Source organism: Acaryochloris marina MBIC11017 (assembly GCF_000018105.1).
Lineage (GTDB): Bacteria > Cyanobacteriota > Cyanobacteriia > Thermosynechococcales > Thermosynechococcaceae > Acaryochloris > Acaryochloris marina.
The window spans coordinates 115344-172587 of sequence record NC_009925.1; the positions used below are offsets into that span (position 1 = coordinate 115344).

Annotated in this window: 60 protein-coding genes and 1 tRNA gene (2 of these 61 only partly in view); 31 read left to right on the forward strand and 30 right to left on the reverse strand. The window is 47.1% G+C overall.

The features are described from left to right. A protein-coding gene (locus AM1_RS00475; RefSeq protein WP_012160814.1) for a TIGR03032 family protein crosses the window boundary here: on the forward strand, positions 1-1052 show its 3' portion. Its footprint begins 43 nt before the window's first position; 1052 of the gene's 1095 nt are visible here — the last part of the coding sequence; its start codon lies beyond the left edge, outside the window; it ends in the stop codon at positions 1050-1052. A 41-nt stretch (positions 1053-1093) separates the two neighbouring features. On the opposite strand, the gene AM1_RS00480 is transcribed toward AM1_RS00475, so the two are convergent. Beyond that, positions 1094-1609 carry a DUF4330 domain-containing protein gene (locus AM1_RS00480; RefSeq protein WP_012160815.1) on the reverse strand — a complete coding sequence of 172 codons (516 nt, stop codon included), beginning with the start codon at positions 1607-1609 and terminating at the stop codon, positions 1094-1096. A gap of 394 nt (positions 1610-2003) precedes the next feature. On the opposite strand from AM1_RS00480, the gene isiD reads away from it, so the two are divergent. Together isiD and coaBC are read left to right on the forward strand one after the other, a co-directional pair. Beyond that, on the forward strand, positions 2004-2216 hold the full coding sequence (isiD, locus tag AM1_RS00485; protein ID WP_012160816.1) for a protein IsiD: 213 nt from the start codon (positions 2004-2006) through the stop codon (positions 2214-2216). A 33-nt stretch (positions 2217-2249) separates the two neighbouring features. After that, positions 2250-3455 carry a bifunctional phosphopantothenoylcysteine decarboxylase/phosphopantothenate--cysteine ligase CoaBC gene (coaBC, locus tag AM1_RS00490; protein WP_012160817.1) on the forward strand — a complete coding sequence of 402 codons (1206 nt, stop codon included), beginning with the start codon at positions 2250-2252 and terminating at the stop codon, positions 3453-3455. Between the two features lie 184 nt (positions 3456-3639). Here coaBC and AM1_RS00495 read toward each other — a convergent pair. Beyond that, positions 3640-3713 (reverse strand) — tRNA-Arg (locus tag AM1_RS00495). Between the two features lie 85 nt (positions 3714-3798). On the opposite strand from AM1_RS00495, the gene moaC reads away from it, so the two are divergent. The 4 genes from moaC to AM1_RS00515 all read left to right on the forward strand — a co-directional run bounded on the left by moaC (position 3799) and on the right by AM1_RS00515 (position 6320). Continuing rightward, complete coding sequence (gene moaC, locus AM1_RS00500; RefSeq protein ID WP_012160818.1) at positions 3799-4296, forward strand: cyclic pyranopterin monophosphate synthase MoaC; 498 nt, start codon at positions 3799-3801, stop codon at positions 4294-4296. Positions 4297-4437: 141 nt separating this feature from the next. Beyond that, entirely contained in the window at positions 4438-4629 is a 192-nt protein-coding gene (locus AM1_RS00505) for a hypothetical protein (protein ID WP_012160819.1), read from the forward strand. 153 nt (positions 4630-4782) lie between these two features. Next, on the forward strand, positions 4783-5400 hold the full coding sequence (locus tag AM1_RS00510; protein ID WP_012160820.1) for a glutaredoxin family protein: 618 nt from the start codon (positions 4783-4785) through the stop codon (positions 5398-5400). Positions 5401-5558: 158 nt separating this feature from the next. Next, positions 5559-6320 carry an ATP-grasp domain-containing protein gene (locus tag AM1_RS00515; protein WP_238549128.1) on the forward strand — a complete coding sequence of 254 codons (762 nt, stop codon included), beginning with the start codon at positions 5559-5561 and terminating at the stop codon, positions 6318-6320. A 30-nt stretch (positions 6321-6350) separates the two neighbouring features. Here AM1_RS00515 and AM1_RS00520 read toward each other — a convergent pair whose 3' ends face one another. After that, positions 6351-7001 carry a GIY-YIG nuclease family protein gene (locus AM1_RS00520; protein ID WP_012160822.1) on the reverse strand — a complete coding sequence of 217 codons (651 nt, stop codon included), beginning with the start codon at positions 6999-7001 and terminating at the stop codon, positions 6351-6353. Positions 7002-7135: 134 nt separating this feature from the next. Between AM1_RS00520 and AM1_RS00525 the strand changes: the two genes are divergently transcribed. The 7 genes from AM1_RS00525 (at position 7136) to AM1_RS00555 (ending at position 11223) form a co-directional block, all read left to right on the forward strand. After that, a complete protein-coding gene (locus AM1_RS00525) occupies positions 7136-7597 on the forward strand; it encodes a carboxymuconolactone decarboxylase family protein (RefSeq protein ID WP_012160823.1) in 462 nt (153 codons plus the stop codon). Positions 7598-7605: 8 nt separating this feature from the next. Beyond that, entirely contained in the window at positions 7606-8010 is a 405-nt protein-coding gene (locus tag AM1_RS00530; protein ID WP_012160824.1) for a hypothetical protein, read from the forward strand. After that, positions 7974-8894 carry an RNA polymerase sigma-70 factor gene (locus AM1_RS00535; protein WP_012160825.1) on the forward strand — a complete coding sequence of 307 codons (921 nt, stop codon included), beginning with the start codon at positions 7974-7976 and terminating at the stop codon, positions 8892-8894. The genes AM1_RS00530 and AM1_RS00535 overlap by 37 nt, the downstream gene beginning before the upstream one ends. 186 nt (positions 8895-9080) lie before the next feature. Beyond that, a complete protein-coding gene (locus tag AM1_RS00540; RefSeq protein ID WP_012160826.1) occupies positions 9081-9338 on the forward strand; it encodes a hypothetical protein in 258 nt (85 codons plus the stop codon). Between the two features lie 277 nt (positions 9339-9615). Further along, positions 9616-10122 carry a DUF2947 family protein gene (locus tag AM1_RS00545; protein ID WP_012160828.1) on the forward strand — a complete coding sequence of 169 codons (507 nt, stop codon included), beginning with the start codon at positions 9616-9618 and terminating at the stop codon, positions 10120-10122. Between the two features lie 140 nt (positions 10123-10262). Continuing rightward, positions 10263-10715 carry a putative molybdenum carrier protein gene (locus AM1_RS00550; protein ID WP_012160829.1) on the forward strand — a complete coding sequence of 151 codons (453 nt, stop codon included), beginning with the start codon at positions 10263-10265 and terminating at the stop codon, positions 10713-10715. A gap of 19 nt (positions 10716-10734) precedes the next feature. Continuing rightward, entirely contained in the window at positions 10735-11223 is a 489-nt protein-coding gene (locus AM1_RS00555) for an SRPBCC family protein (RefSeq protein WP_012160830.1), read from the forward strand. On the opposite strand, the gene AM1_RS39535 is transcribed toward AM1_RS00555, so the two are convergent. The 4 genes from AM1_RS39535 to AM1_RS00575 form a co-directional block, all read right to left on the reverse strand. Further along, a protein-coding gene (locus AM1_RS39535; protein ID WP_076611922.1) for an ISAs1-like element ISAcma12 family transposase occupies positions 11220-12309 on the reverse strand; the annotation gives its coding sequence in 2 pieces (ribosomal slippage) (positions 11220-11768 and positions 11770-12309; 1089 coding nt in all). The two genes, AM1_RS00555 and AM1_RS39535, sit on opposite strands and share 4 nt — an antisense overlap. 167 nt (positions 12310-12476) lie before the next feature. After that, positions 12477-12728 (reverse strand): hypothetical protein, encoded by a 252-nt coding sequence (locus tag AM1_RS40720; RefSeq protein WP_148215639.1) that lies wholly within the window; start codon positions 12726-12728, stop codon positions 12477-12479. 78 nt (positions 12729-12806) lie between these two features. Then, positions 12807-13082, reverse strand: coding sequence for a hypothetical protein (locus AM1_RS00570; protein ID WP_010469004.1), 276 nt, complete (start codon positions 13080-13082; stop codon positions 12807-12809). 137 nt (positions 13083-13219) lie between these two features. Continuing rightward, positions 13220-14275, reverse strand: coding sequence for an IS630-like element ISAcma14 family transposase (locus AM1_RS00575; protein WP_041658446.1), 1056 nt, complete (start codon positions 14273-14275; stop codon positions 13220-13222). 458 nt (positions 14276-14733) lie between these two features. Between AM1_RS00575 and AM1_RS00580 the strand changes: the two genes are divergently transcribed. The 3 genes from AM1_RS00580 to AM1_RS00590 all read left to right on the forward strand — a co-directional run bounded on the left by AM1_RS00580 (position 14734) and on the right by AM1_RS00590 (position 17637). Next, positions 14734-16458, forward strand: coding sequence for a DEAD/DEAH box helicase (locus AM1_RS00580; protein ID WP_012160835.1), 1725 nt, complete (start codon positions 14734-14736; stop codon positions 16456-16458). Positions 16459-16650: 192 nt separating this feature from the next. Beyond that, positions 16651-17013: a photosynthetic/respiratory NAD(P)H-quinone oxidoreductase subunit C gene (ndhC, locus tag AM1_RS00585; RefSeq protein WP_010469000.1), complete on the forward strand. Its 363-nt coding sequence runs from the start codon at positions 16651-16653 to the stop codon at positions 17011-17013. A gap of 75 nt (positions 17014-17088) precedes the next feature. Continuing rightward, entirely contained in the window at positions 17089-17637 is a 549-nt protein-coding gene (locus AM1_RS00590; RefSeq protein ID WP_012160836.1) for an NAD(P)H-quinone oxidoreductase subunit J, read from the forward strand. A gap of 80 nt (positions 17638-17717) precedes the next feature. Here AM1_RS00590 and AM1_RS00595 read toward each other — a convergent pair whose 3' ends face one another. From AM1_RS00595 to AM1_RS00605, 4 genes are all read right to left on the reverse strand, one after another. Then, positions 17718-18821 (reverse strand): inositol-3-phosphate synthase, encoded by a 1104-nt coding sequence (locus AM1_RS00595; RefSeq protein WP_012160837.1) that lies wholly within the window; start codon positions 18819-18821, stop codon positions 17718-17720. A gap of 430 nt (positions 18822-19251) precedes the next feature. Further along, entirely contained in the window at positions 19252-19491 is a 240-nt protein-coding gene (locus AM1_RS40725; RefSeq protein WP_139025596.1) for a hypothetical protein, read from the reverse strand. A 202-nt stretch (positions 19492-19693) separates the two neighbouring features. Continuing rightward, complete coding sequence (gene scpB, locus AM1_RS00600; protein WP_010468995.1) at positions 19694-20191, reverse strand: SMC-Scp complex subunit ScpB; 498 nt, start codon at positions 20189-20191, stop codon at positions 19694-19696. 93 nt (positions 20192-20284) lie between these two features. Beyond that, on the reverse strand, positions 20285-21145 hold the full coding sequence (locus tag AM1_RS00605; protein ID WP_012160839.1) for an ABC transporter ATP-binding protein: 861 nt from the start codon (positions 21143-21145) through the stop codon (positions 20285-20287). Positions 21146-21247: 102 nt separating this feature from the next. Between AM1_RS00605 and AM1_RS00610 the strand changes: the two genes are divergently transcribed. The 5 genes from AM1_RS00610 (at position 21248) to AM1_RS00630 (ending at position 27916) form a co-directional block, all read left to right on the forward strand. Beyond that, complete coding sequence (locus AM1_RS00610) at positions 21248-21448, forward strand: hypothetical protein (RefSeq protein ID WP_010468990.1); 201 nt, start codon at positions 21248-21250, stop codon at positions 21446-21448. A gap of 468 nt (positions 21449-21916) precedes the next feature. Then, positions 21917-22975, forward strand: coding sequence for a glucokinase (locus AM1_RS00615; RefSeq protein WP_012160841.1), 1059 nt, complete (start codon positions 21917-21919; stop codon positions 22973-22975). A 95-nt stretch (positions 22976-23070) separates the two neighbouring features. Beyond that, positions 23071-24618, forward strand: coding sequence for a mercuric reductase (locus AM1_RS00620; protein ID WP_012160842.1), 1548 nt, complete (start codon positions 23071-23073; stop codon positions 24616-24618). Between the two features lie 101 nt (positions 24619-24719). Continuing rightward, on the forward strand, positions 24720-26399 hold the full coding sequence (locus tag AM1_RS00625; protein ID WP_012160843.1) for an alpha-glucosidase: 1680 nt from the start codon (positions 24720-24722) through the stop codon (positions 26397-26399). A gap of 587 nt (positions 26400-26986) precedes the next feature. Then, positions 26987-27916: a hypothetical protein gene (locus tag AM1_RS00630; RefSeq protein WP_041658452.1), complete on the forward strand. Its 930-nt coding sequence runs from the start codon at positions 26987-26989 to the stop codon at positions 27914-27916. A gap of 179 nt (positions 27917-28095) precedes the next feature. On the opposite strand, the gene AM1_RS00635 is transcribed toward AM1_RS00630, so the two are convergent. Continuing rightward, complete coding sequence (locus AM1_RS00635) at positions 28096-29370, reverse strand: DUF4336 domain-containing protein (protein ID WP_012160845.1); 1275 nt, start codon at positions 29368-29370, stop codon at positions 28096-28098. A gap of 163 nt (positions 29371-29533) precedes the next feature. Continuing rightward, positions 29534-29710, reverse strand: coding sequence for a hypothetical protein (locus tag AM1_RS41945; protein WP_187152915.1), 177 nt, complete (start codon positions 29708-29710; stop codon positions 29534-29536). 414 nt (positions 29711-30124) lie between these two features. On the opposite strand from AM1_RS41945, the gene AM1_RS00640 reads away from it, so the two are divergent. Next, a complete protein-coding gene (locus tag AM1_RS00640; protein WP_010474607.1) occupies positions 30125-30475 on the forward strand; it encodes a hypothetical protein in 351 nt (116 codons plus the stop codon). Here AM1_RS00640 and AM1_RS00645 read toward each other — a convergent pair. Beyond that, entirely contained in the window at positions 30472-31461 is a 990-nt protein-coding gene (locus AM1_RS00645) for a phosphotransferase (protein ID WP_012160847.1), read from the reverse strand. The two genes, AM1_RS00640 and AM1_RS00645, sit on opposite strands and share 4 nt — an antisense overlap. Positions 31462-31816: 355 nt before the next feature. Here AM1_RS00645 and AM1_RS00650 point away from each other — a divergent pair, with 355 nt between their 5' ends. Beyond that, on the forward strand, positions 31817-32509 hold the full coding sequence (locus AM1_RS00650; RefSeq protein ID WP_238549129.1) for a type IV pilin-like G/H family protein: 693 nt from the start codon (positions 31817-31819) through the stop codon (positions 32507-32509). Between the two features lie 176 nt (positions 32510-32685). Next, complete coding sequence (gene ispG, locus AM1_RS00655) at positions 32686-33912, forward strand: (E)-4-hydroxy-3-methylbut-2-enyl-diphosphate synthase (protein ID WP_012160849.1); 1227 nt, start codon at positions 32686-32688, stop codon at positions 33910-33912. Positions 33913-33920: 8 nt separating this feature from the next. On the opposite strand, the gene AM1_RS00660 is transcribed toward ispG, so the two are convergent. Beyond that, the gene (locus AM1_RS00660) at positions 33921-35471 is read right to left on the reverse strand and encodes a hypothetical protein (RefSeq protein WP_012160850.1); all 1551 of its coding nucleotides are present in this window, start codon (positions 35469-35471) and stop codon (positions 33921-33923) included. Between the two features lie 435 nt (positions 35472-35906). On the opposite strand from AM1_RS00660, the gene AM1_RS00665 reads away from it, so the two are divergent. The 4 genes from AM1_RS00665 to AM1_RS43865 all read left to right on the forward strand — a co-directional run bounded on the left by AM1_RS00665 (position 35907) and on the right by AM1_RS43865 (position 38931). Continuing rightward, positions 35907-36656 (forward strand): M15 family metallopeptidase, encoded by a 750-nt coding sequence (locus AM1_RS00665; protein ID WP_012160851.1) that lies wholly within the window; start codon positions 35907-35909, stop codon positions 36654-36656. A gap of 5 nt (positions 36657-36661) precedes the next feature. Next, positions 36662-37327, forward strand: coding sequence for a hypothetical protein (locus AM1_RS00670; RefSeq protein WP_012160852.1), 666 nt, complete (start codon positions 36662-36664; stop codon positions 37325-37327). After that, on the forward strand, positions 37327-38499 hold the full coding sequence (locus AM1_RS00675) for a pyridoxal phosphate-dependent aminotransferase (RefSeq protein WP_012160853.1): 1173 nt from the start codon (positions 37327-37329) through the stop codon (positions 38497-38499). The genes AM1_RS00670 and AM1_RS00675 overlap by 1 nt, the downstream gene beginning before the upstream one ends. A 306-nt stretch (positions 38500-38805) precedes the next feature. Continuing rightward, on the forward strand, positions 38806-38931 hold the full coding sequence (locus AM1_RS43865; protein ID WP_012160854.1) for a hypothetical protein: 126 nt from the start codon (positions 38806-38808) through the stop codon (positions 38929-38931). Positions 38932-39074: 143 nt separating this feature from the next. Here the strand turns inward: AM1_RS43865 and AM1_RS00680 are convergent, their stop codons facing one another. The 5 genes from AM1_RS00680 to AM1_RS00695 all read right to left on the reverse strand — a co-directional run bounded on the left by AM1_RS00680 (position 39075) and on the right by AM1_RS00695 (position 43332). After that, positions 39075-39734, reverse strand: a complete 660-nt coding sequence (locus tag AM1_RS00680; RefSeq protein WP_012160855.1) for a potassium channel family protein — start codon at positions 39732-39734, stop codon at positions 39075-39077. 82 nt (positions 39735-39816) lie between these two features. Further along, positions 39817-39978 (reverse strand): hypothetical protein, encoded by a 162-nt coding sequence (locus tag AM1_RS41950; RefSeq protein ID WP_012160856.1) that lies wholly within the window; start codon positions 39976-39978, stop codon positions 39817-39819. A 122-nt stretch (positions 39979-40100) separates the two neighbouring features. Then, complete coding sequence (locus AM1_RS00685) at positions 40101-40709, reverse strand: alpha/beta hydrolase (protein WP_041658459.1); 609 nt, start codon at positions 40707-40709, stop codon at positions 40101-40103. A gap of 65 nt (positions 40710-40774) precedes the next feature. After that, on the reverse strand, positions 40775-41473 hold the full coding sequence (locus AM1_RS00690; protein WP_012160858.1) for an alpha/beta hydrolase: 699 nt from the start codon (positions 41471-41473) through the stop codon (positions 40775-40777). Positions 41474-41841: 368 nt separating this feature from the next. Then, positions 41842-43332, reverse strand: coding sequence for a Rieske 2Fe-2S domain-containing protein (locus tag AM1_RS00695; RefSeq protein ID WP_012160859.1), 1491 nt, complete (start codon positions 43330-43332; stop codon positions 41842-41844). Between the two features lie 353 nt (positions 43333-43685). Here AM1_RS00695 and AM1_RS00700 point away from each other — a divergent pair, with 353 nt between their 5' ends. Beyond that, positions 43686-44741 (forward strand): IS630-like element ISAcma14 family transposase, encoded by a 1056-nt coding sequence (locus AM1_RS00700; RefSeq protein ID WP_041658446.1) that lies wholly within the window; start codon positions 43686-43688, stop codon positions 44739-44741. Between the two features lie 39 nt (positions 44742-44780). On the opposite strand, the gene AM1_RS00705 is transcribed toward AM1_RS00700, so the two are convergent. From AM1_RS00705 to AM1_RS00720, 4 genes are all read right to left on the reverse strand, one after another. Then, a complete protein-coding gene (locus tag AM1_RS00705) occupies positions 44781-45503 on the reverse strand; it encodes a hypothetical protein (protein ID WP_049783667.1) in 723 nt (240 codons plus the stop codon). Positions 45504-45592: 89 nt separating this feature from the next. Then, the gene (locus AM1_RS00710; protein ID WP_012160861.1) at positions 45593-46894 is read right to left on the reverse strand and encodes a cation:proton antiporter; all 1302 of its coding nucleotides are present in this window, start codon (positions 46892-46894) and stop codon (positions 45593-45595) included. 40 nt (positions 46895-46934) lie between these two features. After that, positions 46935-47687, reverse strand: a complete 753-nt coding sequence (locus AM1_RS00715) for a Coq4 family protein (RefSeq protein WP_012160862.1) — start codon at positions 47685-47687, stop codon at positions 46935-46937. Between the two features lie 361 nt (positions 47688-48048). Continuing rightward, entirely contained in the window at positions 48049-48435 is a 387-nt protein-coding gene (locus AM1_RS00720) for a hypothetical protein (protein WP_049783668.1), read from the reverse strand. 397 nt (positions 48436-48832) lie between these two features. Between AM1_RS00720 and AM1_RS00725 the strand changes: the two genes are divergently transcribed. Further along, positions 48833-52435 carry a WD40 domain-containing protein gene (locus tag AM1_RS00725; protein WP_012160864.1) on the forward strand — a complete coding sequence of 1201 codons (3603 nt, stop codon included), beginning with the start codon at positions 48833-48835 and terminating at the stop codon, positions 52433-52435. Positions 52436-52502: 67 nt separating this feature from the next. Here AM1_RS00725 and AM1_RS00730 read toward each other — a convergent pair whose 3' ends face one another. The 6 genes from AM1_RS00730 to AM1_RS00755 form a co-directional block, all read right to left on the reverse strand. Further along, positions 52503-53537, reverse strand: coding sequence for a hypothetical protein (locus AM1_RS00730; RefSeq protein ID WP_148215640.1), 1035 nt, complete (start codon positions 53535-53537; stop codon positions 52503-52505). A gap of 90 nt (positions 53538-53627) precedes the next feature. Continuing rightward, a complete protein-coding gene (locus AM1_RS00735) occupies positions 53628-54620 on the reverse strand; it encodes a PstS family phosphate ABC transporter substrate-binding protein (RefSeq protein WP_012160867.1) in 993 nt (330 codons plus the stop codon). Positions 54621-54797: 177 nt separating this feature from the next. After that, positions 54798-55223 (reverse strand): ExbD/TolR family protein, encoded by a 426-nt coding sequence (locus AM1_RS00740; RefSeq protein ID WP_012160868.1) that lies wholly within the window; start codon positions 55221-55223, stop codon positions 54798-54800. 4 nt (positions 55224-55227) lie between these two features. After that, positions 55228-55638 carry an ExbD/TolR family protein gene (locus tag AM1_RS00745; protein ID WP_012160869.1) on the reverse strand — a complete coding sequence of 137 codons (411 nt, stop codon included), beginning with the start codon at positions 55636-55638 and terminating at the stop codon, positions 55228-55230. A gap of 39 nt (positions 55639-55677) precedes the next feature. Further along, complete coding sequence (locus AM1_RS00750; RefSeq protein WP_012160870.1) at positions 55678-56385, reverse strand: MotA/TolQ/ExbB proton channel family protein; 708 nt, start codon at positions 56383-56385, stop codon at positions 55678-55680. Positions 56386-56532: 147 nt separating this feature from the next. Further along, positions 56533-57244, reverse strand: partial view of a WD40 domain-containing protein gene (locus tag AM1_RS00755; RefSeq protein WP_012160871.1) — the end only. Its footprint extends 2864 nt past the window's final position; only the last 712 of its 3576 coding nucleotides appear in the window; its start codon lies beyond the right edge, outside the window — the gene reads right to left on this strand; its stop codon occupies positions 56533-56535.

Genomic DNA, 57244 nt, shown 5'->3' on the forward strand with positions numbered 1-57244 from the left:
TAAGGAGCGTCTACACCTCTAATTTGACTCAGCTTTTAAGCCAGAATCGGTTCTCGTTAGTAGTATCCACCTATCAAGCGGGAAAAGTTATCCTAGTCCGGGCCGACGGTGACCAACTCAATACTCACTTTCGTCACTTTCGACGCCCGATGGGTTTAGCAGCTAATGCGACTCGCATGGCCATTGGCGAAGCCTACCAACTCACCGAACTCTACAATATGCCTGTGATTGGGGCTCAACTCGAACCCGTTGGCAAACATGATGCCTACTATATTCCCCGCAATGTCCACACCACAGGCGATATCGATATTCATGAAATGGCCTGGGCAAAAGAAGAATTGTGGGTCGTCAATACCCGGTTTTCTTGCCTTTGTACCTTAGAAAATGCCTATAGCTTTGTCCCCCGCTGGCGTCCCCCCTTTATTACTGGGTTAGCCGCAGAAGATCGCTGTCATTTAAATGGTTTAGCGGTGGTGGATCATCAGCCCAAATATGTGACGGCATTGGGAACCACTAATACCGCCCACGGCTGGCGACCAGACAAAGCCTCGGGTGGCATCCTGATGGACGTCACCACAAATAAGGTACTTTGCCAAGGACTATCGATGCCCCACTCGCCCCGTTGGCATGCAGATCAGCTCTGGGTCCTGGAGTCTGGGAACGGAGCTATAGCAACGGTCGATTTAAAGACCGGACAGCTAACCACAGTCGCTGAACTCCCTGGGTTTACTCGTGGCCTAGACTTTTATGGTCCTTTAGCCTTTGTGGGCCTATCTCAGGTGCGAGAGTCGGCAGTCTTTAGTGGTATTCCTCTGACCAGTAGACTCAAGGAACGCACCTGCGGGGTTTGGGTCATTCATATTCATACGGGAGAAGTTGTGGGCTTCTTACGGTTTGAAGATGCAGTCCAAGAGATCTTTTCAGTGGCAGTATTACCGCAGATTTCCTTCCCAGAGATATTAGAAGGGGATGAAAAAAATTTGGCGAGTTCCTATGCCTTACCCGATCAAGTACTAGCAGAAGTTGAATCTTCCACTAGCGAAGTTCAATAAAATAGCAAAAGTGACCAAAATTAGCTATGAGTAAAGGTTTCTCATCCCTCTGGGACTCGGATATCTATCACGCTGGGTTTGAAATTGTACAGTCCGCCATCTAGTTCCACAGGTAGACCAACCTTGATTAAGGTACCGCCAAAGACAGGACCATTACTCGTCATTTGGCCCTTCCCTTCCAAGGTGACAATCATATTGACTGAGAATTTCTCTTCTTCCCGAGGATCAGCAACGGCTTTGACAGATCCATCCGCTTGAGGAGCCAACGTGGTTCTGGGCAGAAATTCTACTTCCTTAATCTTGACCTCACCAATCGGCTGATTACGGATTTTAAAACTCGCCTTCTCTCCCGCCTTGATCATCTTTTTGGGATTTCGAGTTTTCAATCCTAAAACCAACAAATCAACCTCAACATTGGCATCGGAATTGGCCAAGGTGCCAGACGGTCCTGGGAATAAGAATATCCCCCCCAAAACAGACAAAATGATTAAGACAGCCCCAGCATCTAAGAGGTTGACCTTACCGAATAAGCGTCCCTTGGAATCCAATACAGCCATTTGCAAATAAGTCCTAGACGTCTACAGGTGAAACTAAAGAGCGGTATATAAACCCACATAATTTTTGATGCTGACAGACTATCACGTCTTTTGGACTTGTAAGCTGAGAAGTTGATCCTTGAGAAAGCTTCGGTCAACAAAATTACCCAACTAAACCCAGTCTTTACATATCTTGATTGAGAATTCTATAGATAAATCGCTACTAAAGAAAAAGCAGACAGTCTTTTATGGAGAAAGGGTATGATCGGCGTAGGAAATATGATTTTTTGTTCTTTACTCTTTCCATTTTCGGAGAGAATTAGCCAAACAGGTCATTTAGGTCCAAAATGTGACTAGATCAGTTTGTTTGAACGGCATTACCCAGGATGTCAATACCAGAGGTGGGGGTTAGTTGATGAATGTTACACACAGCGAAAACAAAAATGTTTCAGGGTTCACCGAAGAGGATGTAGCGCTTCTTGCCAAGCGGTTAGAAGAAGATGACTACGAAACCCCCTTTGCTGCTTTGGAAGATTGGCATTTGCTCCGATCGATTGCCTTCCAACGTCCAGAACTAACTGAATCTTATCTATACCTATTAGATCTAGAAGCATTCGACGAATCCTAATCTCCATCGTACGTGTGAGTTTATAGCGACCTTGTGTCTTCCCGCATCCTAATTGGTATCGGTGGCGGTATCGCTGCCTACAAAGTCTGTGAAGTCATCTCAGCATTGGTGAAATCTGGTGCAAAAGTGAGGGCAATCCTCACTTCTGCCGCCCAAGAGTTCATTACGCCCTTAACCATCACCACCCTCTGCCGACAGCCAGCCTATGAGGACACCAGTCTTTGGCAGCCCCACCATACTCGCCCATTACATATTGAGTTGGGAGAATGGGCTGACTTATTGGTCCTAGCCCCTTTAACCGCAAATACCTTAGCCAAACTAAACGCGGGATTGGCTGACAATCTATTGACCAATACTGTTTTGGCTTCAACTGCTCCTATCCTCGTTACCCCTGCAATGAATACCACCATGTGGCAACAGGCAGTTGTTCAACGTAATTGGCATCAACTACTTGAAGATCAGCGGTATCATGCGTTAGGCCCTGGGTCTGGCATGCTAGCCTGTGACACCGTGGGAGAAGGGCGGATGGCAGAACCTGCCGATCTCTTGACCTACATCAATTCCCTGTTAGTGACCAAGGGCGAACGGGACCTTAAGGGCAAACGGCTTCTGATCAGTGCTGGCGGAACTCGTGAGCACCTCGATCCAGTCCGGTTTATTGGCAATCCATCATCAGGGAAAATGGGACTGGCTTTGGCTTTGGCAGCTTGGTATAGAGGGGCAGACGTTCAGTTGGTGCATGGTCCCTTAGCATCCCCATTGCCAACAACGCCCCAATTAGAAACGGTTGCCGTGACCAGTTCGGCAGAAATGCGTGCTGCAATGTTAGCCGCATATCCTCAAGCTGATTGGACCATTATGGCTGCGGCCGTTGGCGACGTGCAGCCAGCCCACTATTTTCCTGAGAAGCTACCGAAAAAATCCCTACCTTCGGATCTGCTCCTCAAACCTATTCCCGATATCCTGGCAGAACTTGGTCAACAAAAACAGTCCCATCAGAAACTGATTGGTTTTGCTGCTCAAACGGGAGATATCATCGCTCCTGCACAAGAGAAGCTAGAACGAAAAAGGTTAGATGCTATCGTTGCCAACCCCATTGATCAACCCCAAAGTGGATTTGGTTCTGAGCATAATCAAGCTGTATTTCTAGATTCGGCAGGGCATCAGGTGGCTATTCCCATATGCAGCAAATTACTGATGGCGCATCAAGTCCTGAATCTCATTAATGGATTAGCCTAAACGCAGACATATCCATTCCCTAATCCTCGCGCGAGGTCTCCACTAGAAATGACGTGTTTAACTCAATCTTCCTTACATGAAGTGCTTAAAGGCAAAACTGCTTTTTTTTCGGAGGCGTCGTTAGCAAAAGTAAACCCCAGAAAGGATAAAACCATCTGGGGTTACTGGTAATTTTGAGATTAAACGGGCTAGGAGGGATTCGAACCCCCGACACCGTGGTCCGTAGCCACGTGCTCTAGTCCACTGAGCTACAAGCCCCTAAGGGATTATCATCTTACCACAGCCTAACATTATAGCAAGAACAACTTGTGAAAGCTGTCCACATCAGGAGTTCCTCATCATCATGACGAATCAAAATCCAGCCCTGACTCACCTTGATCACCAGGGGGAAGCCCAAATGGTGGATGTTTCAGAAAAGGTTGCAACGGTAAGGATGGCAACTGCCACGGGCCAGGTAAAGATGACCGGCAAAACCTTCGAAGCCATTCAAGCAGGGAATGCCCCTAAAGGGGACGTTCTGGGGACTGCTCGACTCGCCGGAATCATGGCAGCAAAGCAAACCTCACAACTGATTCCCCTCTGTCATCCTCTGCCGCTGAGTAAGGTTGAGGTTTCAATTCAGCCTCATCCAGACTTGCCCGGATATGAAATTCAAGTCCAGGTAAAAACGAAGGCTGAAACGGGTGTGGAGATGGAGGCTCTCACAGCCGTTTCCATTGCGGCTTTAACGCTTTATGACATGGCTAAAGCTCTGGATAAATCCATGCAGATCGTCAATGTCCATTTGCTGGAAAAGATTGGGGGGAAGTCTGGGCACTGGCGAGTAGGTTCTACCGATTAGCAATGGTGGGTTGCGATCGCATTCCACCCGATCGGTTAAAACCCCAATTAGTCCTCTCATGCAAAGTTCATCTCCACTTCAGGAGCCTTTCTGTTAGGGCAGACATAGTACCTATAGACGAGAAGCTATTAGGAGTACACTATGTCAGCCCTCAATGTCTTAGTCACGTTGTATCGTTGGACAGAAAGATGGGATTCCATTGAAGTCGATATTCCGAGTAGAGACCATCCCTGCCGTGAAGATACAACTTCGGGAACTATCGTTACTGGGCTAGTGAGTGTTCCAGTGGAGTTAGAAATCCGAGAATGGATGACGGAATGGTGGCAGCCTTAGCTCAGACTCCTGAGCCGGTCCAAATGCAAGAGCAGCCCCATCGTTTATGAATTACAAAAAGGCAGGATCTCATCAAACATTAAGCCTGGCTTCAGTGCATTTTTCTTTGGAGTAGCCATAGTGGGGATGTGAAGTTAATAGCGAGCACACACTATGTCAGGCCACGAAGTTAATATCACCTTGTACCGATGGGCGGGAGCATGGGGCCCTTTTAAGGTCAAAATTCCTTGTGGTGAATGTACCCTGACCAAAGATGTCATTCTAGACACCTTGGAGAATGAGTTAGCGGGCATTCCCGTCATACTCGAAATTCGCGAGTGGCTCACAGAATGGTGGAAGCCCTTACTCAAAGGGGGATGGCATGCTCCGATTGTGATGGTCAATGGCAAAGTGATTAGCCAAGGTCATGCACTGAATCGAGGACTACTGACAGAAGCCGTTACAGCCGCTTACGCATCCAAAGCCCCCATCCAAAGAAGCCATTTATTTGGGAAAGAAAGCTGTCCTCACTGCAAACGCGCCAAAGCCTATTTAGACCAAGTAGGTATTCAGTACACCTACCACGATGTGGTTCGCAGCCCTCGCGCACTCTACGAAATGTTGGCCCGAGTAAAGCCCCTCGTTGGCCCCAAAACCCCTATCACTGTTCCCCAAATTTGGTTGGGAGGACAATATATCGGGGGAGCGGATCGACTAGAGCAGGTCATGCAAGAGCAAGGATTATTCCGGCCTGAGTTCAACACTGTGAAGACTACTCTTCAACCTAGATAAGAAAAAGGTTGGGCGTACTAACTTCCAGTTAATAACAACAGGCTAGAGTAGAGACATTGCCGTAAGCGGAAACGTTGAGTCCTGTTAAGCTAATACACGAACAACGAGAATAGGATTGATCCATTCTTGAGTAGATGAATTCTCTCGTTTCTTTATCCATGCCAACGATTACAAAAGCTTTTATTCAAGAGCTAGGGAATGGAAAACTAGAAACAGAAGAGCAACTTGTGGCAGAAGCCTTAACTCAGAAAGGAATACCGTTTTCCTTCTTTACAGCCAAGCGTATTCGTCGCCGACAGCTCCCTCTGGATGAACATTCACTGGTCGTTGGCAACATCCCTTGTATTTTGGGGGCGTTGAAGCAACTGAACATTCCTACGCCAGCGCTGAATGACTATCCAGTTTGCCTACAAAGCTTCTTACATCGGCAGATTTGGCAATCCACCCTTTCTGAATTAGCCACAAGATTAGAGAGAGGGGACTATCCAGCCATCTTCGCCAAACCTTGTTCTCGTCGAAAGCAATTTACGGGGGCCATTTTTCAATCTGAGGTAGATTTAGCCCAGGTTTCGGGGATATCTAAGCATGAAAACTTGATTTGCTCCGAAGTCGTCCACTGGCGCAGTGAATATCGTGTTTATGTTGTTCGGTCTCAAATTAGGGGGATTCACCACTATGAGGGCGATCCACTTGAACCAATAGATCGAGACGCTGTTGAAGAAGCGATCCGTATCCTTAACGAATCGGGTGAGGCTTATGCAGGTTATGCGATTGATTTTGGTGTTCTCGATTCTGGAAAAACTGCTTTGATTGAAATGAATGATGGATTTGCCGTTGGTGCCTATGGGGTGAGTGCCCAAGATTACACCGATATGGTTTGGTCGAGATGGGAAGAACTGCTTAGCCAGATGGCAACCTAGCTGACATATAGAGAAGGCTTTACTTCAGCTCTATTCCGCATGGGTTTCTTTGGTCTGTTCGCGAATCACTTCGCTCCAGTTATCATCTTTGATCGCCGACTCCAAATTTTGACGCCGTTCTGCCTCGCTCTGAGGCTGGGCACTACCAGCTACGCCTAAAGCCATGGCCTTCTGCAACTTCACCTTCTTCTCTTCATAGGCTTGCCGCTCTTGAGCAGACATGGCTTGAATCGCTGCATCTTTAACTGTTCCAGCCCATTTTCCATCCCCGGTATTTCCAGGGGGAAGACTGGGGAAAGCTGCTATCCATTCATCCCTTAACTGCTCCATTTCAGCGCGTTTGGGAAATTTAAAAGTCTGAACTTTGACTTGGGCACAAATCTCCTCGCCGTGTTGGAAAATATGGCTCTTCAAAGAGAGGGAAACATTGCGGGAATAGTTCACGTATTGGGGATTGCCTGCTTGATCAAAGACCGCATAAACCCCCGAAATCTTGACATCTCCAGAGGCTTCACACCAAGTCGCTACAGGAATCGGAGATTCGGCAGCTTGAGCTGTGGTTGGGGTCGTCGCTGTTTCAGCAGTATGTTCGTCATCGGAACTGTAGAGAAAGTCATGCAGTCCTTGATGGGCTTGCGGTACATTCTGATGCTCGATTGCATTCGGATTTTCGATACCCACAGGTTTAACTCCCTTGCCGACATGCCCTTATTATCAGTCATCACGATCCCCTCGCCAGAAAATTTAGCCAAACTTGTCACAGCTGGGGCACCTCTCCCGTCTCCTATATAGACACATAATTTGGGAGAAATTCCATGACGCAACGATTCGATTTCAGTCAATCCGATCCAAAAGCCCATCAAGCGATGCTGGGGTTGGAAGCCTATCTCCGTCAGTGCGGCCTGCCGCCACAATTGCTGCATTTGATCAAAACCAGAGCTTCTCAGCTTAACGGCTGTGCCTTTTGTATTGATATGCATACCAAAGAGGCCAGAGCTGATGGAGAATCGGAGCAAAGGCTCTATGCCCTCAGTGCCTGGGCAGAAACACCCTTTTTCACACCCGCAGAACGAGCTGCCCTAGCCTTAACTGAGGTTGTCACCCGGATCTCTGAGCAAGCGGTTCCTGATGCGGTCTATGCTGAAGCGTGCCAACATTACTCAGAAGCAGAAGTGACACAGCTACTGATAGCAATTGTGACCATCAATAGTTGGAATCGTCTGGTGATCGCATCCCAAGTCCTGCCCGGTAGCTACACTGTTCCAGTCGCCGCTTGAGCCACATCATGAGTCATCAAACAACTCCCATCACCCGAGTGGTGATCGCCCATACTCTGATTAGTGCTCTACATGGCCTAGCCCATCTGCTCATTCCGGTTCCGATCTCAGTCTTACAAGCCCTGTTTATTGCGGGGGTGATTTCAGCGCTGCCAATCGTTGCCGTGGTTTTGGTCTGGAGACAGCAGGTTAAATGGGCTTCAACGGTGCTGTTAGTATCGATGGCAGGGTCTCTTCTCTTTGGTCTGTACAACCACTTTGTTGTTATCAGCCCCGATCATTTTTCTCAGATGCCTCCCACGAGTTTGGGAGTTCTATTTCAGGTCACGGCAATTCTACTGGCCGTCTCGGAAGGCATTGGTATTGGAGTTAGTGTATGGGCACTCAACCCTCGGCAGCCTCTCATCCCTTAACGGATGATTTTTTGGAGTATCGGTCGCTTTTGTTTGCGATCGCATATCGGATGCTGGGTACCGTTATGGATGCGGAGGACATGGTGCAGGATACCTTCCTCAAATGGCAGACCGTCTCAAAATCCCAGGTGCGGTCTGCCAAAAGCTATCTGACCACCATCATTACTCGGCTGTGTATCGACCGATTGCGATCCGCTCAAGTCCAGCGCGAGCAATATATTGGCCCTTGGCTACCGGAGCCGATTGTCTCTGATCTCTCAGCCGATCCCAATCATCGAGTGGAACTAGCTGACTCCCTAACAATGGCCTTTTTGGTCATGCTGGAACGACTCTCTCCCATTGAGAGGGCCGTTTTTCTATTAAGGGAGATCTTTGACTATGACTACGACGACATTGCACCCATTGTTGATAAGAGTACGGTGAACTGTCGCCAAATTGCTCGCCGTGCTCGGCAACAGGTAACCAAACCGCGATCGCGATTTCCGTCTTCCCCTGAACAGCATCAACAACTCACCTTAAAATTTATGCAGGCCTGCCAGCAGGGAGAGATGGAGGATTTACTTCAATATCTGGCTGATGATATTACCCTCTGGTCGGATGGCGGGGGTCAAGTTACCGCAGCCCTTAAGCCCATTCAGGGCTCAGCAAAAGTGAGTGGTTTCCTCCGAGCTATCTATCGGTATCAGAGCAAATTGGGGTTCACTCCAGATCTAGAACTAGTCCAGGTCAATGGCCAGACTGGCATTCAGTTCTCCATCTCAGGCCAAGTAGAAACGATTGCTGTTTTAGAAACGACAGGGCAACAAATCATATCGATCTTTTTTATCAGAAATCCCCAAAAATTGAAGATAGAGCAAACTCATCCTTCCAGCATCTTGGATTGAGAAAAATCTAAGTTCTCCCATTCAAATCTCAATCATGATGCACTTATAATTCATGATGTCTTTTTCTACTAATGGGTAATATACTCTATAAGATCATTACGGTAAGCTGGCCATTTACTCAAACAGCTAAAAAACGAAACGTCGCTAACAGTCAGTGCAAGTTGTAAGTCAATCTATGGGGGGACTGTGACTGACCTTCATATCAAAGCCTTGGATTTAGCCAGGGAAGGGAAATGGCATGAAGCGCATCACTTAGTAGAGCGCCAATCAGATCAAACGTCTTGCCTCATTCATGGTTACTTACATCGGGTCGAAGGCGATATAAGTAATGCTAAATATTGGTACCGTCGAGCTGGGGAAGGAATGCCCGATAATACTTTGGCTGAAGAATTAAGGTGTTTATATAAAGTTGCCAAATCTGCAAAAAAACGCCAACGTCAGTAATTCTTGAGTCGCATGCAAACTGTTGGCCATTAACTTTTTAGATCCTTTGTACCATTCACCAAGGCAAGTCAAAGTAGATTGTTGTCCTACTCATCAAATGGCAGGACAACAAGAGAAATAACTGTGTGCATCAAACATCAGATGTTGATAAATTGCCAGTAATTCCTTGGGCAGTCGGATGTCAGATGGATTGACTGTAACTGGAGGAAATGGATTGACTCTAATCATGCCTTTCAAGGACGAGCCAAACAACCTCATGACTTAGCTCAACTGAATCATGTCAGCAAAAGCGCCATTTACTATCGAAAGAATTGGTTGGTATGACATCACCGAAAGACAGCGTGAGTTCTTTTGCTTTGAAGATGATTATCTACCACTACCTAAGGAACATGCATTACAGATTCACTTGTTAACATCATCTTCAGCACAGCGAGTTTGGGAATGGCTTAGCCCTTCACTTCCTTCAGGATGGCCTGCCTCTAAACACAGATTCGCAAAGCGTACCGCTTTCAAACTTGATGACGAGCACTGGAATTTAGATTCTGGAATCCAGATTGTTCGACAGTGGCTTCACGATCTTGGTATTCCCTACTCCACAGATATATTCCTCATTTATGAAGCGGACAAAATTGTTCAAATGCCCTGGAAATTGGTTGTTAAATATTGGAATGCACTGGCGTGGTCTATCGGGAACTATATGCTAACAATGGACTGTACTCGACAATGGGCCTGTTGTTTTCACCATGAAGAAGTAATCATATTTGGGACATTTTCCAAAAAATGAGTTGAAGTTGATAGGCTCGAGAGCTTAGAACCTAACAAAAGCCTCCACAACTCGTCTGTTGCAGATGTTTCCCTTTTTCCTTAAACGTTTCAATCAAATTGAAAAACAAGGACAAAAAGCTAATCCCATTTAAGAAAATCGTGTCCGGTGGCCAAACAGGGGCCGATCGTGCTGCCTTGGATTGGGCTATGGTCATGGAAATCGAACATGGAGGATGGTGTCCCCAAGGTCGACGGGCTGAAGATGGGATTATTCCAACCTGTTACCACTTGCAAGAAACACCTTCTTCAGCCTATGCTCAGCGGACAGAATGGAATATTCGCGATTCTGATGCCACAGTTATCTTGTCCCTGTCATCCTTACTTGGCGGAGGCACCCTCTTAACCCAGCAATTGGCTCAGCAAATCGAAAAGCCTTGGATACATCTCCATGCAGGTATGGGGATACAGAATGGCGCTGCTCATCTCCATCAGTTTGTCAGCCAGTTCTCGATTAAAGTCCTAAATATTGCTGGCCCCCGACAGTCGGAGGAACCCACCATTGGCGAGTTCTTGACCCAAGTAATGAACACCGCCTTTACTAGAAACGATTAGCCCCTTTCCCTAGGCTGAGATGCATCATGTCCACGTCAAAATTGTGATTCGAGCTGATCAACAAACCGTTTTTCAAGCCATTTCCGACCATGAGAAGTTCTTGAATCGTCCTGAAGTTAAGTGCCAACTTATCAAAGAAGGTTCCGACTCCATCAATGGCTGCGGTGCCATCAGAGAAGTTACTCTATCCTGGGGCACTTTTCAGGAGGAAGTGACTGTTTTCCAAGCCCCTAACCATTTTGAATATAAGATTCGTTCTTTCTCCAATACTCAGGGAGAGTCAGGTTCCTTCCAGCATGATCGAGGCTGGTTGGATTTTTCATCTGAAAACGAGGGAACACAAATCGATTGGCATACTCGATTTGAAATCCCTAGTCCAATGGGTCAAAGCATCATCGAATGGTTAGCTGGGTGGCGAACCCAAAGGATGTTTATGAAACTATTGCATCAAGTCAAAACCAAACTTGAGGATTCTCCAATTGTAGATACCATAGCAGGGCTGTTTTAAGTTAGCAGCGAAAAAATGATGTCGACCCGATTAGCAAGCTTAGTCATAGCGGTTTTGAGGGATTGATAGCCGTTTAGACGCAGAATATTAATCACAATGGTTCTAAGCACTGACCAATTGAGCAGTGCTTGTTCATCCTCTAGTCGATAATCATCTTCACCAAAGACCACATCCTTCGGCCAATGCAACCGATTTTCAATGCCCCAATGCTCTCGGACCAGAGATTGCCAATGATGGGGTGAGGTGGCAGCTGAACTGATGTAATAGGCCGTGTTGTGATACGCCTTGCCTTGACGAGTACCCCATCGCTGGACACAAAGCACCGAGCGAATGGCTTCCCACTCTTGTAGGGCTATGCCGACAGGCTCATAAACCTGGATACACCGATGTTCCTCTCGTCCTCTACTCTGTATGGAGTGGGTATGCTCAGCCATGGGTTTAAGACACTCAAAGTAAGTCTGGAGGTGGTCGTAAAGACGGCCCTGATTGCGCTTAACGGCGATAAGATAGTCATTAACCGAAGCCACAACTTGCTGAAGTGTTTTTTTGGGCGTGTAAGGCATCCATGGTGATTAACAAGCCATCGAGTTGTAGTGTTTCCAATAGAGCCTGGACGACTTTGATTTCGCTATTATCCTCCTGAGTGAGGGCTTCGAGCTTGAGGGTGATGCCTGCTTCCACTGCGAATATACTCACCAATCCTACAAAACGCTGCTTGCCGTTTTCATCGGTGAGCCCCTGACAAATCCGTTTGCCATCCATGGATGCTGCATAATTATCGGGAGAGTGAGTCTGAGCTTTCGAGAGCATCCAAGCTTCAAATTGGTGGCTCAACGATTGGAAGTCAAGCCCCTTCATCACGCGTCGAAAGGTACAGTGAGACGGAACTTGGAAGTTCTCCAGTCCCAACAGCTCACATAAAGGCTGCTGATAATCGCTCGTAAAAGTTTCTAAGGGACAATACCCCTGGTATCCAGCGAGCATGCCCATCACCATCAAGAGCAATAGAAGCCATAACGGATGAGTACGACCACGGGCACTGCGGAAGTCAGGGACTTGCTTCAAGGTATCGATCAGATGGCTCATCGGTCTCTCTACTCTTATTCAGTAGAACCATCCTATTTTTTCTAGGAGGAACGTAAAACAACCCTGGATACCATAGGTGGCTGAACGGTACCATCACTATCTAGATGTTTGAGGCTGTTTCAAGACTTTCACCCAAAGGCAGTCAAGGTTTAAGGAATCAGACAATCTCAATGGGTGTGATGATTCTCAACGGTAGATTGACTACTTTTGTTATCGTTCCACCATCTCGTCATTCTTCCCGAACCATTAAAACCAATCGTAACGGTGGGGCCAGGTTTCCATCCTGGGATATATTGTTGGGAACCTGCTGAACTCAAAAGCCCCAACACACAATGGCGTTGGGGCTCACACAAATTTGGGATCAGCGGGGCAATCAGGTACTGTGGCTTTTGCAATCCCTTTGGCTCAAGCGAGTCCAAGGGTTAGCCTCCCTGTTTTAGCCCTCAATCCTGTCTAATGAGGAGCATCAAGCAGTCGAAGAAAACGTCTCAAATCACCTAAGAAGCAGCAGCTTCAGGGGAGCCTTCCCAAGGATCTTCAACAAAAGTGACTTTAGAAGGATCTGTTTCTTGGATTAACTTCATTTCCATTAATTCCTCGATTAATTCAACCAAAGTTTCTAGTGAATTATTGGCCTTAATCAAGAGTTGTTGAAAGGTGGCATTGCCCTTCTGTTGAGCAATAAATTGTAGAAGTTGTAGGGCAGGTTCACTCACATCCTGGTGAACGGTGTAGCGAATATGGGTTAGTGAGGAAAGTTTGCTCCGGGGCATGCTTGTCTCCGATAATCATCTGCTAAGGGCTCTTTCATGCCATTACTAAAACGGCATTCTCTATACTTAGGATGCCCAAAGTTCCTAGCGATAATAAAGTCAAAAACAAGATTAATTTGAAATAGGAAACTTATACTCTAGGCGGCTAAGATATTAACTTTCTTAAAAGACTGAAACTTGAGTGATAGTAAGGTGGTGAGTTTCGCCTTATGCTCTCCATTACACTGGTCGATGCACTGTTGAATGGCCCCTTTGAAGGCGGGAAAATCAGCATAATACTTTGAATAGAGACATTCCTTGCGTACAAAACGCCAGAGTCGCTCAATCAAATTCAAATGGGGTGAATAGGAGGGCAGATAGACCAGCTCAATATCGACGATCTCGGCAAAGTCCGTTACAAGCTGACATTTCTGGTATCGCGCATTGTCTAAAATCACGCTGATGGGTATGACTGGGTCAAGTAGCGCCAGCTTGGCCAGTAACAGGCACATACTGTGAGAATTGATATAGGTGTGGTTGGTAACGCTGACTAGGTCTTTGGTGATAGCGTCGAGCGCGCCCAGGACATTGAAACGTTGGCGACCAGAAGGAGAAGGGATGAAGATCCGAGTGATGCACCAGACAAACCCTAGATAAGCACGGTGAACAAAGTGAGCAGCATCCACAAAAAAGACAAGACGCTCTTGGCGTTGAGCTTCCTCTAATAAGGGTTCAAGGCGAGTGTGTCGAAACTGCTCTTGCTCCTCAATTTTCTCGGGCAGACTCGACTTTCCCGGCACATACCCCACTTTTCGATAACGACAACCGATGCGTTTGAGGAAGGCTTTGATTTGGGTGGGACTGCGTTTGATGCCTGTTAATTGCTCAATGACCGCTTGAGCTTCTGCACTGGTGCGGGGAGGATGTTGCTCAAAGTAAGCTCTCACACTATCGCTATGAGCGTTGAGTAGACTCGGTTGACCTTTATATTCAAGGGTCTTCAGCCCTTCAATCCCTCCTTGTTGATACTGACGAAGAGTTTTGGCTAAAGTGGGGCGACTAATCTGACAAAGCTGGCAGATCTGGGTATGGGAAAGACCTTGACTCTTCAAGTAGAGCACTTCCATCCGTCGCTGCACCCGTGGGTGAGGGTGATGATAGCGTTCGTAATTGAGTTGTTGGATTTCCTCTGCGGTGAAATCAATTTTAATCATGGGAGTGGAGGATAGGTGCGGGGATACTCCCAGTGTGCCAAATCTCTCTACCACAATGTTAAGTCACAAGTCGTCCGCAGTATAGCGTTTTCCAGCTTTATGTAGTGAATTTCTAGTCAATTTTCCAAAAGGACCATCTACAGGCAAAGATCAGGTTTGTGGCGCAATCCGATATTCTCACCGTTAGAAACTCAGGAGTTTGGACAATTGTCAATGAAGAAGTGCCCCCTTGAGAGTTGAAAGAGAAACCGTTCTATCCGGTTTATCAGCCCTATTTCAGAACTATATCGTTTATGATAGTTAAGTCTTCTGAAGCTGGTGAGTTGGGTCAATCCGTCGCCACAAACTGGCCCAGACTTCCACCCCTGCGTCCGGGGTATAGCAATATACCCATGTTGTCCCTAATGCCCGATTTGATGTGATGCTGTCAAATCCGGTTACCCATTCATTATTCCCCTATGTCACAACCTACCCTTTCTCGGTTTGCCGATCTTGCGATCGCACCTCCGTTACTGCAAGCCGTTGAAGAAGTCGGCTATGAGTCTCCTTCTCCGATTCAAGCCCAGAGTATTCCACCGTTATTAGCAGGCCGAGATTTGCTCGGCCAAGCCCAAACGGGAACGGGCAAAACAGCCGCCTTTGCTCTACCGTTGCTGAGTCAGTTGGATCTCTCCCAAGCCCATCCTCAAATTCTGGTCTTAGCGCCAACCCGAGAGTTAGCCATTCAGGTGGCCGAAGCGATGCAGACCTACGCTCGCCATCTCCCTGGCTTTCATATCGCCACCCTATACGGTGGACAGAACATCAGCACCCAGCTCCGGCAACTCCGTCGCGGCGTTCATGTGGTTGTGGGAACCCCCGGACGACTGATCGATCACCTTCTCCGAGGCACCCTCAAGCTAGAAAACCTCTCGACGGTTGTTTTAGATGAAGCCGACGAAATGCTGCGCATGGGCTTTATCGAAGATGTTGAGAAAATCCTCGACGAAACCCCCAAAGGACGGCAGGTTGCTCTATTTTCCGCCACCATGCCCTCTGCGATTCGACGAGTGGCACAGCGACACCTCAATGATCCCGTCGAAATTAAAATTAAGTCGAAAACGGCAACGGTTTCGACGGTCACCCAGCGTTATTGGCAAGTTCGCGGCCTCAGCAAGCTGGATGCCCTGACCCGCATCTTAGAAGTTGAAGACTTTGAAGCCATGCTGGTCTTCGTTCGCACCAAAGTGATGGCAGCCGAACTAGCCGAGAAGCTAGAGGCGAGAGGTTATTCTAGCGCGGTCCTCAGCGGCGATATTAGCCAACCTCTACGGGAAAAAACCATTGAACGAATCAAAGCGGGTCGATTAGACATCATCGTCGCCACGGACGTGGCGGCTCGGGGATTGGATGTCGAACGGATCAGCCATGTAATTAATTACGACATTCCCTACGATACGGAAACCTATGTCCATCGTATTGGTCGCACCGGGCGAGCCGGACGCCAAGGAGATGCCATCCTGTTTGTGTCTTCTCGGGAAAAGCGGATGCTGCGTTCCATTGAGCAGGCCACCCGCCAACCCATTCAGCCCATGCAAATTCCCAGCCATGCGGATATTGCCGATCGCCGGATTGTTCAGTTCAAGCAGGTGATTACTGACACCATAGAAGATCAGGACCTTGACTTCTTTGAGGATTTAATCTCCAATTATCAGCAAGAACAGGACCTGAGCTTACGGGAAATCGCTGCATCCCTGGCCTATTTAGTCCAAAAAGATAAGCCCTTGGTCCCCCCCAAAGAAGATTTATCCTCAGACCCAGGCCATGCTGTTCAAACCAGTAACTGGGCTGCTGACTTGGGTAAGCCCTCCCATCAACAAATGCAGCTCTTCCGCATTGAGGTGGGTCGCCAACATGAGGTAAAGCCGAAGAATATCGTCGGTGCGATCGCAAATGAAGTCAACCTCGCCCCCCGCTACATCGGTCAAATCAAACTGTTTGATACCTTCAGCACAGTCTATCTACCTGAGTGCATGCCGAAGCCCGTTTTTCAACATCTCAAACAGGTTCGAGTCCGGGGGCAGAAGTTGAATATTAGTTTGTGCACAAAAGAGGAGCGATCCAGAAAGCACTCCGGTAAATCCTCCCACAAAGGTCGCCATAAAAAGCATTCCCACCGCAAAGCCAAGGCCGGCAAACGCTAAATCCGTCATTTCTTTGTCTTTCTCGCTCTGCACACCCCCCAGCATTTAGGAATAAAGGAACCAAAGTAATGACCTGGATCAGCCAAACTCACCAACATAGCCTTGGTTTATTTTCCTAAACCCGGGGAATAGGGAAGTCTGACCTTATAATGTTCTACAGAACTCGACGAGAACACATCCAACCTCTACTATATGTTTGCTTTAAGCGGCTACGAATATCTATTAGGTTTCTTACTCCTGTGTAGCTTGGTCCCAGCCTTAGCCCTCAGTGCATCTAAAGTCCTTCGTCCCAGTAACCAAGGGGCCGTTCGGCGGACAACCTATGAATCCGGTATGGAGCCTGTCGGTGGAGCTTGGATTCAATTCAACATTCGCTACTACATGTTTGCACTGGTTTTCGTCATTTTTGACGTAGAAACGGTCTTTCTCTATCCCTGGGCGGTAGCGTTCCATAAACTAGGTGTTTTGGCCTTTATCGAGGCTCTGATCTTTATTGCCATCCTGATTGTAGGTTTGGTTTACGCCTGGCGAAAAGGAGCCTTGGAGTGGTCCTAGTTAGGTTGGATATCCACTCTTCCTCTTTCTAAAAACTTCTTCTTCATTTTCTAGTGCATATCAAAGGAGCAAACGGTGGCAGATTCCTCTTCCGAATCAACCCAAGACGAACAATCTGTTGCAGAAGAACAAGCAGCACCCATTATTGAAGCAGGTCCTGTCGCCAAGCATCTTACCCAAGCAGGTTTCACGGTTGAAGCCCTGGGTGCCGATCATCTCGGCGTAGAAATGATCAAAGTGACCGCTGACCAGCTGGTGGATGTGGCAACTACTTTGGTCAATGACGGATATAACTATCTCATGTGCCAAGGCGGATATGATTCTGGGCCAGGTCAAGAGTTGGTCAGTATGTATCATCTTCTGAAGCTCAGTGATGATGCAGACCGTCCACCAGAAGTCAGAATTAAAGTTTTTCTCTCTCGAGAAGATCCCCGCGTTCCCTCTCTATATTGGGTCTGGAAAGCCTCTGACTGGCAAGAGCGTGAGTCCTATGATATGTATGGCATCGTCTATGAAGGTCACCCAAATCTGACTCGTATCCTTATGCCTGAAGATTGGGTTGGCTGGCCCTTGCGCAAAGATTACATCAGTCCTGATTTCTATGAACTCCAGGATGCTTATTAAGCCCTTCTAATTTTCGTTCAAAATGAAAGCCTCGCTGATATAACCAAGCGGGGCTTTCATTTCTCAAAAATGTAGCAATATTAGTCGTCGCGGCGGCCAGCAATAAAATCTTCAGTCATATCGTAGGCTTCCTGATCCGTAAATTGCTTCGGTGGGTGCTTCATAAAGAAAGATGAGGGAGAGTGGAGAATTCCACCTTTTTTAGCTTGAAGGGCCAGTTTGCAGCAGCGAATAGCATCAATAGAGACTCCAGCAGAATTAGGGGAGTCTTCTACAGACAGGCGAAGTTCCAAATTCATCGGCACATCGCCAAATAGCTTTCCTTCCATGCGGATAAAACAGACTTTATTATCCTGCTGCCAGGACACGTAGTCGCTTGGCCCCACATGAATATCATGATCTTCTAAGCGATCACCCAATACCGCCTGAACCGCCTCGGTTTTCGACTCTTTTTTCGAGGCGAGGCGACTGCGATTCAGCATATTCAGAAAGTCTGTGTTACCCCCTGTATTAAGCTGATAGGTTCGCTCTAACTTTACCCCACGCTTCTTAAATAAGTCAGATAGAGTGCGATGGGTAATGGTGGCTCCTAGTTGAGCTTTAATATCATCGCCAACAATGGGGAGATTATTTTGCTTAAACTTTTCGGCCCACAGGGGATTACTGGCGATAAAAACCGGAATGCAATTGACAAAGCCAACGCCCGCGTCAATCGCACATTCTGCATAAAAGTTTGTAGCTTCTTCGGAACCGACGGGTAAATAGTTAACGAGAATCTCGGTCCCAGAGTCCTTAAGGGTTTTGACAATATCTGCTTTAGACGGTTCTGCTGCCTGACTGAGAATAAACGTATATTCAGGCTTGTGATCGGTCATATGCTCGGAAAAGCCATCTAAGACCTTACCCATAGAGACTTTGACACCACTGTCGGGAATATTTGGGCAAAAGACCGTGGTGCAGTTAGGCGGAGAAAAAATAGCTTTAGAGACATCCTGACCCACTTTGCGCTCATCCACATCAAACGCCGCAACGACTTCAATATCGTGGGGTTTAAACCCACCGATATCCCAATGCATGATGCCAATGGCGTCTTCAGGGCTTTTGGTTCTGTAATATTCAATCCCCTGAATCAGGGAGCTTGCACAGTTGCCAATCCCTATTATCGCTATCTTGATTTTTTCCACTAAAACTTATCTCCTTCGCAGAATTTAGGGTTTTGAGCAACCTGTTTGTTATCCAACCAAATGGCCGTAATGTAAAGCCCTTCATCTAAAAATTTTGATGGCAGCCAAACAGATACGTTCTTGTGCGAAAAACTGCTAGAGCTGATCGCGACAATCCCTGAATATCAACAACTTTTTGGTGAAACAGTTCAAGATTCTGATGAAAACACCCTTCCCAAGTAGATACAACGACAAAAGACCAAAACAATTGTTCCAACAGCCCAGGTTCCCATGGGATAAGAACATCATTGGGGTTGGATTCTCGCTTTAGTCTAGGTCCAGCATGCCAAGGAAGAAGATCAAATCTGTTCACCTAGTATGTTAGGGGACAACGGTCTAGCGCATATCCCTGCACTCTACTAGAAGATATTAACTTAGCTTTCACCATTCGTTAACCGGAGTTAACCAAAAACCTATGGTAAACCGAAGCGGTACACAAAAGAAGTAAATTCTTGAGATGGCGGAAAATGGCACCAACCCCATATCGAACTTTATGGAGATGGGACGTTGTCGGTATGAGTTGACGATCGCAGTGCTGTAGCGAGTCGAGTTGCTGAAATAAAGCGGTGTCAGTTTGGGCTAAAGCAAGGGGTAAACAAGCCCGTTTTCTCTGACATGTATCGCATAACATACAGAGTCTATATCCTTACGAATTGGGAGGTATTGACTAATCACTAGGATGAGCAAGATCTTAAGGTTTGCTGACAAAACAACCTAAAAATCGCACGTTAGATAGAAGTAACGCTCGGTTGAGTTTGACAGCCCTCGTAAATCTAGCAATCTCCATTCGAAAAAGCAGTTGCCTTGACTACAAAATTCAAATTTGATCAGCACTAAATTTTGGGAAGCTGGTCAATCTCAAAATACTGATAGAACTGATTGGTTACCTGCACCCGGTAAGACCGTCCAGTCGACTGGCGGCGTCTTTGCACAAATCCTTGATCGATCAAGTCATGAACATGCTGATAGGCACCTGACCCCCTTAATTCCACCAAATCAGTTTGGGCAATGGGACCTTTCAAGGCAATTGCAGCTAATGTTCTTAAGGCACCTACTCCAATATCAACGGGAACGAGGGTATTCACCATGCTTTTGTAGGTTTGGCGAAGTTGCAGGCTATAGCCACCATCGGTTTCAACAATTTCTAGAGCACTGTCTCGATGGGCATAATCTTGCATTAGTTCGATCAAGGCATCTTCTGCATCATCGCGATCGCATTGGGCGTATTCCACAATTTTGCTGAGGGTCAACGGTTGGGCTTTGAGATAGAGAATGGCCTCAATCACCGTTGCTAAACGGGTGGATGCGGCTGTTTCAGTAGTACCAACCACAGTAAATGCTCCTCGAACAATGCAGGGGGAAAGACAATCTGTCTTGCGCCAATGATAGCTTCTCTGCCCGCGATCGCAACAATAGGCCAGGATTTAATCCAAATTGCGTCCCGTCAGCTCCACAAAAATATCTTCTAGGTTGGCAGGCCGAACCATCATTCCCACCCGATTGGTCTGATGATCCAGATAGTCTTGGGCTGCCGCTAAGGTGGGGAAAAATTGGTAATCCCATTGGGGACGGCTACTTTCTCCCACCTGTTTAACCAACAATCCATCTCCATGCTGTTGTTTGAGTTCTGCCAGGGTGCCTAGGGCAATCAGTTGGCCCTTGTCGATAATACCGATGCGATCGCATAAGGATTCCACCTCTTCCATATAGTGGGTGGTCAGTACAATCGTCATTCCTTGGTGATTTAACTCCTGGATAATTTCCCAAATTCTTCGCCTTGATTGGGGATCAAGCCCGACCGTTGGCTCATCCAGAAATAAAATTTGAGGCTGATGTAGGAGCGCTCTGGCAATTTGCAGTCGACGCATCATCCCGCCCGACAGTTGGCGGACAACATCTTGCTGTCGCTGCAGCAGATCAACATAGTCCAAGTAGTGGTGAATTCTATCCTGACGGAGGGATTTGGGTAAATGGTGCAGGCGGCCATGCATCTCCATATTTTCCCAAACCGTTAAATCCTGATCCAAACTGACCTGCTGTAAGACAACACCAATTTTGCGCTTAATTTGTTGCCCCTGATCAATATCCAGCCCCGCAATCTGAATATTTCCTTGAGACGGTTTGGTGAGGGTGGTCATCATCCGAATCGTGGTTGATTTCCCGGCTCCGTTCGGTCCTAGCAGTCCAAATATCTCGCCTGATTGAATCGCTAAAGACAGGTCATTGACCACTGAAACCTGATTATAGATTTTGGAAATATTCTGAAGAGAAACAGATGAATTCATGGATGTGATACGATAAATTGTTCCGCCGACTTCATCTCCTTTCGGTTAGGTGGCGTTAAAGTCCACTAAGATTCGAAGTCCATCGTCCTTGTTGAGGTATTTATGGCTAAGCGCCGCAACCTAAAAAAAGAAAAAGCCCTGCGAAATCAAGCTTATGCCCGGAAGTTTCGTAAGCGTTCAGGATCTGGCCGCTTTGGTCGACGTCAGTATAATTCTAATCGTCAAGAATCCAATTCTGACAATCAAAACGGAGATAATCAGGACTCGAACAACTCTTCTGATACAGCCACCGCTTCTGATTAGTCTTTGCTAACAACGCTATCCTTGATTCGGGGTCTTTTTTCTCGAACAAGTTTGGCTGAACTTGAGTATCCAAGGGTGATGTAGCCTTTGGATGCTTTTGTGTATGCGGGTATCAGCTGTACTTGATCCGTCCTCGCTCCTTTCTTTGCAAGATTGGTTGATAGGTGGATCAACCTCGTTTTTCTCAGTTTTCTCAGCAGACCCTCAAGTTCCTCTCAGGTTAGTGCTTTCATCTTTTCAGGAAAACATCATGGTTTTCTCAGAGTAAAACCCTAAGATACCGGCAAAAGGACCGAGAGGAGTATTTTAGATGGGATAGATTGCTTATGCTGTTCATTACACAATTAAACGAATTCTTTCGCCCTCTTTTATTATCCTTTGCAAGCTTGAATTAAAGTTGTCAGCCTTATAAAAGCTTAGGGGTACCATCGCAAGAAGACCGAGAACCGTTTAGGCCAAGGGGAGACTATGCAAACCATTCTTGCTGGGGATATTGGAGGCACTAAAACCATTCTGCGCCTCGTCAAAGCAGAACCGTCGCTGTCCCACCCCTCCATTCCCCAGCTGACAACCTTATCTGAGCGGACTTATCCAAGCCAAGACTTTCCAGACTTAAGTCCTATGATTGAGCAGTTTCTGGCTCAATTCGATGCAGGAACGGCCACCCAGGCAGCCTGTTTTGGTATTGCTGGCCCTGTGGTCGATGATACGTCAGAACTCACCAACTTATCTTGGTCTCTAAATGCTCGTCGTCTGGAGTCAGAGTTTGGCATCAACCGTGTTGCCCTGATCAATGACTTTGCTTCAGTAGGGTATGGCATTTTGGGCTTAGGAGAGCAGGATATTGCGACACTGCAGGCAGTCCCTGCAAACCCGAAAGCCCCCATTGCCGTCATTGGTGCCGGTACTGGATTAGGAGAGGGATTCTTAATGCCGAATACTAAAGGCTATCAAGTCTTTCCCAGTGAAGGGGGGCATGCAGATTTTGCACCCCGCACACCGATCGAGTTTCAGCTGCTCGATTTCTTGCGAGAGGAGATGAAGCTAGACCGGGTTTCCGTAGAACGAGTCGTGTCCGGCAAGGGGATAGTCTCGGTCTATCGATTTCTACGCAGTTTAGGGCAACATCCAGAGTCATCTGAGATTGCTCAAGTCTTTCAGGCTTGGGAGAAAAGAGAGGGCACAGCCGAAAATTTAGTTGATCCGGCAGCTGCGATCGCACAAGCCGCCTTGCAGAAAACGGATCCCCTTTGCCAGCAAACCTTAACCCTCTTTGTCGAAGCCTACGGAGCCGAAGCCGGGAATCTGGCCTTAAAACTGTTGCCCTATGGGGGACTGTATATTGCCGGGGGGGTAGCCGCCAAAATTTTGCCTTTATTGCAGACAGGCGCATTCCTTAAAACATTTCAGACGAAGGGACGGGTTAGTCCTCTCCTTCATAAAGTCCCCATTCATGTCGTACTCAATCCCAAAGTAGGGCTCATGGGTTCCGCTATTTATGCAGCCCAGCTCTCAGCAGATTCTTAGAATTTATCCGCATAATGGTTGCGTTGATTTCGACTGATCTGGGACAGAGTTTTTCGTTTCTATCCCCATCTAATCCTGAGGAGTTTTAGCAGCCCATGACACAATCTTCGTTCTCTGGTGTGAACATCCCTCCCATGGATGTTCATAATCGCAAGCTAGTGAATAACGTTCATCCGCCTGATTGGGTGAATCCTACTCCAGTTGAATGTTATGACCTTGTTGTGATTGGCTCAGGAACGGCGGGGTTAGTCACCGCTAAGGGAGCAGCGGGTTTAGGGGTTGGCCTTAAGGTCGCCCTAATTGAAAAGCATCTGATGGGGGGAGATTGTTTAAATGTGGGCTGTGTGCCTTCTAAATGCCTGATTCGCTCCGCCCGAGTCGTTGCTGATATGCGGGATGCTCAACCCTATGGGATTCAGCCGCCTGCCCAGATAGATGTCGACTTTCAAGTCGTCATGGAGCGGATGCGCGAGGTTCGCGCCCGGATTAGCCCTGTAGACTCTGCTGCTGCTGCTGCGAAGTCTGGGGTGGATATGTATTTAGGAGAGGGCAAATTCACAGGCCCCAATACCGTATCGGTTGATGGCAGAACTCTGCGGTTTAAAAAAGCTGTAATCACCACAGGGGCAAGGGCGGTTCGCCCTCGGATTGAGGGAATTGAAGAAGTCGGGTATCTTACCAACGAAACGGTGTTCTCCTTAACGGAGTTACCCCAGCGCCTCGCCGTCATTGGGGGTGGTCCCATTGGTTGTGAACTGGCCCAATCCTTTCATCGCCTTGGTAGTCAGGTGGTGCTCTTCCATCGAGGGGCTCATCTGATGAGTAAAGAAGATGCTGATGCGGCAGAAATTGTCCAGCAAGCCTTTTTAAAAGAAGGCATTAAGCTGGTGTTGGCTTGTCAGATGAAGCGGGTCGAACGCACGCCTTCAGGCAAAGTGATTCACTTTGTCTGTGATGGTCGAGAAGAATCCGTGGTGGTTGATGAAATCTTGGCGGGGGCAGGTCGTGCTCCCAATGTCGATGGCTTAAATCTGGAGGCAGTAGGGGTTGAATATGACAGTCGCAAGGGCGTTGCTGTCAACGACTACCTGCAAACGACAAATCCCAAAATCTATGCAGCCGGGGATATCTGTATGAACTGGAAGTTTACCCATGCTGCCGATGCTGCTGCCCGCATCGTCCTTAAAAACACCTTATTTTCGCCTTTTGGTATTGGCAAATATAAACTCAGTGATTTGGTGATGCCCTGGGTGACGTTCACGGATCCTGAAATTGCCCATGTTGGTTTGTATGAGGGAGAAGCCCAGGACCGAGGTATGGATGTCAACACCATAAAAATTCTGTTTGACGATGTGGATCGAGCCCTTGCTGATGGGGAGGAAGAGGGCTTTGTCAAAATCCACCTTGCTAAAGGATCAGACAAAATCATCGGAGCCACCATCGTTGCCCGTCACGCAGGCGAAATGATCAGCGAAATTACCACGGCCATGGTTGGCAAAGTGGGATTAGGCAGTATGGCGAGCGTGATTCACCCCTATCCCACCCAGGCCGCAGCCATCAAACAGGCCGCAGATGCCTACCGTCGCACCTTACTAACGCCCAAAACCATTAAGTTCTTGGGACTGTTGACCAAGCTGTCCTAGTCGCCAGCTCAAGAACTCCAAAAATATTTGGCGCGTTCTTCTGTCCAGTTACAACTGGGCAGTATGTTTGGATGTTGTTATCTGTAACAAGGAAGACCTGAATGTCCTTAGCATTAGATTGCGATCGCAAGTGGTGGCACGGGGGAGTAATTTACCAGATCTATCCCCTGACCTTTGCGGATGGGAATGGGGATGGGGTAGGTGATTTACGGGGAATTATTCAACGACTGGATTACCTAAACGATGGTGACCCGGATAAAACGGCTGACTTGGGCGTCGACGCCATTTGGCTGTCTCCCGTTAATCAGTCACCGATGGTGGATAACGGCTACGATATCAGCGACTACCGAGATATTTGCCCCATCTTTGGCACCTTAGCAGAATTCAAAGAACTGCTAGAGCAATGCCATATCCGAGGGATCCGGGTAATTATGGATATGGTACTGAACCATACCTCTAATCAGCATCCTTGGTTTATCGAATCCAGCGCTAGCCGGGACAATCCCAAAAGCGATTGGTACCTCTGGCAAGATCCAGGCTATAAGGACGGGCTTCCCAATAACTGGTTATCCTATTTTGGCGGGTCGGGCTGGACCTTTAATGAAGACCGTCAACAATATTACTTTCACGTTTTTAATGAAAACCAACCTGACTTAAATTGGCGCAATCCTGAGGTGAAGGCCGCCATTTATGACATGCTGCGCTATTGGCTTGATATGGGGGTTGATGGCTTTCGCCTAGATGCGTCTAGTGTCTATAGCAAGGACCAATATTATCGGGATAACCCCGTCAAATTCGGGGCAACGGATAAGAATGCCTACTATAACCAGGATCACCTCTACGACAAAGATCTGCCCGATAACCATGGAATTATTCGGGAAATTCGTGCTCTGATGGACGAGTACGAAGACCGGGTCCTGATTGGTGAAACTTTTATCGACAGTCGTTTATATGACTCCAATAGCTTTTATGGGGTCAATAATGATGAGCTGCATCTTCCCTTTGCCTTCGAATTCCCCTTTAGTCCTTGGTATCCCGGTTATTTACAACGGGAAATCGAAAAGAAGGAGCGCATTACCCCGGCTGGGGCTTGGCCCACTTATTTTCTGGATAACCACGATTTACCCCGCCATTTATCTCGCTGGATTGAATGTGCTTTATGCACGAACCCCACGGAAATTGCTAAAGCCGCAGCCACTCTGCTGTTAACAGTGCGGGGGACGCCTGTACTGTACTACGGTCAAGAAATTGGCATGGTAGATAACCAAGATATCCCCCCGGAGCTACAGCGAGATCAAGCTGTGGTGGCTAGCCCCACGGGAGAGTTGCCTCCCAACCGAGATGGCTCCCGCACCCCGATGCAATGGGACGCGTCTGCGAATGCTGGATTTAGCTTTGGCAAGGAGGTTACCCCTTGGCTCCCGGTTCATGCCAACTATCAGGAAGTCAATGTCGAAACCACCTTAAAAGATGATGCATCGATTTTGAACTTCTATCGCAAGTTACTCTACGTGCGGGCGCAAAGTGAGGCGCTTCGGTTTGGTAGTTGGCGAACGCTGATTCATTACCCCTACGAGCATATGGCCTATATGCGAGAAACGGCCTCTGAGCAGGTGCTGATCTTGATCAATTTCGCCTATGAGAAGCCCCTAGAACTAGATAAGCCGATCACCAAAGGGGGTTGGACGGTTTTAGCTTCCAACAAATGGGAGTCGGGTAAAACCTTGGCACTTCCTGAGAATTTGCAATCCTTTGAAATTGATGTGTTGAGGAAAGCATAAAGCTTAGGTGAATATTTCAAAATGATGCGAATATTTCAGTCCAACCACTATCTGCATAAGTGCGATCGCAAGCTGCAAAAAAAGAAGATATAGCATCTAGAATCATTACATTGCAAATAGTTTTTTTAGGTATTGTGCGTGTCAGGCTTGGTTCGCACAACATCACGGACTTGCTCAAGGAGTTTGCGGGGTGGCATAGAATGCTTGATAACAACCGATATTAGGACTTATACGGTTATTTTGCCCATTAACATTCTTCATTACTGCATGACAAATATGCTGTGAACGCCTTTTCTATATTATTTTCAGGTAATCAACGATAAGTTTGCATATCGGGAAATTTCCGTAATACGTACTCTTTCTGCTGTGGTGCTGATGTAGAGAAGGTTTGGCTTTTAAAAAGCAGACAAACTGTTAATCTATTTCATGTTAAGAGGAAATTTGCCTTTTAATTATAGTTATGTCGACTAATGGACTCCACCTAATATTCAGATGGTACTGAATTGAGCAACTATCGATTTTCACACGCACAGAAGTACGCCATTTGGCTTAGACATGGGAAACGTTGCTACGTATGCACAGAGCCTTTGCGGTTAGTCGAAGTCACGATTGACCATGTGATCCCAGAGCGACTTCTGAATGATGATGTTGAAAGAGACCGTGTCTTTGGAGAATACGGATTGGACGGTTCGACTTTTCAGATAAATGGTTATGAGAATTGGCTTCCTGCGCACTATCGCTGCAACCAGGAAAAGTCCGGTAGTATTTTTGAGTTTGTTCCGGCAATAAAGCTGCGTTTGTCGAGACTCAGTAAGTTAGGCCCATCTGTTCAAAAAACTGCAGAAAGGGTGTTGGCCGATGCACGAACGCAACGTGCACTGGCTAATGTTCTCGATGCTGTGGCGACAGGAAACCTGACTAATGAAGAACGAGAGACACTGCTCGCAGAGTTGCGCGACGTCGGCACTGCCGACACAGATGTGATTGAGAGCGAGTTACTTGTCCGGCCGAACCCAAGCGCGGAAAGACTGCAAATACTTGCAGCAGAGTTCGAATCGCTGGAAGAATTCAAGAGGTCATTGTATTCGATTTCCTTGCAAATCAATGAATCGGATGAGGGTGACACTTCAAGGCGTGTTGGTGAGTTTCTTTCTGGAAAGATTAACCTTGCGCATTTGTACTCACACTACCTCCCTCCGAACGTGCGAAACGCAATTAATGCCGGATCTGATGCGCAGATGAGAGTACAGCAGACGCGCATGGCTGGAAAAGTCCCCGCGGGCTACGAGGATCGAGGGCTCCCGATTCAGTTCACAACTGACGCAGAACAAAAGATCATTAGCAACGCGGCTGTCAAATGGGGAGTGTCCGAACAAGAAGCAGAAAGTGTCTATCGTGTAATTGCGTTGCTCGTTCAAGAATGTCAGACCGCAATGCAGGATGCGCTTCGTCTGGTCCATGAAGCACTGGACAATCGACTCATTGCAATCCGGGCAGAACGCAACGAAATTATTTAGGATTTAAGGTATAAGCCGTATTTCGTAGATGGTCTTGGCTCGTGTGATGTCGGCATAACTATGGGTTGAACCGGAGCCTCAAAACTGCGTTTCTTATACTATTGTCTTTTTTCCCGGCCCGGTTAACTCAAACATTTGACGCATTTTTTCTTGTATACTTTCCATCTGAATGGAAGAAACTATTGCTCTGAGGTTTCTCTGGGTAAGGGTTTTGCGGGTGGTGTGATGTTGCGATCGCACAAGAATTGATCCACTCGATCCAAAAAGGCCATATCCTCCTTCGGAAAGTTCACAGAAATCGGTTGTTTTTTCGCAAACCATCCCCGTTGGGGAGGGGGTGCAGACCGCAAAAAGTCAAAGGCCTGATTAAACTTTTGAGGCGTGGTCATCACGGGTGCATCCAAATGGCAGGGAATAATGCGGCGAAAATTCCATTGCGCCACTCGATCCGCCCACTGGAGTACCACTTCTGGATTACGATTAAAAATCAATTTTCGCAGAATAGGTGCAACAACCGGATTCCCATCCTGGCGAAACGTATCGAAGGCTCGTTTCCAGTCTGGATGCCACTGCACGGGGAACAAGCCAAAATAAGCTTTCTTAGATCGATCAGGAGCTTGTCGAGCATCCTTAAAAGTTTGTTTGGTGTTGACAACGTCCAACACGCTCGGCTGGAAATAAAAGGCAAAAAGCGCCATCCGTTGCCACCCTTTGCGGCGAATTGTTGGTGTATCTTCAACCACATCAAAGGCATTATCTTTGGCATGGAACAGCATTGGATAGGGCGCAAACTGCAATACCTGAGGCGGGTTGACAGGAATAGAAACAATTGAATCTGTGATCAATAGGGTTTTGGTTGGTTTGTGATAGAGAGCGACTTCTTCAAATGGCCCAAGACCTAAATCCACTGGTCCTAAAATGGCATAGTCAAATTCATCAGCGAAGGGCGTGTCAGCACTATTGGCCGGCAGTTTTTGAGTTTGACGTCCAGAAAGCCCCAGCCAGCTCAGGGGGATATTCAGAGGAAATGTCCACTGGCTGGGAGAGACAAAAACTTGAGCTTTGGGAAACCGTTTAGAGAACGGTCCTGTAAACACCTTATGCTCAATCCCGGACGCGGTCGGCAGGATGATGTATTTAATCTCACCATGCTTTTCAATCAGGTCTTTGACCATCCGGATACATTCCCGCGTGGGGGCAACTGGCGCATAGACCAACAACCCTCCTGCCGCCAATTTAATAACGGTCATCCGCACCGGAATAATCACATATAGAATGCCCTGGAGCTGCTCAAAGGTCCAAATTTTACCTTTGACAATCTCCCGACAGAGGGTACGGCGTTGCCCATAGGGATACAAGGGCACAAAAGGCCAATAGGGCCATGACCAATCCCTGGAGCGTTGGGGTTGTTTGGGTACTGATTGATTTTGTTCGCTTCTCTGGGTTGTTGCCACTACCACGCATCCACACTTCAATGATTGCAGCAAAGCGATCGTCTTTGCCTCAATTAAAGAGTGTAGACAAATCCCTGGCTAAAATGTTTGGCATCAAGAAATATTCTCTGGGTCAGCCGAGTTAGGCGACCTACCGATACAGACTATCTATTATGAACAGAAGCTAGGACTGCGGCCAATTTAGAGAAGGGTTGATAATTTGATTTTGCTCTTGGACGGGCAAAGGAGAACCAGGCAGCAGATTGGGCCAAGAATTTGACAGCCAAAATAGGGTAACCATGAGCATGACAATCATCGTGGCATGACTGAATACAACGAGGGTCTTGAACTGACTATCCATAATTGGGCCTCTCTCTGAAATGCTAAAGGTAGGCTGCCGACGTAGCGATATGAGTCTACAGTGCCACAGGGAGATTCTAAACGGTCAGTTCTTTATATAAATCAAAGAAAAAAGGCCCCAAAAGTATATTTTAGAGCCATTAGCAGGTGATATCTGCATTAGAGGATTTATAGAAGCTTGCGCCCCTATGCCTATATATCGGTTAGCCCTGAAGCTTTTACGCAACTTTCGGAAAAGATTTAGAAAAAAGATTTTGGTCGTGCCTGAAAATGCTTACGCCCAAAGGATTTCATAAGATAAAAATTTATACAGGAACTCAACATCAGTTCCTTTTCTCTGTTGCTAGCCCATTGAGAACTGCACCGAGAGCATTCAAGGTAGGATCAAAACCACTAGCGTTAAATCTTAGTCAACATGGCCAAGCGTTCTTCTTCCTCAGTCTCTGATCAAGCTTCTTCTCCAGAGGATCAGGACTTTACGAATTCCATGCGCATTGTCGGTGGAGTCGGCTGGTCCAGCGTCATGACCTTAATCATTGGTATTGTCTTGGTGCTAATTCCTCAGTATCCAAGACCCTGGCTATGGTATGTCATCCCTTTGTGGGTTGCATTATCAGGATTGGGCGTCTTTTTACAATGGTCTGTTGCCAGAGGCCCCTGCCCAAAATGTGGTTTGGTTCAATCCGTACCCCCAACCTTGAAGCGCTGCCCCAACTGTCGCAGCTATCTGAAAGCAGTTGATCGAAAAATCGTCAAAGTGGGCTAGAACAATTCCCATTCAGGAGATGACAACATTTTGAGCTGCTGAATTCGATGGCTGAAATAGCTGTCGTCTAAGCGACAGTTATCGTGAACCTTGGCTGACTTTAGGCCAATGGACCATTGCCAGATGTGGGCCGCCTGGGAAAAAGGCTGAATGGAGTCTTCTTCCTTGGGAGTCACAGCCTGAACGGTCTGATAGCCTTCTAGGAATGAATTGCGGACCTTCTTTTCCATGCCGGTGCGGGCTGAAACATGGAGGAACTTGGCTAGCTCAAAGGCCCGCCAGCCATACCCACATTGGTCAAAGTCAAATAAGGTGACCTGGTTATCGTCGGTAAAATGAACATTGCCACTATGGGGATCGCCCCAGCAAACGCTCCAAAAAGGCGGATCCTTGGGCATGCCTTGCAGTTTATTTTTAATTTCAGCAATGATTTCGATGATGTATTCCCGATCCTTGGGGCGATGTTGTAGAAAGGGTGCGATCGCATCTAAGGAATCATCTAACAAATAATCAAGGGTTAACGGTTGCCGATGGGCCTGGCTATGAAAATCCGTCGCAACTTGATGGAGTCGACCAATGGTTTCCCCCAGTTTCTGGCCTTGGGTATAGTTCAGATCTCCCAGAGGCACCTGGCCCGGCGCAAAGTCAAATAAAGCTGCATAACGATTCCCTTCAGGGGCCTCAATTTCGATAGAGAGTTGACCATCTAGGGTTCGTAACGGTCGAGCAACCGGGATATCACGCTGCTGCAAAAAAACCAATAACTCCAGCTCAAAGTCAATTTCTGACTTCGTTCGCCAATGGGCATGAGACACCCTCAGCACAAAGGGTTGCTCCGACGTTTCCACTAAGTAGACATCACTCAAACCTCGATGCCACAGTTTGCAGTTGGTAATATCCTTGATCTGGAAATGGGGCAAAATCCGGGATACTAAAGCATCGCAGGCTAAGGTTGAGTAGGTAACGGGGAAAAAGGGTGAGGTCATGGCGAATGGTGGGTCATCCCGACTGAATCAACAAAACACCAAGCTGATGGTTAGGATGCCGTCAGAACTCTACAAAAGACTGCCAAGAACTAAACATTAAGCAGAACTTGACCATTGGAAGAAAACAAGCTGTTATTATCCTTCGCTAAATCAGAAGACAAAACAGTGTTAACGGTTACAAGTTATGAAAACTCAAACTTATTCATAGACAAAATAATATCAATATCCTGTCGATGAATAAAAAGGCGTCTCTTCTAACATCTACCTTGTCATCTGTTATTGAAGCTGTATTCTTATGGTTCCTTTTGGGGAAGACTCAACTAAGAGAACGACAAATGTTATTTTCCAAATGATTATGGCTTGGCTTAGAAACAGATATTGGATATGTGTGATTGCGAGTAGCTTACTGATCGGCTGTTCAGGCTCAGAAACAGCAAAGCAGTCTCCTCAACCCAGCGTAAATTCTCCAGCACCCAAGAGCACACCTCAGGCTCCTCAAACCTCTCCTAAGGTCTCTCCTAAGGCCACCACAGCGGCAAAGCCAGCGTCTCAGCCTAAACCTGCAGCGCCAAAACCTGTATCTGCTCCAGCGAAGGTGAAGCTCTCACCCGCGCCTAAAGTGGAACTATCAAAATCAGAAAAACAGCTGGTCAGCAAAGTCCAAAAAGAAGTGCAGAAAAACGGCTCTGTTGCTAAACAGGATACCGGCCACACTTATCTGGGCAATGTTCTGAGATCGCAACAGGCTGAGAAGTTAGTCACCGGCCGATTCACCACCAATTTACAGAAATTAGAATCTGATTCCCCCAAAGATAGCGGTGAATTTCAACTGCAAGTGCTAGAGGCCAATGAGAATAAGGCCATCGTGGCTGCGATCGCAAAACAGAACGGCATCTTTAGCTACACGGGTGCGGTCTATGCCCAGGACGCCAGCATTCCCGTTTCTGCAATTTGCAAATCGAATGAGCCCACTCAAACTCCACCGGGTACTCCAAAGCTCACAGGCTCCACAATTGTCTGTGCCCAAGGCTCAACGGTGGTTGAATAGGGCAATCCTTTGGACTAGAGACTGAATGCTTACTATCTTCAGTAGTGGCAAACATTGAATCTGAAGGCAGAAATTCCCAAGAATAGACCGCCAAACGGGGATCGATCTATGGCAAGCTAAGGGGTGGAGCGTTTTTGCTCCCTGAGTTTCCTTATCGTGGTCTTACCCCCTTCACCATGCAGACTTTATCAACCCCTGTCACAGGAACAGACGAGCGGTCCACCCCTGTTTCTACATCAATCACTCGGCGTAAGACTCGCCCCGTTCCCGTTGGGGATGTGATTATTGGTGGAGGCCATCCTGTGGTGGTTCAGTCCATGATCAATGAAGATACCCTCGACATTGAGGGCTCTGTAGCTGCGATTCGTCGTCTGCATGAGTTGGGTTGCGAAATCGTGCGGGTGACCGTACCCAGCATGGCCCATGCTAAAGCCCTCGCGACCATCAAAGAAAAATTAACAGCCACCTACCAGACGGTCCCCCTGGTAGCAGATGTTCACCACAACGGCATGAAAATTGCCCTGGAAGTGGCGAAGCATGTCGATAAGGTTCGCATTAATCCCGGCCTGTATGTTTTTGAAAAAGCGAAGGATGATCGGACCGAATTTTCCCAATCTGAATTTGAAAATATTGGCGATAAAATTCGTGAAACCCTTGAACCTTTAGTGGTTTCTCTCCGAGACCAAAACAAGGCCATGCGGATCGGGGTAAACCATGGCTCTTTGGCAGAGCGCATGTTGTTTACCTATGGGGATACCCCTGAAGGCATGGTGGAGTCCGCTCTAGAGTTTATTCGCATCTGCCAATCTCTGGATTTCAATAATCTTGTGATTTCAATGAAAGCGTCTCGGGTGCCCGTGATGCTAGCTGCGTACCGCCTGATGGCCCGGCGAATGGATGAGCTAGGCATGGATTATCCGCTTCATCTCGGTGTGACTGAAGCTGGAGATGGTGAATATGGCCGGATCAAATCTACTGCAGGGATTGCAACCCTATTGGCAGATGGGATTGGTGATACCCTGCGGGTGTCCCTGACCGAATCTCCAGAGAAAGAGATTCCCGTTTGCTACAGTATCCTGCAAGCCTTGGGCCTCCGCAAAACCATGGTGGAATACGTGGCTTGTCCCTCCTGTGGGCGGACGCTCTTCAATTTGGAAGAAGTGCTTCATCAAGTGCGATCGGCGACGAACCATCTGACGGGTCTGGATATTGCCGTTATGGGCTGTATTGTCAATGGCCCTGGTGAGATGGCTGATGCAGACTACGGCTATGTGGGTAAGCAACCTGGCTATATTTCCCTATATCGGGGCCGAGAAGAAGTGAAGAAAGTTCCAGAGACTGAGGGGGTTGAAGAATTAATCAACCTGATTAAATCTGACGGCCGTTGGGTGGATCCTGAATAGTTATCCGTTCAATTCTCTCCACTCTTGGAGCTGGTTTGAATCGATTGTTGAACAGTAGATTGGCCGACAAACGGTGCACCCGTACCAAATTTGAATAGGTCTCCCGTTCCGCCATCTAAGATGAGGGTGAGACGGTATTTGTGATCGCCCAGGACATCAAACTGAGACGTCAGTCCTGAGGCAACCTCCTCGCGCCATCCAGCTTGAATGGATTCCACCTTGCCCGTCTTACGGTTAAGACGTTGTAATCCCGTGATCTCGCTCTCACCAAAATCAAACTCAACGGTGAGCTGCTGACGCGTTTGTTCAATCGAATGTCTCTTGCCAGCTAATCCATTGGTGAGCATAAAGTACTGCTGGTTAGTTGCAGGGCCATCAAAACTTTCTCGTAAAGGCTTGAAATAGCCTACCAACACATCACCATTACGCCCACCATATAGATTTCCCAGGTTTTTAACCTCTAGACTGGTCATGTAAGGATCAGCCTTGGCATCCCAATGGGGAATCTCGGGAGCAATTAAATCTGCGAGAGTCGGAGGTCTAGGCACTATTCGTACATCTGTGCTAAGCAGCCGAACGAGAGTTGGTCCTAGATTGAGGCTGTGTTGGTTGATCTCGGCGATATGTTGAAAAGCTGGCGTGGGATCTTTTCCAAAGGGTTGTTTAAAAAATGGAGCGTTTAATTTCCCTCCAACATCACTAGTGCCATTGTAGGTAAAGGCATTAAGGAGTTTAAATCCCAGGGTTAAGGCTGCGAATTGTTGCTGACTCAGTTCCGACTCCGAAGGGAAACGCGACCAAGTCCCTACGCCAGTCGCAGATCCTTTAAAGGTTTGAAGCCATAATCCGTAGGGAATGGGCTTCCGCCCTGTGCCGTCATTGCCAGCCAAGGCTAATCGACGATAGCGCATCATCGCGTAGTACAGTTGGGCGGGACGTCCGCCTTGATTACCCAAATCGTTCCAGATTCCATAGGGATAGGTGTCTTGCATCAGTAGATCGGGCTGGATGCGACGCATATAGCGTTGGATATTGAGGTCACTGGTACTGCCAAAGCCGCCAAAGCGTTCATCACCATGCTGGTTGGTATAGAGAAGGGTATTGGGAAGAAGCGGTCGGTAATGTTTGATCCAAGTTTCTAATTCTTGAAGTTCACTTTCTTTGCCAATATCTTGTTCGTCTTTAAATTGCCAACTGACAAGATTCTGAATTTGGTCGGATTGGAAGATACGATCAGGAAGGCTTTGGGCAGAATCTTGGGCATTGGCTTGCCAAGTAGACCAGGGCTTTTGCCCAGCGATTGTTTCGGAAGAAGCAAGTTGTCCCCTACCAATATCAAGGGTGGTAAAGTTGCTCGCTTCCCAGTTCTGCCAAAGCTCGGAATCGTTTTCTCTGCCTTTAATGGTGAAGCCAATGGTGAGGGCGTTGAGCTGTAGCCCCCTTTGAATCAAGATTCGATGGCCACGATCTAGTGATTGGAGGTCATTTGGCGTTGCGATCGCATCACCGCTTCCAGCCACAATCAGTCCCAAAAACAATCCACAGCTTTTGAGAAGCATCGCCGGCAGGGACAGAGGTTTCAATCTGCCGAGACTGGACCAGAGTTGTGTTCGGCAGGGCCTTTCCATTGCCATATTTCCCATTAGTGAGGTGACGATACAGTATCAAATCATTCAGCATGATACCGAAGTGCGATCGCATCCTCCCATATATTTAGAATCCCGCAAAATCTTCAACATCCTACCTTGTGAACCTACACTTATAGGCCAGGGAACCTAGGGGGCCAAAATTCATCAGTAAGCCTAGTTTTTGACCATCCTCAGAGAATTTTGAGGCAATTATAGAATTGGCGGGATAGGGTTGAGGGACTTTATGATAGGAAGACTAAGACGGATCTTCTGGGGGGAGCTGCAGATTCGTTTCCAAAATGAATCTTTTAGATTAGTCCCTTAGGAAATAATATTAAAATACTTATCTCTCTTGCTTAAGCCTTTATGTACGACGATATTCCAGAGGCCCGTCGGCAGGCCGTTCCAAAAACGGCGTCTTCACCTTCTCGAGGTAACCCTGCCCTATGGATTGGCAGTGGCATTGGATTGTTGGTGATTGCCGTTGGAGCCGCATTTGCAGTCGGTTTATTCAAGCCTGAACCCTCCCAAAGCAAGGTAGAAACTAGCCCCACAGCATCCACCCCTCCAACAGGAGGAACGGAGGCCCCTAATACCCCAGATACGACCTTAGGGCATTTTTCCTACAAGGTGGCCCCAGAGAACGAATTGCAAGCCATCACCGCAGACAACCGGATTCGTTTACGGTCATCTGCCGCTCGGGCCTACAAGCAAATGTCCGCAGCAGCAGCAGCAGATGGGATCAAGCTTCAGGCCCTTTCCGGGTTTCGAACCGTAGAGGATCAAGATTACTTATTTTTTAGAGTGAAAGAAGAGCGGGCCCAAGGTGCCCAACAGCGAGCTAAAGTCAGTGCTCCTCCTGGACGTAGCGAGCACCATACTGGCTACGCCATGGATATTGGCGATGCAACTCAGCCAAATACCCATGTAAATGTCACGTTTGAAGAGACTCGGGCCTTTGAGTGGCTGCAAAAAAATGCACCCCGGTATAGCTTTGAGTTATCCTTCCCAAAAGGGAACTCCCAAGGGGTTAGTTATGAACCCTGGCACTGGCGTTATGTCGGTGACAAAGACAGTTTGGAGACCTTCTACAACGCCCGAAATTTAAAATCCTAACCCTTATGAATCAAACTCCTTTAAATGCGATCGCACTTTTCGTTGCCCTGCTCAGTGGTTCGATTCTGGTGGGTCCCATACTCCACATTGCCCCAGAGATCCCTTTTGCCTTTGCAGCTCTGGTTCTCGCTTTAGTGGTTGCGGATACCTTTGGGTATCAGGGCAAAGGGATGACCCTGTTTTTGGATGGGTTTGCCCGGTTATCTCCTCAGTACCGCCAGCGGGTGATTCATCATGAAGCCGGACATTTTTTAACGGCTTATTTACTGGATCTACCGATTACGGGCTACACCTTAACGGCTTGGGAAGCTCAGCAACAGGGGGGCGGACAAGGGGGCGTTTGTATTGAAACTCCAGTTGATTTTTCTGAGACCAATGCCTTGGAACAAGTTGAACGCTATTGCACGGTTTGGATGGCGGGGGGCGTAGCTGAAACCTTTATCTACTCAGAAGCAGAGGGCGGCAAAGACGATCTGCGACAACTTCGACGCACTCTAAACCGCCTGCATATGAATGTAAAGGTTCATGAGCGCCAAGCAGGGAATCGAGCCCGACAAATGATTCGGTCCAATTGGGACGCTTACGAAGCTTTGGTTCAAGCCATGACCGACCGCAAGTCGGTGGCGGAATGCTGCCAGATTCTGGGGCAACACTGCACGGTTGCCGTCTAATGCCTAAGCCATCGGCCCGCGTTGAAGCGGTTCAGGCTCCTATTATCCCCATTATTGGCGATCTGATTCGCCAGCATCCTGGCACCCTGTCCCTCGGACAAGGGGTCGCTTCCTATGGTCCACCGCCAGAAGCCCTAGCCCAGGTAGCCACCTTTCACCAAAATCCTGGGGTGCATCTCTATCAGTCCGTGCAGGGAATCCCGCCCCTTGTGGATGCGATCGCCCAGAAGCTACAGGCTGAAAATCAGTTGCGCTTTCACCGTGACCAAATTATGGTGACGGCGGGGGGCAATATGGCGTTTATGAATGCGGTCCTCGCCATTCTCGATCCAGGGGATGAGGTGATTCTGCAAACGCCTTACTACTTCAACCATGAGATGGCCATTCGGTTGGCCAACGGTCAACCCGTCTGTGTTCCAACGGATCAGCAGTATCAACTCCAGCTCGATCAGATTGAAGCCGCCATTACCGAGCGAACACGGGCAATTGTGACGGTTTCTCCGAATAATCCATCGGGGGCAGTGTATTCAGCAGCGGATTTACAAGCAGTGAATCAGTTGTGTTTGGAACGTAATCTTTATCACATTAGTGATGAAACCTACGAGTACTTTACCTATGACGGCATTGAGCATATTTCACCGGGTCGTTTTGACCCTGAGCAAACCCATACAATTTCCCTGTTTACCCTCTCCAAGGCTTATGGCTTCGCCAGTTGGCGGATCGGCTATATGGTGACTCCTCTGCATCTGCAAGAGGCACTTCAAAAAATTCAGGATACGTTGCTGATTTGCCCACCAGTGGTATCTCAGTATGCAGCGGTTGGTGCGCTGCAAGTGGGACGGGGGTATTGTCATCAACATTTGGCTACTCTGACAGGAAAGAGGAATCTGGTACAGAAGGCCCTTCTGCCTCTTGAGAAGGTATTTGTACCCACTAGTTCAGGTGCGTTTTATGTGTTGATTAAGGTCGATTGTGACTTACCTGATCGAGTTTTGGTAGAACAGTTGATTCGTGATTATCGAGTGGCGGTCATTCCGGGGAGTGCGTTTGGTATGGAGGCGGGCTGCTATCTGCGGATTGCTTATGGCGCTTTGGATAAAGCTACACTAGCTGAAGGATTGAATCGATTGGTAAAGGGTTTAAAAACAATAGCAGGAGACCCAAAAAAGTAGTTTGGCACCAGGATTATCTCCCATTTAATCCATAAAAATAATATTCATAAAAAATAATTCGCTCGAAGGGCAAAAAGGAACGGGGGCAGAACACTAGAAGTTTCTCGCCGCAAGCCATACGCTGACCAAATGTAATGAAAACTATGAACGATACCGTCCTTATCCCAACAGCCAAGAACCACTTAACAGCAAGACATAAAACACTACACCACTTAGAAACCAGACGAAACATGTCTCTTTATGGCCTGAGAGTGCCTCTTTGAATTTGAGTTAGGTTAATTTGCATTCAGGAATCGCCAGTTATCAATGTTCTCCAATCGTCATTCAACCGAGCGAGGGGAAGTGGCGGCTGAACAATTCTGGAGCGATACGGTACGCGAATGGGTAGTGTGGGTCCAATCAAAGGTCAAAGTTTGGCGAGCTATGGCGTAGATGGAACAGCAAACATCTAGGACGTAAAGACAGGAGATTGCCTGCAAACATTTCATAAAGAAAATTGGATTTGGTCTGGTCCATCGCTTTGAGATGTTTCTCATCACCAAAAATATCAATTTGTGGGCAGACTCAAGATTGTTTCAGTCAGGGTTGTACCCACCGACTAATCTACTGATAAAAATTGCAGGATAAATGACGCCAACAATTGCCTCAAAATTGGCAACAACCTTAGCCAGCTGACTGACGGGTACCACATCACCGTACCCCACTGTGGTTAGGGTTGTGAAACTAAAGTACAACAGGTCAAAGGTTTGGATTGTCTCTCTAGCAGAACTAAAGGCATCAGGATGGAATAAGTGAATGCTGCTATAGAACAGAAACCATAAATCTCCAATTAGCAGAAATACACAGATACCACCGACAATCGTATCGATCGTTACGTTGTTGTTCTCAAACAGCTTGTGGAGCATCAAGATAATGGACAGAATCAAGAAGCCAATATAAACACTATCTGCGATCAACGCGGGAATTAATCTGTGATAACTCGATTGAGTAAAAAGGATGTAGAAACAGTCGGAAATGAAGGCTAACCCAGCAATCACAATGTAAAAATAGAATGCTCTTTTTTGGAGAAAAAACGTTCTTACAATCAGAACAATAGCTATCAGTAAAATGAGGGACAGGATAACCTCTGCCGCTATAGCACCAACGACTGCATAGGCCACAAACAGCAGTAACAGCGTGAGTAAAAGCTGAGTGTATTTGTGGTTCGTCAAGCTCTGCAAACAGGTGATTTTCATGGATTGCTAGCTCCTGATTGATGGCAAATGACAAGAAGCCGCGAGGAAATGAACCTAGGGTTCAGTTGTTAATCGTAAGTTCTCAAACTTTAGACAAAACCAATGTTTGTTCGATTTTCCTAAAGGTTGATTCCAACAAACCTGGTGTTAAGTTCGGTTGGGGATAGGTGTCTGCAATAACGGCGGTAATAACAAAGGTTGCAATGAGGCGTTGGATAAAAACTTGTTGTTGAGAGTCAATCATGGCAACTATTCTCCAGCTTTTCGAGATTGGGGCTTGGATAAATCAGATTCAAAGCTGGTAGTTACCAGCTTTGAATCCAGAGGCTGAGAGGGACAGGTGTTGAAAAAAACCTCTCGCCAGAATTACTGTCCGGTTGGTGCGGAAGCTGTAGCCGAAGAGCAGTTACATTGCAGGTGGTTAAGGTAACTGTGAACGGAACCCAAGAGTGAGTTGACTTCTTTGACGTCTTTTTTAAGTTGGACGCCATCAATGTAGAGTTCGGCTGTTGGATAGTTCTGTAATAGCTCCAGAAGGGTTAAGCTATCGTTTTTACTGGCGGAAAGGACTAATGCACTCCGGAGTGCCTGTACATTGGCGCGATCGCTCTTGGTATGGACCACCTTTGCCAATTCTGAAAGCAGGAATTCTCCGGGAGCTGTGTTGAGAACACCATCCACCGTGATTGGATCAACTTTGACATCGTAGGTCAGAAATTGCTGAGCTTCCTTGGGATCTTCCTTAGCCAGTTTCAGAAGTTCTGCCAATTCTCCCGTGGCTTTACCTGTCGAGGCTAGGGTTTCAAATTCTTGGATGGGTACACTGCGAGCAAAGGGACCATAGGTCAAGACAACTTTTTCAGCTGCGAAGGCAGCACTGGGCAGTATAGCGCTGCAGCAAACGGTTCCAATAGTGAGGGCTTTTGAAAAACGCTGGGTAAACAAACGATTGAAGGACTGGAATGACAAAACCATAATGTTTCTCCTTTGATTCAATGTGTCGGTGTTTTAGCTAATGTTGGACATGAGTTTGTGGGCCACTACTTCTGGACCAAGGGCAGATGACAAGCTATTGGCTTGGATGATGTCAATTGAGTTGAGGGAAGTTGGGTCTGGGATGTGGCATTATTTTGAGCGGTTTGGCAATGACACAGGATGCCTTTAAGGAAATCGGGGGCAGGGGTGGTGGAATCGCCTTTTTCGATGCCTTCTGCCAGTTGTTTGATTTGGTTGTAGTCCGTTTCAACCACCTTGAGGTCGATATTGATGGTGGAAGCAGGGTAGTCTCGAATGACTTCAATGACGGAGATGTTGCCATCGGCCATCGCCTTAGTAACGGCTTTGTCTAAATCTTCTAGCCCTTTTGATCCGCTCTCGTAGACCATTTCGTCAATTTGGTGGAGGACAAACCTGCCTTTGGGACTGTGGATCAAACGTTCAATAAAATAGGGGATTTTGATTTCTTTGGTGAGGAGTTCGCTCCACTGGGTAGGGACTTTTTGAGTGGTATGAAAAAAGGTTTGGAGGGCTGGGGTTAGCTGACCCGACTGGGCAAAGCTTTGCATCTCGGGTAAGGTAACCGTTACGGTGTCGGAATTATATTTAAGGGTGACCGACTCAGCTGCGATGGCCCCTGTACCCACCAACAAACTAGTGCTGGTTCCTAGAACTGCTGCTGCTACCGCAAGACGTAAACTGCAAAGGCTAGATCGTGTTTGTACTTGGGGAAAAATAGACATCACAAATTCTCCTATTCGTAGGAATAAATGACAACATTCGACATTAAGAAAGAATTGGGAATTAGCGCAGACAATAAAGCGTTCTAATTCTCAGTGATTAATCATGAAGGGTGAATATTCACCTCTTCGCGTGAACCCTTTGAGTAAGCAATGCCCAGCAGGCTGATTGATTAACACAAACTAAGCCTATTCATTTCCCCATAGTTTTTCAGTAAGGTTAAAGTAAGATCTTTTTGGGGGTTCAACCTATTGAATTTTGAAGTAACTAAAAAGTAATTTTTTTGAGATAAAGTTACTGCTTACCAGATCTAGCACTTGCTCATAGATGCTTAAAACCCGATTTGCGGTCCCATAGGGTCTGCCCAAAACTACAGATTTCGAGCACTTCCAGTGGGCCAGAGTCGTACGCTTGGTATTCCTTGCCCAGGAATACTACTCATGAAATGCGAGTGCAATTTTGTGAGTCCCTGATGTCCCAGTAGACTCAGAATTGCAATTGCAAAACATCCCAAACTGGGGCGGGTGGTGAGTGGCAGTAAAAGCATGATTCCCCCCAGAATTGCCATCATAGTTGTCATAAAATGGCACACCCGCTGAACTTCTGCAATCCACTCTACAGAACGGCGACAGCTAGGACAAAGTTTAGTATGGCGATGCCAGCGGTCATAGAGTTGCTCATTACTACGGCTCTCCACTCTTTCTGCGTAGAGAGAATTAGGTTCAGGACCACCACTCCCAAATCGATTGAGCCAGTTTTTTAAGGTCAAAGTTCCCTGATCAGCAGGAGAAGGAAGGAAGGGAGAACGTCTACGACCCGTATCAATAACAGCCTCATTCCGTTCTTGGGCATGCATAGCTGTAATATCCTGGTCATTGAGTTTGTAAGTCCCCAAATGTTGTAGTCCAACCTGCACATACTCGGGCAGTAACCCTAGCATTTGTTTGTTCATCCACTGTATTAGACTCAATGGACGTGCTGGGAATTCTAAGTCCATCACGAACTTCATAATGTATCGACAATGTTCTGGTGCCGTTGGGACAAAATAGAGTTGAAAGGTTTGGACGCCACCCGTTGGCAGGTAGTACTGGGTGATGTTGGCACAAGGAGGACGGAATGTTCGAGTTGCCTCCATCTCTCGGTTGAAGGTGTTATACCCTTTGTGACTAAGAACAAAACCTTCCTCTGCAGATAGCTCACCTAGGAGTTCGAAACCCTGCATAGGAATGGCGTTCGCGGGTGAAAAAGTGCCGATCCCTTCATGCAGAAATTGGGCATGTACAGGGTCAAAGCTGTTTTCAATCGAAACAGTGTAGCCTAAAGGAACCTCTATCATGTGCCAATCAGTCTTATTCCACTTCGGACTCGTTTTAGGCAGTGTTGCGGGCTGCTTTTGCTGACAGTCTGCAAAGGCTCGGTCGTTACGATCTGGCCAAATCCAAAGCAATCCTTGTTCAACCTGGGTCGGATAGGTAGTTACATGAGATCTAACATTGTGATAAGCGGCTGGTTGATCTAACTGAGCAGGCAGCATCGGATTCTGGACACACTGTCCCTGCTGATCAAAGCACCAACCATGTTGACGGCAGACAAGAGTGCCATCCGCTTGAACCTTGCCTAGGGATAATTGCGTCAGTTTATGGGGACAAACATCATCCATTGCAATCCACTGACCCTGATGTTGCCAGATCACCAGATTTTTACCGAGCAAGGTGATGGGGGTAGGACAGGAGTCATCAAGATAGCTTAAGGGGCTAACCGGATACCACTGCTTTAGCCAATTGAAGGGTTGCCCTTCTGCGGTAGGTTGTAACTCTAAACCCTTTAGATTTTCTGGATTGAGGTCAATGTCTGTAGTCATAAGGCACCATTGCTCCACTTTTGTTGAGAACGTGCTTGGAAGACTGTGTGGTTCTATTACATAAGGCAGGCGAAGGCTATATCTGATGGCAGAGTTCTAATTGATGAATTCTAACCAACCCTTCCTTAGAAAAAATATCACTAATCAGATGTCAGTGACTTTCCCAGCTTTTATGCATTACTCCTTAGACTCCGCCACCTAGCACTGCACCCTGCGAAAAATGCCTGATATGGAAGAATTTTAGCTCTCTATATCAGGCATTGTACTTTTATACTGCGGACGACTTGTGACTTAACATTGTGGTAGAGAGATTTGGCACACTGGGAGTATCCCCGCACCTATCCTCCACTCCCATGATTAAAATTGATTTCACCGCAGAGGAAATCCAACAACTCAATTACGAACGCTATCATCACCCTCACCCACGGGTGCAGCGACGGATGGAAGTGCTCTACTTGAAGAGTCAAGGTCTTTCCCATACCCAGATCTGCCAGCTTTGTCAGATTAGTCGCCCCACTTTAGCCAAAACTCTTCGTCAGTATCAACAAGGAGGGATTGAAGGGCTGAAGACCCTTGAATATAAAGGTCAACCGAGTCTACTCAACGCTCATAGCGATAGTGTGAGAGCTTACTTTGAGCAACATCCTCCCCGCACCAGTGCAGAAGCTCAAGCGGTCATTGAGCAATTAACAGGCATCAAACGCAGTCCCACCCAAATCAAAGCCTTCCTCAAACGCATCGGTTGTCGTTATCGAAAAGTGGGGTATGTGCCGGGAAAGTCGAGTCTGCCCGAGAAAATTGAGGAGCAAGAGCAGTTTCGACACACTCGCCTTGAACCCTTATTAGAGGAAGCTCAACGCCAAGAGCGTCTTGTCTTTTTTGTGGATGCTGCTCACTTTGTTCACCGTGCTTATCTAGGGTTTGTCTGGTGCATCACTCGGATCTTCATCCCTTCTCCTTCTGGTCGCCAACGTTTCAATGTCCTGGGCGCGCTCGACGCTATCACCAAAGACCTAGTCAGCGTTACCAACCACACCTATATCAATTCTCACAGTATGTGCCTGTTACTGGCCAAGCTGGCGCTACTTGACCCAGTCATACCCATCAGCGTGATTTTAGACAATGCGCGATACCAGAAATGTCAGCTTGTAACGGACTTTGCCGAGATCGTCGATATTGAGCTGGTCTATCTGCCCTCCTATTCACCCCATTTGAATTTGATTGAGCGACTCTGGCGTTTTGTACGCAAGGAATGTCTCTATTCAAAGTATTATGCTGATTTTCCCGCCTTCAAAGGGGCCATTCAACAGTGCATCGACCAGTGTAATGGAGAGCATAAGGCGAAACTCACCACCTTACTATCACTCAAGTTTCAGTCTTTTAAGAAAGTTAATATCTTAGCCGCCTAGAGTATATCAATTATGCATGTACTCATTAGGTTCATCTAATTATCCCAACAGCCAAGAGCCACCTAAGAGAAAGATATAAAACACCACACCGCTTAGAAACCAGACAAATCGAGTCTCTTTATGGTCTGGAAGTTCTTCCTTGAAGATATTGAACATCAAGAATCCAGTCAAAAGAGCGGTGAGGGTATTTGAGAAGGTGCGATTTGCTGCTTCCGCAAATAGGTCAGTGACGAGTCCACAAAAGACGGCTGCGATTAATGCATATCGACCCTGTTGATCAAACAGATGTTTGTAGTGTTCACTCAGATGATGATCGGTGGATAACAGGTGTAAACTCATGGCCAAAACATAGATAAAGGCAAAGGGAATGCTCTGCTCGAACTGTTCTGGGATGGAATAGATGAGCAAGAAGTTATAAGAGCTAATGAATAACATCTGTAGCCAAAAGGCTCTCTTGTTCAGTTCCTGGGAATCATCTTGTGTCTGCGACCAGATCCAACGTTGAGCGCCGTAAAAAAGCAGAAATCCAATTAAAGCAACGATGTGAATGGGAAATCTGCCTAGGGAAACATCTCCCTGCTCCAGTTCTGGGAGGAGGTGCAAAAACACATAGGTGATAGCCATGCCGCCACTAAAGGAAATCGCGATTTGCTCAGAGGTGTAAAGCCACTTATGGAGGGGGCGAGCCCAGTAGTGAATGGCTGCGAATGAGATCGCCACCAGTGTCGTTAATTCAAGGACAATAAATGAAGCCATATGCATAAGAATGTCCCCACTCCTGGGTTGGACAGTAAATTTGAATGGTGTTGATTTGAGTTTAGGAATCGCCAGTTATCAATATTCTCCAATCGTCATTCAACAGGGCGAGCGGCGGCTGGACGATAACTGGAGCGATACGGTAGACGAACGGGCATTGTAGGTACCGTCAAATGTTCTGCCTTAGACAAGGATTGCTCTTTCCTCACTCTTTGGGCATACCAGTTGGCACCGGGAAACGCTGACAGCCCATGAGCAAAGATGCTGAGCAAAACTGTAGACACCACAATGGTAAATATCTGCTCTCGTCCCTGGATGGCTTCCCGATTCAGAACCATTAGCACGTAGAGAATGGAGGCCACGCCGCGAGGACCAAACCACCCCAGAAATAGTTGGGTGTCCCAACGGAGTTTCATGCCAACAAGGCTAAGGGAAACACTCAAGATCCTAGCTGCAGTGAGGCTTAGAACGGCATAGAGAATCACTCTGCCCTGGATTTGCGTAAGAACAGGCAAGACCATTAGACCGCCAAAAATGACGAAGGTAACGAGGATAAAAAACTGACCTTCTGTCTCACCATATTCATATAGGCGAGGGCAAAGTTCTCGATTCGTATTGCCTAAGGTCAGTCCGGCACAGAAGGCAGCGATAAATCCATTACCACCCAGGGGTTCAGCCAAACAGAAGGCCAGTGCAGCCAAAGAAAGCAGTGATAAGCGTTGATAGTTCTCAGTCATCCAATGGGTACGAGCCGTGGTCGCAATCAGTTGTCCTCCCAAATAGCCCACCAGAATACCCACTACGGATCCCATGATGAGTTGAGCCAAGGCAAACCCACCCCAGCTAGCAACAGTTTGTTCTCCCCCCGCTGACTCAGCTAGGGATAAGAAAATCAATAAGATAGGCAGACAAATCCCGTCATTCAGCCCACTCTCAATATTCAAGGCTTGTCGAATTCGCACGGGCACGTTGGGACTATTGACTACGGCCTGCCCTAGGGCGGCATCGGTGGGAGCCAGTATGGTAGCAACAGCGGCGGCTTCCCATATATTGAGTTGGGGAAAGAGTGCGATCGCAAACCCGCTACCTAACAGGATCGTTAACGGTAAGCCAATCCCCAACAGTCTGAGGGGCAGTTGATACTGCTGTTTCAAGAGTTTGAAATCAATCCGAGACGCATCGGTGAACAGGACGAAGACCAAGGTTGTGGTGGCAATAATATCTACCACTTCACTATCCACGGACAGATTCAGCAGTTGGCTAACCAAGGGACTAATCAAGAGTCCAAAGGTGGCAAAAATCATCGGTGGCGTAATCATGCTCTTTTCGATCCGCCCCGAAACTGAACCAAATACCAGGGTAAAGAGGGAAATGATCGTAACGGCTTCTAGGATCATGATGGGTAATGCTGAACAACGGGCTGAGTCAATTTTTTAGTTAAACAGCGGTCGGTTCTGTCAGTGCGATCGCATCCCGAAGTTGAGGACGGCTATACCAACTCCACTGTCCTTCCGTAACTGGCTGGATATTGAACTCAGACCGCAAGTCATCTAGGGGCTGTTCGAACCGTTCTTCCCACTTCACGGGGAACAGAGGCTTTGCGTCTCGTCCTATCTTGATGCCCGTAGACAAGATGTCATAGTCATATTCAACATCGATACCGTTATCTTGGGGACCACCAAAAAAGTCCAGCAACATACCCAGAAGATTGATCAATATCCAACCGGGATAGCCCGTCTGGGCAACGGTAACAGACAGGACACCCGCTTCACCAAAGTCATCCATGCTAAAGCCCGTCAAAATATGATGTAAATCATGGGTTTTACGAATGCGATTGATTACATAATCTGCATCCTTTTCAATATTGCGTAGGCGATAGAAGTGGGGCTCGTATCCCAATGCACTCATTACTCGGGCATAGGTCCACCCTAATGATCCTTCCGGCATCTGCAACATTTTCTCCAAGTCATACTCTGAACCCAAATATTGCGCTTCAATCATTTGAGCAGTCGCTGCATCTTCTCTCATCCAGGTCAGACAGCGCTCCATTTGGGGACTATCTCGCAGCAAGTCGCTAATATCAAATACCTCATTCACATCCGTCCCGGCCCCGGCAACATGATCAATAAAGGTCAATAGCTGGTTGATATTGTCAGGTGTGGCAATTTCATTGATATATTTGAACCCCATAATCGTCTCCCTCTCGTGTATGTATCGGTTAGTCGGGTTAGTTCTGAAAAGCTTGATCGATGGCTCTAAGCTTTAAGTCGCAAGCCGTTGGACATGGCTGTAGAAGCCTGACGTTCTATGAATTAGAAACTCACTATAATCAGCGATATCATCAAGCCCAATTGCTGTAAGCAGTACTTCAAGCGCGAGCCAAATTGTGATTTGAGTCAGTAGCGTTTTCCATTTCATGAATGTCCACCTCCTAGCAGTTAGTCTTGTCCTGGGACACTCCTTCCCCTGGGATTAGAACTTCGGAACGTACAAGCACTAACTAAGGGGAAAGAGTTCAGAGGCCCTTCAGGCCATCATTGGCAAAATCCAGCTATGACTCCTTAATCAAGGCAGCCCAAGCAGAATTCACGGCTTTATCGAAGCGATCTCCCATGCCTTTGAGTTCAGCCACAAAGGTGTCCCATTTGCGACTGGCATCATCATTGAGTTCTTTAAGAGACTGATCCAAAGCATTGCCTTGTTCTTGGAAAAAGGTTTCTGTTTGATTGAGGGTTGCCTTCGCTTGGCTGATGGCCTGATGATAGGTTTCACGGGTGATTTGGTCAGCAGCAGAAAGTTCAGATTCGGCCCGCTTTTTAATTAAGTCGACCAACTCGCCGGCTTTTTGCTTAATCTCATCTGACTCATTCGCCATCTTTTGATTAACTAGGGCTCGGGTTTCTTCGCTGACGGGAGTGATTGGGGAAGAAGTAGTCATGATTTTCTCCAAATTAAGAATAATGAGCAAAGCGATTGAGAAGGAAAACAAAGTTTGTCTCCTCGCTAAATCGGTGTGATTTGGGTGGAAAGGTGATGCACAACCGTGGTTTATCCGACTGCCGTTAATGCATGGTCGGCGGCTATCTCCTCATCCCGATGGTTGCTCCGGTTTGGGTTTCAGCCATCACCATTCAGGTTGTTGAACTAAGTCTATGGCGATTTATCAGCTGCGTCAGTAATAGAAAAGTAAGAAGCTCGGGTTGTCTAGATCACAAAGATTCAGCCGCAATGTGATCAAAAAGTGAGATCGTTATGTTGACCTAACTATGCCTCCGCCAAGGCACAGCGGTACAATTGGCCTACCCTTGGATTTTCTAAAGCCTGGAAAGTAAACCTTGATTGCTGTAGATGCTCTGGCTGTTCTAGAAAAAACCCTGCCCCCCGGAACACTCAACCAAGTTAAAACATTGGTGTTTAAGCAAGCCTGGGACGGTAAAGGCTATGCAGAAATTGCTGAAGAGGCTGGCTACGATACGGACTATATAAAAAGTGTGGCCGCTCAACTTTGGAAAAGCATTTCCTCAGAACTAGGCGAAAAAGTCACCAAAACAAATTTTCGGTCCTTATTGATTCAGCGATTGGACAAATCTGATGTCAGTGAGGATTCACTAGTTCAACCACCTATCGCAGAGGACTCTACCCCACTTCCTTCAGGTATAGCCAATGAGAAAGCCCCTGTTGTGGACTGGGGCGAAGCCCCCGATGTCTCTAAATTTTATGGCCGTAATGAAGAACTTGCCCAAATTTCTACCTGTAATCTGACCGAGGGGTGTCGATTAGTGGCCGTGTTGGGCATGGGAGGGATGGGCAAAACGAGCTTAATCGCAAAGCTGGCCCAGCAGGTCCAACATCACTACGATTTTGTGATTTGGCGATCCCTCCGCAACGCGCCAACAGCAGACGAGGTCATTGCAGAACTGATCCCCTTTCTGTCTGAGCAACAATCCGATCAATGCTCGACCCGCCAACTGGTGCAATGTCTGCGAGCCTCTAAATGCTTGATCATATTCGACAATCTGGAGTCGATTCTCCAGGCTGGACAAGTGGGATACTACCGCCCAGGCTATGAAGAATATGGGAATCTACTTCGGGTTGTGGGAGAAACGGCTCACCAAAGTTGTTTGCTCCTCACTAGCCGAGAGAAACCGCCAGAGGTGGCCGAATTAGAAGGCTTGGACTTAGCCGTTCGCTCCTTTTCCCTGCGAGGTTCCTCTGAAGTCGCCACTGCATTACTCAATGCCAAAGGAATTGAGGGTAGCCCCGAGCAGCAACAGCAGCTGAGCCATCACTATGGGGGGAGTCCTCTAGCCCTCAAAATTATTGCCAGCTCTATCCAAGATTTATTTGAAGGCAACCTAGAGGACTTTTTAGCCCAAGAAACGGTGGCCTTTAACGGCATACGCCGTCTGCTAGACCAGCAGTTTAAACGGTTGAGTCCCCTCGAAAAAGTTATTCTGAACTGGTTAGCGATTAATCGAGAGTGGACTTCGATTGCAGAATTGCAGCGAGATATTGTGCCAACCGTATCCATGGCCAGCTTACTGGAATCGCTGGAAGCCCTTACCTGGAGGAACCTGATTGAGAAAAATGTCAGTCGCCAAGGGCAATCTGGACAATACACCTTGCAACCTGTCGTTATGGAATATGTGACCAATGATTTAGTCCAGCAGGTGTATCAAGATTTGATGGAAGATACAGACTCTCAGGGGGTGCAGAGGCAAGGTCTGACATCATCACAGTCCTACTTTCATACCCATGCTCTACTGAAAACAACTGTCAAAGACTATATTCAAGACAGCCAGAAACGCCTGATATTAGAGCCCTTAGCCCAATTACTCCGCAACACTTTTTTCTCTGCCCCCATGCTGGCGCAATGGGTACAGTCAGTGTTAAATCAACTCCATACCAGTCCAGTGACTGGATATGGGCCTGGAAATTTGATCAATCTCTGCCGTCAACTCAAGCTGGATTTAACAGGGTATGATTTCTCCCAACTTCCCATCTGGCAGGCAAACCTTCGGGATATGTCTTTACCTCAGGTCAATTTTAAGGGGGCTAATTTTCAGCAGACCTTGTTCACTCAATCTCTTAGCGGCATTCTTAACATTGCCTACAGCCCTAAAGGAGACTTTCTAGCAACCATTGATGCCACTGGGAGTGTTCGCCTCTGGCAAGTTGCGGATGGTCAACTCCATATGTCTTTTGAGGATCACAGTTACTGGGGGTGGGCATTGGCCTTTAGCCCCGATGGCCAGCAACTGGCCAGTGGCGGCGAAGACAATATGGTCAGAGTTTGGGATGTTACTACTGGCCAATGTATTAACAGTTTGGAACTCAAGTGTAATGTGGTTTGGACTGTAGCCTTTAGTCCCAATGGTCAAACCCTAGCGATTGGTACCAGTGATACGGATATTTTGCTGTGGGACCTTGAAAGGAATCAGTTGCCCGAAGTATTGCAAGGGCATACCAGCGATGTGAGATCGCTCCAGTTCAGTCCTGATGGTCAACAGTTAGTCAGTGCTAGTCACGATCACACCCTTAAAATTTGGAATTTGCAATCAGGAAAGTGCCAGCAAACTTGTGTCGGCCATTCTGAGTGGGTCCTTTCTGTCGCTTATAGTATTGATGGTCAGACCCTAGCGAGCGGAAGTGCTGACCGTACAGTCAGATTGTGGGATGTGAAGACGGGGCAATGCCGCCAGACTTTATCGGGGCATGATCTTATGGTTACTGCCATTGCCTTCAGCCCAGATGGCCAACATATTGCTAGTGCCAGTGAAGACCGCACCGTCAGAGTGTGGGATGTCCGTGGCCAGCATCTGAAAACCTTAGTTGGTCATCTGCATTGGGTTTGGTCCGTGGCCTTTAGTCCGGATGGTCAAATGCTAGCCAGCGGCGGGAGCGATCAAACCGTTAGATTTTGGCACGTACAAACCGGTCGACCTTTGAAGACCTTGGCTGGTTATATCGACTACTCCTATGCTCTAGCCTGGCTTCCTGATGGACAAGCTCTACTATCTGGAAGCTCCAATCACACGATACGCACTTGGGAACAAGGTCGCTGCAGACAAACCTGGAAGGCTCACGAAAACTGGGTTTGGTCTGTTAGCTGTAGACCTGACGGACAAGTTTTAGCCAGTGGGTCCAACGCTGTCAAATTATGGGATATGGAGACCAATGCTTGTATAGCCACATTGCAGGAGGATGAGGGATTTGTCTTTTGTCTGGCCTGGAGTCCCAATGGCCGATATTTTGCTACAGGTTCCTCAGATCATCGAGTTAGGATTTGGAAAGCGGACACTCAGCGATGTCTACAACTTTTGGAAGGGCATGAAGGTTGGGTGTTTCAGGTTGCCTGGAGTCCCAATGGTCAAAGTTTGGCGAGCTGTGGTGTAGATGGAACAGCAAACGTCTGGAACATAAAAACAGGAGACTGTCTGCAAACGTTTCATGAAGACAATTGGATTTGGTCTGTGGTCTGGAGTCCTGATCACCGATTTCTGGCCTACAGTACAGCCGATGGGAACATTAAATTCTGGGACACCAAAACGTGGAAACTACTGCAGACTCTGACGGGCCATACGGCTCAAGTCACCCGGATCGACTTTAGTCCCTCTGGCAGGCGACTAGCCAGTGGAAGTTACGACCTTACGATCAAAATTTGGGATGTTGAGACAGGCAACTGTCAACAGACTTTAACGGGGCATACTCAAATTATTACCAATCTCGTCTTTAATCCTGTTGAAACGGACAATAGCTGCCTGTTGGCCAGTGCGAGTGAGGATGAAACCCTAAGGATTTGGAATATCCTTTCAGGTGAATGTCAGCATGTTCTTAGACCAGAAGGCCCCTATGAAGGAATGAACGTTGCTGACACTTCAGGGTTAACCCCAGCTCAAATCAAGTCTCTACAATCTTTGGGTGCTGTGACGGGTTAACTGAAAAGGTTTATTCATCTATGGTTCTCACTAACAAAACCATCGCAAGTCTTTATAGTGCGAAAGTTTAGGATGTTCCTTGATCTGGTTTTGAAAGATTATTCGGGTCCGCTCGCCAAAAAATAACAAAGGTGGCTTTACTGAGCTTCTTAACAGATTTCACCAGGCTGACATAGTAAGTTTTATCGTCAACTTTGAACTCATATACTGGCCCCCCTCCGTATTCACCAATTTTTTTAGGTTGAGAAGCAGATTTGAAGGCTGGAATGGTTGGGAAAGAGGCTAAGACTTCATCAGGTTCTTTAAGACGATAGTAACGAGGACTATTGATAATCGCTCCTAAAGCCGCTAATTTTGGATTTTTGAAATCAAACGCTTTTATGCTTTCTGGCGTAAAAAACTTTTCGGGTTCAGGAAACTCTTCAGGACCGGGAATGTAATCAAAATCTGATTCAACCTCAGAATTAATTAATGCTTGGTCTAACTCGCCAAAAATGGTTTCCACCTCTTCACTTTCAATCGGAGGAGCAGGAGGAGTATCGGTTTCCTGATTTTTAGCATTAAGATCAGAATCATTCTTGGGCTCCGAGTCAGAAGATTGAGATTCTGAGTCTTTAGGATCTTGCTTCTCAGTTGTTTGATCCTTAGAACCAGGCTTTTGTTCTGGCTTGAGCCTTTCTATTTCTGGGGGTTTAGGTGAATCGGGTAACACAGGTAGCGGGCGAGGTGTCACCGGTGCTCTCTGAATCCTTGGCTTGGGCTTAGGCTTAGGCTTGGGTTTCGATTTAACTTTTGTCCGCTTCAACGATACCGTTTTTGTGATGGGTATATCTTTAATTTTAGGTTGTTCTACTTTAGTTTCTAAGGAAACAGGCGTGGCCAGTATGGCGCCATGAACCATTGCAGAGATCAGCACCAGAGGATGTTTGAATAACCACCAAAGGAAAAAACGTTTGGGGGGTTTGGGTGCCTCCGGGATATATGTCTTTGGAGGGGTTGGAGGTGGTTTAATCTGCGTAGTCATGGACAATCGGTGGTCAATGAAAAGGAATTGAATGCTGCCTTTTGGAATGAAAAGGTTTGGAAGAACACTTAAAATCAACTTTTCAAAAAAGAAGTTCCTGAGGAAGAACTCGTGAACTTCCTCAGGAACAATCAGCAGAGTGTGAGAAAACCAAAGTTAGCTTGTTGTCTATTTGGATTTGAGCACTTCAGAGACCTTTAGGCCATCTGTATCTCTACCCGCAAAGAAGCTGCCAGTCTTGCCTTCGCGGAAATTTTTAGCCGCTTGCTGATAAGCCGGAGCAGGTAAAGGGATATAGCCGACTTCAGCAGAAAACTCAGCAGCTTTTCTGAGGTAGTAGTTCACAAACTGGCGAACTTCAGGACGCTTGGCGGCCTTCTTATTGACATAAATAAAGATAGGGCGAGACAGAGGCGTGTAGGTGCCATTCTCCACTGCTTCACGGGAGGGGAGGACGGGTCCATTACCATTGTCAATCGCCACTGCATTCAGGCGATCTTTATTTTGCTCATAGTAGGCAAATCCAAAATATCCAATTCCATTGGGCTCACGGGAAACGCCTTGAACCAAAATATTGTCATCTTCGCTGGCGGTTATATCTTTGCGATGATTTTTCTTGGCAATGGTGCCATTGAAGTAGTCAAAAGTACCCGAATCAGAACCTGGGGCATAAAAGCTGATTTTATCAGCGGGCCAGCTGGAATTGACTTCTTTCCATGTAGTAACAGAACCCTCTGGGTTTTCTGACCACATCTTCTTGAGTTCAGCAACGGTCATACTCTTGATGGGATTGCCTTTGTTGACCACAACGGTTAAAGCATCAAAAGCAACAGGGATTTCGATATACTCAACCCCTTCACAAAGCTTTTGTTCTTTCTCTTTAATGGGTCGAGATGCGTCAGAAATATCTGTTTCACCTGCACAAAACTTCTTAAAACCGCCACCGGTTCCAGACACACCGACTGTGACGTTAACCTTGTTATTTGTTAACTTTTGAAATTCCTCAGCAACGGCTTCACTGATTGGAAATACGGTACTGGAACCGTCAATTTTTATCTTTTTAGTTTGGGCATCGGCAGAAGTGGCCGAGAAAGCAGTTGTGCTGACGGCGACCGCTAGCGAAACAACCGCACCTGTCAGGGTCGAACGATTCAGCTGCATACCTTTCTCCATAATTAACAATCGATACGTAATTTAGAAAAAATGACTTAAAGCCAAAGCAAGAATACCTAAGCAAGATTAAGGTCAGTTAATGGAAAATGCTGATTTGGTTTATGGGAATGTTATTGCCAGGTTAAGTTTGTCGCCCAGAGAAAAATATCTAAATCTTCAATTTTTCTATTTGTCCTGCAGGAGAAGTGATATACGATCGCCCCCCATTTTTCCCATTTTTTTGAGCAGTGCAGAAACCTTTGAGTAGGGTAGTTTCCGGTCGGCACTCAAAATGATTCTTCCTTGCGGGTTTTTGTCAATATAAGTAGAGATACGATTTGCAAGTTTGCCAGAATTGACAGGCTCATTATCTAAAATGATTTCCTCCTTCAATGTCAGCCCTACAACCAGCGGATTGGCCTGCTGCGGCAGCTTATTATTATCTATTGAGGCAGTATTTGAAGTTGGCAAGGTCACTTGCAAAACCTGTTGCCCCGTTAAGGTCATGGAAATGATGATAAAAAACGTCAGCACAGACATTAATACATCCATCAAAGGCACCAAATTCACCTCTGGGATTTGAGAACCAGTTTTGCGAGATCGAAAACGCATAAATTTATTCAATAATTAAAGACACGCGCTCACCCCCGGCAGCTCGCATCAGATCGAGTTTGTGCATCATCTTTTCGTAAGTCAATTTGGGGTTTGGCTTCAAAAACACATTGCCCTTGGGATTATCCAGCAAATACTGGCGGACCTTGGCCTGTAGCTCTTTATCAGAGATGGACTGCTTGTCCCGGGATGCCTGACCTTGGTTATCTAGATCCACCACAAATTGATTTTTAAGATCCGAGAGTTTGATCTCCTGTTGCCCACCTGCTTCTTGAGGAAGTTGAACCTCTAAGCTTTTTTGCTTGCTCAAGGTCATGGTGATCATCACAAAAAAAGCCAAGATTCCCATCATCACGTTGAGCATGGGAATCAAGTTAATTTCGGGAATCGTCGATTCTTGTTGAGCAAATTTCATAGATTTGAATGCAAAGTACCAAGGGCAGCAGCAATACCTTTACAGAGTTTCTAAAGTAACCTGGGTAGGTTCAACTGAACTGCCTTTTGGCAAATAGGCAGGACGGTTGACCTGGTTGGGTTCGTACCAGACCTGTCGATAAATCAATTCCATTTCGCTTCCCACTTCGGAGAATGTATCGACTTGGCGGGCCTGCAAAATCACAAAAATGCGTAGAACAATCAGGGCCAAAATGGCAACGACCATCCCCGCTGCTGTGGTTAAGAGGGCTTCACCAATCCCTGCAGCCGCTTTGGTTGCCTGTTCAGAGGTGCCCCCACTGCCAATGTTGAGATTATTAAAAGTATTGATCAGGCCAGTTACTGTTCCCAAAAGACCCATCAGGGGGGCAACCGCCACAGTTGTTTCCAGTAGCTTATCGCCCTTGCGCATTCTGACAAATTCTTTATCTGCCGCCGCTTCCAGGGCTAAGCGGAAGGTCTCTGGCGAGGGTTGATGCAAGCGCAGCGGTGCTAACAGGAATCGGCCAATGGGCAAAAACCGAGCATGCTGAGCAATGGCTTCCGCTTCCTCTAAGCTGCAGCGAGCTGCATCCAAGACATCATGAACAATACGATGTTCTTGACTGATCAAACGGATCCAGAAAATGGTTCGTTCGAAGGCACACGCTAAAGTCAGTACAGATAATCCCGCAATGGGAATCATGACTGGGCCACCCTTGGCCAGGAAAGTATAGATTGTGGACACGGTGTCTCCAGAATTAACCAGGTCTTGTCAGCCTTATGAAGAGAAGACTCACGTCGAATAGGATAACTGAAACCCTCTCAACACTGGGTTAAGAGAACTGCAGGATCAGGTTAAGCATCCATTAATTCGCCTTAACCTTATGGGACCTTACTCCAGTGTATCCGCCATGAAATGCTCACAGGCTCCCAATGCTTTTAAGGAGGCTTTCTGAGCCTTCGTTAATCCCATTGCTCCAGCAATATTCATGCCATCGTAAAGGGGTTTTACTTTGAGAATTTTTTGGCATGCTCTGGAGTTCATCTGCCAGATCCTCAAGGTCTGGTCCTGGGAGCCACTGGCAATTTGAGGAGGGTCTGCATGAGATAAAGGGGGCAGAAAAGCTAAGGATCTCACCTCATTCTCATGGCCTTCAAACATCCCAATACAGTCCCCCGTCTCCAGTTCCCAAAGCTTAATGGTTTGGTCAAGGCTACCACTGGCTAACGTTTTACCTTCAGGACTAAAGGCAACGGTATAAATGCCGTTGGTATGCCCCGTTAAGGTTTGCAGGCATTGTCCAGTTTGTACATCCCAGATTTTGATGGTGTGGTCAAAGCTGCCACTGACCACTAACTGGCCATCGGGACTAAAGGCGACTGAAAATACCCGATCCTTATGGCCCTTTAAAGTATGGATGTTCTCTCCAGTTTGAAGATCCCATAGCCTGATGGTCCGGTCTCCACTACCACTGGCAATGTACTGGCTATTGGGGCTAACCGCGACGGACCAAATCCAGGTCTGATGGCCCATTAAGGTCATGGTGCAGGCTTCTGAATTAAGGCTCCATACTTTAATGACATGGTCACTGGCTCCCGATACC

What these genes read in the sequence shown, in the direction of transcription:
- AM1_RS00505 (WP_012160819.1), top strand. Translation starts at nt 4,438, where the DNA reads ATGTCAGCCCTCAATGTCTTAGTCACGTTGTATCGTTGGACAGAAAGA.
- AM1_RS00530 (WP_012160824.1), top strand. Translation starts at nt 7,606, where the DNA reads ATGAGTCATCAAACAACTCCCATCACCCGAGTGGTGATCGCCCATACT.
- AM1_RS00645 (WP_012160847.1), bottom strand. Translation starts at nt 31,461, where the DNA reads ATGACCTCACCCTTTTTCCCCGTTACCTACTCAACCTTAGCCTGCGAT.
- AM1_RS00685 (WP_041658459.1), bottom strand. Translation starts at nt 40,709, where the DNA reads ATGGTTTTGTCATTCCAGTCCTTCAATCGTTTGTTTACCCAGCGTTTT.
- isiD (WP_012160816.1), top strand. Translation starts at nt 2,004, where the DNA reads ATGAATGTTACACACAGCGAAAACAAAAATGTTTCAGGGTTCACCGAA.
- AM1_RS00515 (WP_238549128.1), top strand. Translation starts at nt 5,559, where the DNA reads ATGCCAACGATTACAAAAGCTTTTATTCAAGAGCTAGGGAATGGAAAA.
- AM1_RS41950 (WP_012160856.1), bottom strand. Translation starts at nt 39,978, where the DNA reads ATGATTGACTCTCAACAACAAGTTTTTATCCAACGCCTCATTGCAACC.
- AM1_RS00575 (WP_041658446.1), bottom strand. Translation starts at nt 14,275, where the DNA reads ATGATTAAAATTGATTTCACCGCAGAGGAAATCCAACAACTCAATTAC.
- AM1_RS00675 (WP_012160853.1), top strand. Translation starts at nt 37,327, where the DNA reads ATGCCTAAGCCATCGGCCCGCGTTGAAGCGGTTCAGGCTCCTATTATC.
- AM1_RS00535 (WP_012160825.1), top strand. Translation starts at nt 7,974, where the DNA reads ATGGGCACTCAACCCTCGGCAGCCTCTCATCCCTTAACGGATGATTTT.
- AM1_RS00720 (WP_049783668.1), bottom strand. Translation starts at nt 48,435, where the DNA reads ATGACTACTTCTTCCCCAATCACTCCCGTCAGCGAAGAAACCCGAGCC.
- AM1_RS00745 (WP_012160869.1), bottom strand. Translation starts at nt 55,638, where the DNA reads ATGAAATTTGCTCAACAAGAATCGACGATTCCCGAAATTAACTTGATT.
- AM1_RS00660 (WP_012160850.1), bottom strand. Translation starts at nt 35,471, where the DNA reads ATGCTTCTCAAAAGCTGTGGATTGTTTTTGGGACTGATTGTGGCTGGA.
- AM1_RS00570 (WP_010469004.1), bottom strand. Translation starts at nt 13,082, where the DNA reads ATGCCCCGGAGCAAACTTTCCTCACTAACCCATATTCGCTACACCGTT.
- AM1_RS00615 (WP_012160841.1), top strand. Translation starts at nt 21,917, where the DNA reads ATGCAAACCATTCTTGCTGGGGATATTGGAGGCACTAAAACCATTCTG.
- AM1_RS00480 (WP_012160815.1), bottom strand. Translation starts at nt 1,609, where the DNA reads ATGGCTGTATTGGATTCCAAGGGACGCTTATTCGGTAAGGTCAACCTC.
- AM1_RS00555 (WP_012160830.1), top strand. Translation starts at nt 10,735, where the DNA reads ATGCATCATGTCCACGTCAAAATTGTGATTCGAGCTGATCAACAAACC.
- AM1_RS00620 (WP_012160842.1), top strand. Translation starts at nt 23,071, where the DNA reads ATGACACAATCTTCGTTCTCTGGTGTGAACATCCCTCCCATGGATGTT.
- AM1_RS43865 (WP_012160854.1), top strand. Translation starts at nt 38,806, where the DNA reads ATGTTCTCCAATCGTCATTCAACCGAGCGAGGGGAAGTGGCGGCTGAA.
- AM1_RS00640 (WP_010474607.1), top strand. Translation starts at nt 30,125, where the DNA reads ATGGCCAAGCGTTCTTCTTCCTCAGTCTCTGATCAAGCTTCTTCTCCA.
- AM1_RS00650 (WP_238549129.1), top strand. Translation starts at nt 31,817, where the DNA reads ATGGCTTGGCTTAGAAACAGATATTGGATATGTGTGATTGCGAGTAGC.
- AM1_RS00510 (WP_012160820.1), top strand. Translation starts at nt 4,783, where the DNA reads ATGTCAGGCCACGAAGTTAATATCACCTTGTACCGATGGGCGGGAGCA.
- AM1_RS00665 (WP_012160851.1), top strand. Translation starts at nt 35,907, where the DNA reads ATGTACGACGATATTCCAGAGGCCCGTCGGCAGGCCGTTCCAAAAACG.
- AM1_RS00680 (WP_012160855.1), bottom strand. Translation starts at nt 39,734, where the DNA reads ATGAAAATCACCTGTTTGCAGAGCTTGACGAACCACAAATACACTCAG.
- AM1_RS00690 (WP_012160858.1), bottom strand. Translation starts at nt 41,473, where the DNA reads ATGTCTATTTTTCCCCAAGTACAAACACGATCTAGCCTTTGCAGTTTA.
- AM1_RS00545 (WP_012160828.1), top strand. Translation starts at nt 9,616, where the DNA reads ATGTCAGCAAAAGCGCCATTTACTATCGAAAGAATTGGTTGGTATGAC.
- AM1_RS00670 (WP_012160852.1), top strand. Translation starts at nt 36,662, where the DNA reads ATGAATCAAACTCCTTTAAATGCGATCGCACTTTTCGTTGCCCTGCTC.
- AM1_RS00740 (WP_012160868.1), bottom strand. Translation starts at nt 55,223, where the DNA reads ATGCGTTTTCGATCTCGCAAAACTGGTTCTCAAATCCCAGAGGTGAAT.
- AM1_RS00625 (WP_012160843.1), top strand. Translation starts at nt 24,720, where the DNA reads ATGTCCTTAGCATTAGATTGCGATCGCAAGTGGTGGCACGGGGGAGTA.
- AM1_RS00735 (WP_012160867.1), bottom strand. Translation starts at nt 54,620, where the DNA reads ATGCAGCTGAATCGTTCGACCCTGACAGGTGCGGTTGTTTCGCTAGCG.
- AM1_RS00525 (WP_012160823.1), top strand. Translation starts at nt 7,136, where the DNA reads ATGACGCAACGATTCGATTTCAGTCAATCCGATCCAAAAGCCCATCAA.
- ndhC (WP_010469000.1), top strand. Translation starts at nt 16,651, where the DNA reads ATGTTTGCTTTAAGCGGCTACGAATATCTATTAGGTTTCTTACTCCTG.
- AM1_RS00695 (WP_012160859.1), bottom strand. Translation starts at nt 43,332, where the DNA reads ATGACTACAGACATTGACCTCAATCCAGAAAATCTAAAGGGTTTAGAG.
- AM1_RS00715 (WP_012160862.1), bottom strand. Translation starts at nt 47,687, where the DNA reads ATGGGGTTCAAATATATCAATGAAATTGCCACACCTGACAATATCAAC.
- ispG (WP_012160849.1), top strand. Translation starts at nt 32,686, where the DNA reads ATGCAGACTTTATCAACCCCTGTCACAGGAACAGACGAGCGGTCCACC.
- moaC (WP_012160818.1), top strand. Translation starts at nt 3,799, where the DNA reads ATGACGAATCAAAATCCAGCCCTGACTCACCTTGATCACCAGGGGGAA.
- AM1_RS41945 (WP_187152915.1), bottom strand. Translation starts at nt 29,710, where the DNA reads ATGGATAGTCAGTTCAAGACCCTCGTTGTATTCAGTCATGCCACGATG.
- AM1_RS00580 (WP_012160835.1), top strand. Translation starts at nt 14,734, where the DNA reads ATGTCACAACCTACCCTTTCTCGGTTTGCCGATCTTGCGATCGCACCT.
- AM1_RS00705 (WP_049783667.1), bottom strand. Translation starts at nt 45,503, where the DNA reads ATGCATATGGCTTCATTTATTGTCCTTGAATTAACGACACTGGTGGCG.
- AM1_RS40725 (WP_139025596.1), bottom strand. Translation starts at nt 19,491, where the DNA reads ATGTTATGCGATACATGTCAGAGAAAACGGGCTTGTTTACCCCTTGCT.
- AM1_RS00710 (WP_012160861.1), bottom strand. Translation starts at nt 46,894, where the DNA reads ATGATCCTAGAAGCCGTTACGATCATTTCCCTCTTTACCCTGGTATTT.
- AM1_RS00605 (WP_012160839.1), bottom strand. Translation starts at nt 21,145, where the DNA reads ATGAATTCATCTGTTTCTCTTCAGAATATTTCCAAAATCTATAATCAG.
- AM1_RS00700 (WP_041658446.1), top strand. Translation starts at nt 43,686, where the DNA reads ATGATTAAAATTGATTTCACCGCAGAGGAAATCCAACAACTCAATTAC.
- AM1_RS00610 (WP_010468990.1), top strand. Translation starts at nt 21,248, where the DNA reads ATGGCTAAGCGCCGCAACCTAAAAAAAGAAAAAGCCCTGCGAAATCAA.